Below are 41,888 nucleotides of genomic sequence, written 5' to 3'. Positions count from 1 at the left end.
TAACTATTATCTTTAATTGATATTTTTTTATTTAAAATTAAAAAAAAATATATATAATGCACCCGAAAATTTACACATTCGCTTTGGTGCTTAAATAATGCTCTATTAAATCACCTTAAAACTCTTTGTGTAGATTCAATACAACTTCATGATTGTAACTGATGTATGAAAAATGCCGTGACTAAACGATACGATAAGAACAGGATAAAACGAGCGCATGAAAAGAAAATGCTAACAAGCCTCATGAAAAAGACTATTTTCATTACATTTATCATCATATCAACCTTGTTTTTTAACCTTGCTATTAATGAAATAGATAAGAAAAAAGATGTGCTTATTGACAGCCTGATGGTTTCTAGTCAATTAATCAGCGATATAGATATCTTGATTAACAATAAACGTAGATTTGATATATTATTAATACATGGTGTAATGAAAGAGCGCCAAATTGTAAACATATCAATATCTAAGCACTTATTAAAATTAAAAATAGACCAATATTATAAATATAATGGTGATTGTGCCATTTTAGATAAACTAAATAAAAGGTTTGAAAGCTACAATAAAACAATTGAAACCCTTTCACAAAAATATGATTCAGGTTTATATGAATTATCTTTAGCACGATTTCATAATCTTTTATCAATAACTATGGATTTAAGAGATATACATGACAAGAAAATATCTAACTTCAATAAGCATTTTGATAATTACATTCTAAATACAACCATTTTATTTTATACTCTATTATGTTTATTATTTTCTTTTGGTTTTTTGTTTTCTTTAAAGTCAAAACTCATTAAAAGATTTAAAAGCAAATTAATACGAGATCCTTTAACAAACTGTTATAATAGAAGAAATCTAAATAGATTAATTTTTAAAAAAACCACATGTATCGCAATTATTGATATAGACCATTTTAAAAAAGTTAATGATACTTATGGCCATTTAGCTGGTGATGATATTCTTATACAATTTTCTGAATTAATGTTCTCTTCATTTAGAGATGAGGATTTAATCATTCGTTACGGGGGAGAGGAATTCGTAATTATCATTAATGATATAAACTTTAACTATGCTATTGATGCATTTGAAAGATTTAGAAATATTGTGGAAATTAATGAATTTAATTGTTGTGATAACGTAATTAGAATAACATGCTCAATAGGGCTGGTTTATGAAGAAAAATCAATCAATATAAATAACAGTATAACAAAAGCAGATCTAGCTCTATATGAAGCTAAACGAAATGGAAGAAATATAATTAAGCTTTATAATGAGCAATAAATAAGATCCATCGTGGTTTTCAGGAGAAAGCCACTTTATCTTCATAAAGAAGTAATCCGTATCTCTGTCGCGATACCTCATTATTTTGATCCGCTTAACTTTGTTATTAATTCCTTCTAGGGTACGTATATTTAAGACAAATTAACCATTAATCTTAAACTAAAAAAGACAGCCATATAGATATATCGCTGTCTTTTGTTTTACTCTTTTTTATTGAACTCGATCAAAATACCGACACCGAGAACGACTATTATAATCGTTATTGCATAGCTCATCCAAATCACTAACTCGGTCAATGGACTTAGCCCTTCCGATATAAACATTACTCCTCCTTGAGCAAACTTTTGTTTCGGTGATTCATTCTACCTCTATTCATTGCATAAAAAATGTGACATTCGCCAAAAACGTGACTAAATACCGACGTTTAAAAGACTATTTTTTTTACATTGTTACTGTTGCTTCTAACAATTACATAAAAACATTAGTTAACTCTAAATGAACCTCATGAGCTCAAATTTTGATTTACCAAAAAGAAAATAGATCTCATAATTAAAAGAAATGAATATTAAGTGAGGATATATGGATAAGATGATTTGCCCATGTTGTCACCAGCATCAAGAATGGTTTTATAGCGAAACTAGCTGTATTTGGTATTGCATTTGTGGTCATGTTATTTTTATAGCATAAGTCCAAATAATCACTTACATTAATGGCGATATTAGTCTTTATTTAATACCTCAACGGCTCTTGACTTACCCTATTACCGACACAATAGTCCTTTCTATTGTTAATGGTATTATGCCGGATTCAAAGGTGTTATTTTCATGCACAATCTTCAGTTATCTTTTAAGATTTTATTTAAACTTTTTAGAAAACTGTATGTTATAAATAGCGTAAAAAAATATTGCTATTAAGGACTAAGCTTATAAGTGGCTACAGGACATGAGTTCATCCTATTTTTCCAACCTTATTAAACAGTTAAGTATCAATAAATATTTTGTGCATCGACTCTAATTTATAGAAAAATTAGCCTATGATTCGTTCTTATCCGAGAGTGACCTCACATTTTTTTTCTCATCTCAAACATACACTTCCCCTTACTTACGATCTCTATATCAACGGCATCAGAAGGATTTTTTATGTCGCAGGTTTCTCTTAATGGTGATTGGACATTGACCTCTCCATCACACCCAACTATCTGTATTCCCATGACTATTCCTGGGGATAATTATCAAGCTCTCTATCATGCGAATATTATTGCTGACCCCTACCAAGGAGTGAACGAGAAAGACGTTCAATGGGTAAGAGAATGCGATTGGCAGTTATCTCATACTTTTTATTTGTCACAACAAGAACTCAATGCCTCTTCATTGCTATTAAATCTAAGTCGCTTAGATACCTTTGCTGAAATATTCATTAATGGTGAACTGGTTTTACACAGTACCAATATGTTTCAGCAACATCGCATCAATATCAAACCGTTTGTTGAACTGGGCGACAATATCATCTCTGTGCATTTTTCTAGAGTCGATAAAGAGGGAGAGCAACGAGCCAAAACCCTACCTATGCCTATTCCATGGGCGGTAGGCAATAACAAAGTGCCACACATGAATCTGATCCGAAAAACACAATGCCATTCAGGATGGGATTGGGGGATCTGTTTATTAGTCTCTGGTATTTACGATCCTGTTTATATTGATGTGATTGAACACATCACTTTACGGTCTGCCCAAACAGAGCAGATTTGGCATCAAAATAGGGTTGAAGTTCATGTCACGATTAACCATGATCCTATTGCTGATCATGAAATAACGGTGACGTTTGGTGAACAAATACAGATGACCACCACCAGTAAAACGGGGCTAACTCGTGTTAGTTTTCATATTACAGAGCCTGAACTTTGGTGGCCTGCAGGCTATGGTGAACAGCCTTTATATTCTTTGCATGTTGATCTTAATAACCAGACTATTTCTAAAAATATTGGTCTTAGAGAGCTAGTACTTAACAACAAACCTGATCAAATTGGTTCAGCGATGGAATTTGTCATTAATGGCTTTCCTATCAGTTCAAAAGGGGCAAATTGGATCCCGATGGATGCCATGCCAAGCCGAGAATCAGAATCTCGTTATCGTGAATTATTAGGCAGTGCAAAAGACGCTAATATGAACATGATCAGAGTATGGGGCGGTGGGCAATATGAGTCTGATATGTTCTATGACATCTGTGATGAGCTAGGATTAATGGTTTGGCAAGACATGATGTTTGCTTGCTCACTATACCCTTCGACAGAGGCCTTTATAGATGAAGTAGAGCCTGAAATTCGCCAACAAATTCAACGTTTAAAAGATCATCCATCGATTGTAATTTGGTGTGGTGACAACGAAGTCATTGGCGCAATTGGTTGGTATGATGAATCTAAAAACAACAAGACTACCTATACGGTTAATTACGATCGTTTAAACCGAAATATTGCTAAATGGATTGCAGAAGAGGACCCAAGCCGTCGCTTTTGGACCAGCTCACCTTGTAATGGCGATATGGATTTTGGTGATGCATGGCATAATGATAATCGTGGTGATATGCATTTTTGGGATGTTTGGCACTCAGGTAAATCATTCGATGCCTATCTCGATATTAAACCTCGTTTTTGCTCTGAATTTGGCTTTCAATCTTGGCCCTCTTTTGCCGAGGTGAAAACCTTTGTCCCTGAAGATGATTGGAACGTCACCTCTCCAACTTTTGAAGCACACCAAAAAAATGGTCGTGGTAATAGTATTATCACTGAGATGTTTACTCGCTATTTCCGTTTCCCATCCAGCTTTGAAAACATGCTGTATTTAAGCCAAGTACAGCAAGCTATTGCCATTAAAACAGGGTGTGACTATTGGCGAGCGATTAGCCCTATTTGCCGTGGTATGTTGTATTGGCAATTAAATGATAACTGGCCGGTCAGTTCATGGTCGAGCATTGAATACAGTGGTCGATGGAAGCAACTTCATTACCATGCTAAACGATTTTTTGCACCTACCTACCTTCCTTTTGAGTTCTCAAATAATGAGGTTCGTATTAGAGCAGTAAATGATAGCCGTAATGAAAATCATATTGATGGTACTGTTTATTGGATGGACTTTAATGGAGAGATCTTAAAAAAATGGTCTATTAATTACTCGATTGAACCTGATGGCAATGATGTTATTTGGTCATTAAGCCATGAGAAATACCACGATTGTGCTAATAACAGCTTCTTCTTTGTTGACGCATTCGTTAATGGAAAACAGATCCAAAATACGTGGTTTGCCAATCAAAAATTAAAACAACTCACTCTAAAAAAAGCGAATATTGAGGTGGTTCACGAAGGATCTAACATTACGTTACGAACTGATAATCCTGCTTTTTTTGTACATTTAGAACACGATGGTAAGGGCCAATTCAGTGACTCAAGCTTTACATTGTTACCTGAAAACCCTGTAACCTTAACCTACATTGGGGATGATATTGTAACGCTCACTAACACGTTACGAGTCTATGATTTATCTAACAGTTACTAACCTTTAGTACATCTAAAAATAAAAGCCAGTGACTCTCATCATTGGCTTTTATTTTCCTCAAAGGCAATCATCTCTTTTATTATCATCCTTATTGTTATTTCAAGAGCATTTTACATCTTTTGTAATCTAAATATTTCTTTTGATGTATAACGATAAATGCCCAGAAAATCTTGATGTTCTAATGCTAACTCAAGCATGCATTGCGCCACGACTTCTCCCTCAATAGGCTTATAATTTAATAAGAAACCTTTCATTAAAGGATTTAAAACAGTCATAATCCCTTGCAAGAGCGCCTCATCTTTTCGAGCTTCTATTCTGTCTCCTGCCAGTGGCCCTGGTTGCATAAATGTGACACTTTTAAAACCAACTTGAGTCACCTTATCTTCCATCTCACCTTTGCATTTTAAATAGTGCGATAACGATGATGATGAAGCGCCAATGCAAGAGACAATATAAACATGCTCGACACCAACCTCATGCATAGATTGCGCGACGTCCACCACCAGAGAAACATCGACCGCTTTTAATGCTGCTTTGCTGCCTGCTTTTTTAATTGTAGTCCCTAGCGTAATAAAACCAATGCTAGGTTTATTATCAACAAGAGCCATTTTATCTATGGATAAGTCAGGAGTGACCAACTGAGTCAACTTTGTACAAGCTTCTTCAATAGGTCGACGACTTAGGCTATACACGCATTCTACGTCTTCACTTTTTAACGCAAAATTCAATAAATGATGGCCAATTAACCCTGTTGAACCAGCAATAATGATCGATATTGAATCTGACATAATTTACTCCTGATTATTCACTTTCATCACTGTAATTTTAGCTTAATAACGTAATTGAAAACACAGATTCATCATTCTTTATATCGATGGCAACTAATTAGTGATGCTATTGTCATACCTGATGATCAAATCAACCACGCTATTAACCCAATGAAACCGGATGCACTTATCGAAAATACTGAATTTAACCAATCCATCAATGTTGCTCGGCTAACACTCGTTAAATAAGTATAACGAGGATAGTAATTGTTTGAATCTATTATCAAATTAAGATGCATTATAAAGATAGATAACTTACTATCCCTTTATTATTACCTAAACATAACAACTATTTTTCACTCTAAAATTACACGGATGAATTTATGAAACACCATGCAAGCCAAGTTAAAGTTAGCTAAAATGTTACGAATTTTATATTTCCTTATTATTGTGATTTGTATTCTACCAACCTTACCCGGTTTACTGGGTGTTGCTCTGTCTGCGTTTGGTTATATTCCACCACTTGGTATGCACAATTTCTCCCTCTCAGGCTTTGCTATGGTGTTTGATTGGCAAGGTGTATGGCGATCTATAGGTCTTACAGTTTACTCTGCTATTGCCAGTAGCTATCTCGCGTGCTTAATCACCTTTGCTATTTTACAGGCGACTTGGGGCACTCGCATTTGGCGTAAAATAGAACTCTCCCTGTCACCTTTACTCGCAATGCCGCACGTGGCTTTTGCCATTGGCTTTGCCTTCTTATTTGCTCCAACGGGTATGGGCATTAGAGCGCTGCACAGTTTATTTGGCTATGACCCGACCACCCAAGGCGTTAATGATGCCGTGCTATTGATTAAAGACCCTCACGCACTTGGCCTAGTTGTCATGCTCGCATTAAAGGAAGTGCCCTTTTTACTCTTAATGAGTATCTCTATCTTAGCGCAACTAAAAGTTACTCAAATAGAGAAAGTCAGCGCTTCATTAGGCTACAGTAAAAATCAAATGTGGTGGAAATGCATCTTGCCACAATGGTTTGTAAAACTTCGCTTTCCCATGTTAGCGGTAATTGCTTATAGCTTATCCGTGGTCGATGTCGCTCTGATCATTGGCCCAACAAAACCTCCTACCTTTGCTGTGTTAGTTTGGCAATGGTTTACTGATCCCGACTTAAGTTTATTACCTCGTGCTGCTTCAGGTGCGGTGGTTCTATTTGCTATTGCCTCACTGTTGATTGCATTTGCTCGTTTAGTTGAATGGACAATAATCAAAGGGGTTAAATGTTGGCAATTCTCAGGTCGATATGGCATCTCACTGCCTGGAAAATCTTTATTTATCACGCTTATTTCACTGACCATTTTAATGGCTCCTCTAATGGTCATGTGGAGCTTTGCACAACGTTGGCGTTTTCCTGATCTTTTACCTAGTCGATACAGTAACCATTTTTGGCAACTCGAATGGAACAGTATTGTAAGCACGATTAATCAAAGCCTCATTATTGCGATAATCACCGCCACCATTACACTGGTACTGGCACTATTAGCTCATGAATATCGCATCAAATATAAATGGCAAATTCCAGGGTATGTCATTGCTATTCCTATGCTTATCCCACAGCTGTCTATTTTATTTGGCTTACAAGTCGCTACGCTATACTTAAGTAGCGATTCGTACCTTTTTTGGGTCTGTTGGGCACACATCTTTTTTTCTTTCCCGTTTGTCTACTTAGCTCTTGATGGGCCTTGGCGAAGTTTTGACACCGGCCTTACTCGTGTTGCACTCAGTCTTGGTAAATCGCCTTTGCAAGTGTGGGTCAAAGTAAAAATGCCGATTCTTCTTCCCGCCATTGTATTTGCGTGGGCGGTTGGTATCAGTGTCAGTTTAGCTCAATATTTACCTACATTAATGTTAGGCGCAGGGCGTATTAGTACTATCACTACCGAAGCGGTTGCGCTTTCAAGTGGATTTGATCGTAGGGTCACTGCCATTTATGCAATTTGGCAGGCTTTATTACCATTAATTTTCTTTACCATTGCGATAGTTTTCAGCCGAGTTCAAGGCAGATATCGTCGAATTTCAACCTAAGGGTATTTATCACAATGTGTCTTAACCTAAACAATATCACCATAAAGAAAAACAGCGGTGATGCCTTATTCTCTTCACTTAATATGACAGTGAAACAAGGAGAGATCTTAACTCTTATGGGGCCAAGTGGCTGCGGTAAATCAACCCTATTAGATGTGATCGCCGGACACCTTTCTGAAGAGTTTACCTACTCAGGTAAAGTCATGCTCGATAATGTAGATTTAAGCCCATTACCAGCTCATAAACGCAATGTAGGTATACTATTTCAAGATGACTTACTTTTTCCTCATCTTTGCGTCTGGGAGAATCTTGCTTTTGCGTTACCAAACTCAATTAAAGGTAACGAGCGTAAAATACAAGCCATGCAAGCTCTAGAACATATCTCTCTTGTTACACTGGCTGAGTCATTTCCTGACCAAATTTCAGGAGGCCAACGCGCTCGTATCAGCCTTACTCGTATGTTACTTGCTAAACCTAAAGTCGCTTTGCTTGATGAGCCCTTTAGTAAACTTGATAAAGACTTACGTATTCAATTTAGAGATTGGGTGGTAGATCAACTTAAAGAGGCTAACATTCCAGCCTTAATGGTCACTCATGACGAAGAAGATGTTCCACAAGGAAGTCGAGTATTAACGTGGCCATGGGAGATGGATCATGCTTGATAGTTTTAGTATAAAAGTGATCCGCTGGCCGCTTACGCAAAGTGCTAAACTGGTTAATAAATTCGGTGTCACTGCCAATCAAACCACTTTATTTGGCTTCTTTTTAGGTTGCTTGGCTTTTCCTGCGCTGATCACCGAACATTATCTAGTCGCCTTAGTGTTTATTGTACTCAATAGAGTTTGTGATGGCTTGGATGGTGCCTTAGCCCGTATTCAAGGCATTAGCGATGCGGGAGGTTTTTTAGATATCAGTCTCGACTTTCTATTTTACTCACTCATTCCTTTTGGGTTTGTTCTCGCAAATCCAGAGCAAAATGCCGTCGCTGGTGCTTTTTTGATTTTCTCATTTATTGGCAGCGGCAGTAGCTTTCTGGCTTTTGCGGTAATGGCGGGAAAACAAGGCATTGACAACCCAGTCTATAAACATAAATCACTTTACTACATGAGTGGCTTAACCGAGGGAACAGAGACTATTGGCTGCTTTATTGCTATTTGTTTGTTCCCTGCTCATTTCGCCATTATTGCTTATATCTTTGGTGCTGCTTGTTGGTTTACTACCTTTACTCGGATCTATTCAGGGTTTCACACCTTAAAACCATAATCTCATAAAAACCATAATCTCATACCAATCAGGATAAGAGCTGCCCCCCTGTAGGGGCTGAGCAGTAAATAAAAAATGGCGCAATATTTGCTTATACTTGATAATAAACACTTACAGTAGGCACGAAGGGTAATTAAACAATGACATCGAAAGCACATACGAACTATAAAGAAATTCTGTTTCCTAAAGAATACAACTTGTTATCTATTACTACTCCTTCAAGCCATATTTCCTATGCCAGTAAAGAATTTTGTGAGGTCGCCGGTTTTACATTAAATGAGATCATGAATAAACCTCATAATATTGTGCGTCACCCCGATATGCCTTCCGACGCATTTAAAGATATGTGGATTCACCTTAAAGAAAAAAAATCATGGATGGGGTTAGTTAAAAACCGCTGTAAAGATGGCAACTATTATTGGGTTGATGCTTTTGCTTCACCTATTTTAAAAAATGGTGCGATTCAAGAGTATCAATCCGTTCGCTTATGCCCTTCTCGCGAACATGTTAAAAATGCAGAAAAAGTATATTCCGCTTTAAAATCAGGTAATAAACCATTAAAGATGAAACTACCAAGAACGCGTTTATGGCAACGTTATGCGTTAACTCTGGTTCCTAATTTTGCAATTTCAGCGGCAGTAACTCAAATATCACCATTGCTGGGCCTTGCTTCTTTCGCTGGAATTTCACTTATAAGCACTTATTCATTAACTCGTCGATTAGAAGCCTTAACAACCAAAGCCAGAACAGTGTTTGATAATCCATTAATGGAATTGGTTTACACTAACCATATTGATGATATCTCAGAGATCGAACTGGCGTTAAAAATGCGTCAATCAGAAATCAATGCGATTATTGGTCGTATTCAAGATTCCAATGAGAAAATTGAAGCATTAGCACAATCGTCAACGAGTAACTGCCAAGACACCGTAAATAATATTACGATTCAAAGCAAAGAAACGGCTCAAGTTGCCAATGCAATCCAAGAGATGAGTGCTTCTGTTAATGACATTTCAAGTAATGTTCAAACAACAGCCAGTGCTACAGATCATGCACACCAAATTGCTTCTGAAGGTATGTTAGCTGTGACCGACACTGTAAAATCAATTGAAATGCTAGTATCACAACTAACCAGCGTTTCAGGTGTAATTGGTACATTACAGGAACACGGTAACACCATTGGTTCGGTATTAACGGTCATTCAATCCATTGCTGAACAAACAAATTTATTAGCATTAAATGCCGCGATTGAAGCGGCTCGTGCTGGTGAGCAAGGTCGTGGTTTTGCTGTTGTTGCGGATGAAGTAAGAGCTTTAGCGCAAAGAAGCCAAGAGTCGACCAAAGAAATCCAAGAAATCATTTTGCATATTCAGTCAAGTACACAAGAAGCGGTACAAACAATTGAAGAAGGTAGAGATCTTTCTGAAGTGTGCGTTGATAATGCAAAAAAATCAGGAAATAAACTGCAAGAATCATTAGATCAAGTCAGTAATATTTCAGCGCAAAACACCCAAATTTCTGTTGCGGTAGAACAAATGGTAAAAGTAGCAGACGAAATGAACACCAATATTCAATTGATTAATAATGTCAGTTTAGAAACAATCAGCCTTGCGAATGGAACAATGGAAGAGTGCCAAACACTTTCAACGACTATTCACTCTCAAGGTACTTTAGTGTCTCAATTCAGAACATTAAGCTAATCAGCCCAATGATTAAGTCCAATCTAATAGAAGATTGGGCTTTTTATACCTGCCTTACTATACCTCTTCAATTTATGTCATAATCCTAATAAATGGGCTTTGCCCTAAGGACTTATTGAAAGGGACAAAAATGACTGCCACTACTTATCTTAATGACTTAAACCAACGTTATTTATCGATTCATCGCACCAAAGAAAACTTCTTTTGGGATACCTACATGGGGTTAAGCGATGATCACCAAGGCTCTACCCAAGCAGAAACTGCATGGACACATTTTTTAAGTAATGCTGAGCAAATATCCGCAGTTAAGGAACAAATCGTACTGGCTGAATCAATCACTGATAATGAAGAAAAAACACAAACCTTGATTGGTTTAAAAGGCTGGTTAGCCACATTTGAATCTCACGCTATTGAATCAAAACAAGCTCAACAACAAAAAGCAGAGCTAATTAAATTTGAAGCGGGTCTATTTGAAAAAAAACAAAACCACACCATGACGTATGTAAACGAAGAAGGTGATACGGTTGAGGGCTCTCTTCCTGTACTCGCTTCTATTGTTCGCACCAGTGCTAATGCTGCAACACGTCAATCAGCTCACCACGCTTTTCTTGGCCTAGAGCAATGGCTATTACAAAACGGCTTTATTGAATTAATTAAACTTCGCAACAAGTTTGCTCGTTCTCAAGGGTTTGATACTTTCTTTGATTACTCGGTAACAAAAAAAGAAAAAATGACAACAGATCAACTATTTACTATTTTAGATGATTTTGAAATTCGCACTCGTGATTGCCACCAACGTAGCTTGGATCAACTTGCAACGGATAAAGGCAATGATTCCTTACTCGCGCATAACTTTGTCTTCTCGTTTGCAGGTGATGTGATGCGAGAGCTAGACCCTTATGTACCGTTCTCAAAATCATTACGTCGTTGGGTTGAATCCTTTGGTCGTTTAAATATTGAGTTCTCAGGCGCAGAGTTAACCCTTGATTTATTGGATCGTAAAGGCAAATACCCAAATGGTTTTTGTCATGGCCCTATTCCTTCGTTTTATAATCAAGACCACTGGATTGCCGCTAAAGTTAACTTTACTAGCAACGCAAAACCAGACCAAGTTGGCAGTGGTTATGATGGTATGAACACCTTATTCCATGAGGGGGGGCATGCGGCTCATTTCTCTAACGTGAAGATGAACGCACCCTGCTTTTCACAAGAATTTGCGCCTACCTCAATGGCCTATGCAGAAACCCAATCCATGTTCTGCGATAGTTTGCTAGAAGATGCAGATTGGTTAAAACAGTATGCGCTCGATGCAAATGGCAACGCTGTACCTGATGCGATTATCAAAGCAATGATCGACAGCAAGCAACCTTTCCGTGCATATCAAGAACGCAGTATTTTGGTTGTTCCTTATTTTGAGCGAGCACTTTATCAATTAACGGATGAAGAACTTACGCCAGAAAACATCACAGCATTAGCTCGTACTACTGAAAAGAGAATTCTTGGATTAGCGTGCAGCCCACGTCCATTAATGGCTATCCCTCACTTAGTGTCTGATGAAGCCTCATGTGCTTATCATGGTTACTTATTGGCACACATGGCGGTCTACCAAACTCGCGCTTATTTCACAGAGAAATTTGGTTACTTAACTGATAACCCTGAGATTGGTCCATTACTGGCAAAACACTATTGGAATGCCGGTAACAGCGTTAACCATAATGACTCAATCATAGCTCTTACAGGTGAAGGCTTTAACGCTAAATATTTAGCTGATAAGTGTAATTTATCTGTTGAAGAGGCGTGGAAATCCGAGCAAGAAAAAATGGCAGAGTTAGATGCTAGAACCCAAGTCGAGGTGGCGCCATTAAACGCAACAATCACGATTGTTGATGGTCCAAAAACATTAGCAAGTAATACAGTCTCAAACGCAACAATGTGTGATGAGTTTGAAGCCTATATTATGAAAACGTACGGACGCTAAACTGATTTCAGGGTGGTATTTATGCCACCCTGTTTATTTCAATATAGATAAATTAGAACCCTCGTCTTGAAAATAAAGCTGTTCAATGAAACGTGCTTGCTCTACCTGATCAACCGTTCCATTATCAATCAGCAATTGTTGTTCTTTTAAGATATCAATCAAATCCGTCGGAACAGAATCGCCATTACCGACAATCTCAACATGACCTGCTTTCACCGTTATTGGATTCGCATGAACGACATCATCCACTGTTTGATTTGACTGCTCATTAACGCTAAACACGTAATCATCTTCAACACATATTCCATCATCATTGGTTCTTCGGCACGTATCACGCTCATCCGTTTTTATTACTAAATGCTGAGAAACTGAAGAGAGAAACTCTCCCGGTTGTTCAATAAAATCCGCATTAGGTGGGATCTGTTGATATTTCTCGCCTGTCACGGCATAGCAGATCAAATCAACAATACCCAAAGACAAGATCCGTAAAGCAGTCATGCCACAATGTGACGATATTTCAATGCCATTAAATGGAGAAGATATGGTGGTAAGTTGCAGTTGTTTTGTGACGATTTTTTTCTCATCCTCTCTATCAGCTGTAAGTGCTCTACGAGCGACCAACCCACCTTGACTATGGCCAATAATATGCAGAGGTTGTTCTGGGTTTTCATTTGATAATTGATTTAAAGCAGAAACAAGCTCGCCAGAGGTCTCTTCTAAACTCTTTCTGTCATCATATTCAAAACAGATAGCTTGTTGATCATATAAACCATACACATCCGCTAAGGTTTTAAATTGCCCCGCAGAAGCGAAGCAGCCATGAACAATAATGGTTAATGGTTCATCTGGATTTAAGTGAATACTGTCATTATTAGCATTATTACAATGCGTTAGTCCTTCAATATTTAAGGTTTGCTTGGTCAACATGGTTGGTACTTCAACCTCATCAATATCATTGACAGGGTTTGACGAACAACCAACCAAGCTGAAAAGTACTCCAACGCTAGCACATCGCAAGCAGTTTATTTGATTCATTAAGTTCATCCATAAACACAATATAAAACCATCATAGGGTATTTATCATTCGATTATTACTCTTATGTGAGGTCTAAATAGTGATATCAGTGATTGATGCACAAGAAAACGCTCTTGGTTAGGCAACAGATCTATCTAAGATGTTCTTTTTACTTCATAAATATCGATTGACAGACTACAAAAAAACGAGTAAGTTCATTGGCATTGAATGTTTGAATTGCCTCTCAAATAAACACACAAAACACAAAAGGCAAACATAAAAACAACAGTGTAGACACTTTAATGATACTTATTTTACTTCCATTAAAAACTTTTATCCGTACACTTGCCCTCTTATCTTACGATTAATCTTTTGTAACAAAAAAAATGACTAGATATCATATCTCTGGATTCACTTTAGTTGAGCTAATCGCTGTTATTGTTTTGCTCTCAATTCTCTCCCTCAGCGCGAGCAGCTATTTCTCCGGAATTAGCAGTATTTCAGCACATACCCTGCAGACCGAACTATTGCGATCTTTGCGTTTAACTCAAACTCGCGCTATGAACAGAAATGGGCAATGTAATCGATGGTTAATTGATGAGCATAGAGCACAACAAGTGAGCTTAGATAAACTATCTAACGATTGTTCATCTTCATTTCCTAGCACTCAAAAAAGTGATGTTTATCTTGAAAATGAAGACACTAGTTATGTCGCGATATTAGCTAACCAAAATGCGTATTTTTCGTTAATAGCAAACAACGTTTTTATTCATTTAACCTCTCCTTATGCATTGGATTTTGATGGTATGGGTCGCATCAAGCAATGTAAGGCAGGCAAGTGTGAAATCACTATTTTTGGTCAATCACAACAAAAAATATGCATCGAAAAAGAGGGATATATTCATGCCTGTTAAGCATCAGCGTGGATTCAATTTAATCTCCATCGTGTTGTCTATTATATTAATGAGTTTTGCGCTGCTTACAATAACAACCTCTTTAGTCCCTAAATCTCAACAAAACGTAGAATTAATCTATTCAACAAAAGCGGCAGAGCTTGGTGCTGCAGTGATGGATGAGATATTAGGGCGCCAATTTGACCAAAACAGTGGGCCTAATGGGGGTTTACCTGTATGTGAACCGACCAAAAAACCTTTTTGTAAAACTCCTGACAAATTAGGACCAGATGAAGAAGCTAACGAAGATAAAACAACACGAACTCTCTACAACGATGTCGATGATTTTGATGGACTCTCTGGCAATGTTCAGGATGTATTAGGCGATAACTTAGGTTCGGTATATCCTAATTTTTCAATTTCTATCTCCGTTTTTTATGATGCAAATCTAGATGGCATTGCCGATACCGTACGCGGTAACCGAAAGCGCATTGTGGTTGATGTCATTGACCCTAGTGGCCAACACTATCCTTTTTCTGTATACCGAGGGAACTTCTAATGCTATGTAAAAAACAGCAAGGGTTTACCTTAATTGAAATAGTTATCTCTATTGTGTTATTAGCCGTTATCGGGATTTCACTCGGAGCAATTATTCAGCACGGCATATCTATTTATACCGATACCACTACCCGTGAAGAGTTGCTATTACAAGGCAGCTTTGTTACTGAACGTATGCATAGAGAACTCCGTGATGCCGTACCAAACAGCGTGCAAGTCAACGCATCTACTCACTGCATTGAGTGGCTACCAATCACTAATACTGCTGTCTATGAGGCATTACCGTTAGCACCAAAGAGATCAAATTCGATGAGAGTGTTACCTGAACACGGGTTCACTAAAGCAGATCGTGTCGTGATCATGCCAATGAATGCAGAAGCCTTATTAAAGGACATTCCAACCTCAGGCACCACAACAATTGCAGAAGTAAAACAAGATGTGGATTTTATTCCATTACTTAAAACAAGCACATCACAATCAACCATGGTTGTACTTCCCTTTACTCAAGAGACAAGCTTTAAAGTAAGCTCCCCTGCTCATCGTTTATTCGCCTATAAAACACCAGTGGCTTACTGTCTAGAGGCCAATCAATTATATCGTTATTCAGGTTATCTCTTATCACGTAGTGAACTATCTCCTGCTGCATTAGCCGTGGGGAACCGAGAGTTAATGGCTGAAAAAATCAAAAGTGTGCGGTTTGATGTTGCACAGGCTTCGCTCGTACGTAACGGCTTAATCAAGCTGCAGTTTATCTTTAATGATAACAATGAAGAAGTGAGGTTGGATCATGATGTCCTTATCGCAAACACGCCGTAGTCGTCATAATGGCTCCGCGCTTATCCTTACTATTTTTGTCATTGTTGTTGTTGGTTTTCTCGCGCTAATGGCAACTAAAAATCAACAAAAAACGAGTACGCACATCGTAACATCTATTATCGGTGCTCGTACTAACATGGCGGCGCAATCTGGTATACAACTGCAAATAAGCGACTTCTATATGCAAGGTACGGGCAGTTGCTATAACTCACCGAATAAACCTACTAGCTACACTTTTAATGGAGAAGGGTTATCTCAATGTACAGCCTCTGTTTCCTGTAACGCTATTGGAATATTAGATTCAGGTCTTAAAGTCTACCAATTAGTCAGTACAGCTCAATGCCAATTTGGCACCACCACCTTGCAACGTGTTATTGAAGTAGGAATTCGTCAATGAAAACTCATTTAAACCCTATTTTTCTTAGCTTATTTTTGATTGTCTTTTCAACTCAAGCTTTATCAGCGTTTCCTACGATTGATCCTAATATTTACTTTCCTGGTATTGCACAAGGACATTCAAATACATCTCAACGTTGTCAATATATGCAATTAGAAATGTATCAATCGGCTCAAATTAATGGTACGCAAGGTAATAAACTCGATTTTTGCTCTAGTAGCCAAGGGGCTGGCTTACCTAATGATAGTTGCGATGATGCTTCTGGAGGCCACCAATCTTGTCGCATTACAAAAGACAATGCACCGACACTTTCATTAGGTTCTTTTCAAACAACTGACTCACCTAAATTCAATATTTGTAAATCAGGAACTAGAGAATATAAAGAGGACCAATATAAACGTATTGAAGTTCGAAATTCCTGTATCGCAAGTATAAAAAACTCAAACCATACAACATATTTAACCGGATTAGCTATCGAAGATAAGGCTAAAATGACACTGAACGCCGGGGATTATTGGATTAAAAATTTATCGGTTCTAGGTGATGCTGAAATGAAGATATCAGGAGATGTTCGCCTGTTTGTATATGATGATCTGATCCTTAGTAATCAAATAAAAATAACACTCAACCCTAATGCTTCACTTTATATTATTGGTTATCATAATATTCAGGTTAATGATAGTGCTTCTGCTGAAGCTTATATCTATGCCAACGATACACTTTCACTAAATAATAAAGGTTATATTTTAGGAAGAGTTTCAAGCCGTAAGCTTTATATGGGAGGCTCAACTTTTATTAATAAAGCATCAACGCCTCCCCCAATACTGCCACTTACCTGTTATGAAGACAATTTTAATAGCGGAAATTTAGATAGCAGTTGGGTGACCAGCTCTAGTAACGGTGATTTTATACCTAAAATAATTAATGGCCGCTTACAGTTAACCCAAGCAAAAAAAGCACAATCAACGGCTTCTTCTTATCAATATTTATACCCTGCCCTTGGTAATAAAATTGAAGTTGAATTCGATTACATGGCATATGGTGGTACTGGGGCTGATGGTTTAGCGGTGGTTTTTTCGGATGCTGAAATCACCCCCCAAGCTGGTGCATTTGGTGGGCCTTTAGGCTATGGATTTAAAAATAACCGCGAAGCGAAAAAGCCAGGCTTTAAAGGTGGGTGGCTTGGTATTGGTTTAGATGAGCATGGTAACTACTCTAAAGAAGGTGGAAGCAAAAATCACAGTTCTTATTCTACTGATCAATCCGTTGTGTTACGTGGTTCAGGTCATAGATATACTGGTTATAACTATCTTTATGGTAAACAAGTACACAATATTGATAACAACAATGGAAGCGTTAAAACTCATCGCTATCGTATTACCATAGATTCAAGAAACAATAATACCGCCAACGTAACGGTTGAACGCAGCGTTGAGCCTAAAGGAAGTACTCCCCGCTTTAGAAAAATCATTGGACCAATCAATGTATTAAGCCCTCAATACAATCAAGATGAGATCCCTGAGAATTTCATCATGTCTTTAACGGGTTCAACAGGGCAGTTGTATAACACCCATGAGATTGATAATTTCAGAGTGTGTGCTCTGCATTCAACACCGATTGGTAAGCAGATTGATCATTTTGAATTTGATCACTCAGGGCAAGGATCTACTTGTGATGTATCTAATGTGACATTGAAGGCGTGTGGTGATGCCTCTTGCTCTAACTCTAACTTATTTACCGATAAAATTGATATTAGTCTCAATACAAATAATCTAGGAGCAGATGGCTATTGGCTAAACGGTAATAACATCACAATGACAGGCGGTATTGCAAAATTATCCGTAGGTAAACCCACTCAAGGGAATGTAAATTTAGATATTGATGGCTCATCTCCTTCTACAAAACCATTCAGTAACACCTTGTGTAGTATTAATGGCGGTTCATTAAATAGCCAAAACTGTACTCTCAATTTTAAATCTGAAGGATTAACCGTGATTGTGCCGGACAAACTGGCGAATAAATCAGTGACGGCCACCATAAAAGGGTGTGGTAGTAGCTTTACTGGTACAAAAAACATTCAATTATGGTCTGATTATATTTCACCTAATAACGCGAATATTATTGGCTCACCTAGCCTATATGGATTGGTTAATAATTCATGGAATGAGATAGGAAAACAAGAAGCCTCTCCGACAACCTTCGCGTTAAATTTTGCTAATAATGAAGCACAAATCACCGTAAATTATGTCGATGCAGGTAAACTGCAACTCAATGCTAAATACAAAAAATCGTATAACCAAGATATTGAAGGTAGCGATCAATTTGTCAGTTTTCCAATGGGGTTGAGTGCCTCTGTCACCGGCAAAAATAATTCAGCCTTAAACGGTCTTTGCGGATCAGAAGACACGAGTTGCCCTGTTTTTGCTCGTGCAGGTGAAGCATTTAGTCTAAATATAAAAGCTCATGCTTGGATGGGGGATAACGATAACCACATTGCAGACAATCTAGTCACACCTAACTATGCTCAACATAATTTAATACTGGATCATACCCTTATCGCCCCTTCTCAAAAAATTGGTGGCAATACTGGAAATTTATTGGTTAATACTTATTATCATGCAGCAACCAAAAGTGGGATGAATACGGTACATCAAAGTATTAGTGAAGTGGGTGTTTTCGATATTTCAGTAACGCCACCGACTGACTATTTAGGGAGTAATGCGTTCCAAATTAAAGCCGCAAACACAGGCTCAATAGGTCGATTTATCCCCGCTTATTTTGACTTATCTGCGGTGCAACCAACAATAAAAGATACCTGTGGTAATTTTACTTACCTAGGGCAAACGTTCGTGTTTGATACCTTGCCAACATTAGAGGTAACGCCACTGTCCTACACTGGCGGTCAATTACAAAACTACAGTATCGGCCAATGGTGGCGCTATAACAAAGTGTGGGATTTTAGAACTTATTCAGCTTCGCCTTCCAATATTGAAGTAATAGACAGTGATTCTCTTTCTATCCTTGGTCGTAGGGATGGATTTGCAATATCTGGCAGTGTCGTTAAGTTGCCTTTACAGAATAAGGTACAGCTGCAAAATGCCAAATTGCGTTACAACAAACCGTTTGATCCTATATCACCAACCAATGACACCATCACTTTAGCGCTTACTGCTGAAGACATCGAAGATCAAGATGGCGTTTGTTATAAGCTAAGTGCCACAGGTAATTGCCTTAATTATAACTTCCCTACCACACCTGAACATCGCCAAGAGTGGGGAAGAATAACCATGGAAGATGCCTATGGCTCAGAGTTAAATGATCTCCAATCAAGAATTGAAACTGAATCTTACGATTTTGGTCGCTTCATACGTAACAGTGACTCTTGTACAAAGCTTAGTCTGTCTGATTTTAGCTTTGATGTTGGTAACAATCCTAATGCCTTGCCTGTAGGAGAAGGAACAACGAAAGCGAGCTTAACCAGCACCAATATGAATGAACTAAATTTCACGGCCCCTGGAAATGGAAATCAGGGACGAATAATACCAACGTTATCGTTAGTTAACCGACCTTGGCTACAGCAAGACCAAGACAATAACGACTCTTTTGAGGATTTCATTAAAGCAACCATTCATTTTGGGATTTATCGAGGAAGTGATCGTATTATATGGAGCCATGAACAAACCAACTAAGTTCATACAGACAGCCATAGCTAATAATAAGGAAGCATCATGAAAAACGATTACAGCTACCCAATTGGAACAAAAGGCCAACCTTGGGGCGAAACCGAAAAAGCCGCATGGCTTGCAAGCATGACAATAAAACGTTCATATCAGGAAGAAGTCGTAACCAAAATTCATGCGCTTTCTGATCGCTTTGATATCTCGCAATATGGTGCGCTATCGTATGACGAAACACGCTTTCCATTGTTATGTATTAAAACTCGTCAATGGGATAATGCTAAGCCGACAATATTAATCAGTGGTGGTGTTCATGGTTATGAGACATCAGGCGTTCATGGTGCATTGCAATTTGTAGACACAAAAGCTGAACACTATAGTCAATGGTTTAACATTGTCGTTGCCCCTTGTGTTAGCCCATGGGGTTATGAAGTAATTAATCGTTGGAACCCAACAGCGACCGATCCAAACCGTTCTTTTTATGCAGATAGTCCGACTGAAGAGTCGGCAGGATTAATGGCATTAGTGGCGTCACTTGAAACGCCTGTTTTTGCACATATTGACCTGCATGAAACAACAGACAGCGATGAGACAGAGTTTCGCCCTGCATTAGCTGCACGCGATGGCTTAGAATACGTCGAAGGCTATATTCCTGATGGTTTCTATACTGTGGGTGATACCGAAAAACCAGCGACAGAATTTCAAACAGCAATCATTGATTCAGTTCGTACTGTTACACACATTGCTCCACCCGATGCAAATAACCAAATTATTGGATCTGATGTCGTACAAGAAGGCGTCATTGAATACCCAACAAAGAAATTAGGCCTATGTGCTGGTCTAACGGATGCCGATTTTGTATCGACAACTGAAGTATATCCAGACAGTGATAAAGTCACTGCGCAAGAGTGTAATGATGCTCAAGTTGCAGCTATTGTTGGTGGCATCGAGTACTTATTAGCTCAAAAATAATACACACTTCATTCTATTTACAAAATAGATGATTCAAAACAAAAAGTTTAGATTTTGAATGTTTCATCTATTTTTTATCAACATATTGAATACTTATTCATCATAAAAAGTTTAATCTATATAATTATTAACAAATGACTGTATATACTGCTTAAATGCTCCCTTGGTTACAATATTTCCTCAATGCCATTTTAATAAACTCGTCTTTTGTTGCATTCTTTTGATGGTAAAATACCTAGAGTAATTATCTAAAAGAGAATCCTTATGTGGAACAAACTAAATAAATCCATGATGTTTTGCCAAATGATGTTTGGCTTATCGTTTTATGGTGTCATGGTTATATTAACTCGATTTTTTCTAGAAGAACTAAACTACAGCGAAGCTGACACCATGATGGTTGTCGGTGCCTTTTCATCTATAGGTCCTTTATTTGCTATCGCTGGTGGCTTTATTGCCGATAAATTTTTAGGCGCTTACCGCTCGCTAACCATTAGTTTCCTTGGTTTCTCTGTGGGTTACGCTTTACTTGTCTTAGGCTCATACACCGCCAATGTTCCAATGGCATTATGTGGTATCGCATTAGCAAGTTATGGACGTGGCTTAATGTCTCCCTCCTACCCAAGCCTTTACAAACGTACCTTTGATACTCAAGAACATTTTGAAAACTGCTACCCTGTAAACTACTCTGTAAACAACGTTGGTGCACTATTAGGGCAATACTTATTTCCAATGTTTGTTCTTGTGTTGGGTTTCCACGGAAGCTTTATGTTATCAGCAATATTAGCTTTCTTTGCATTAGCAACATTAGTTATTTTCCGTAAATCACTACTAACCGTAGGTACAGAGATTGATCAGCAACCAGTAAGCACTAAAAACTGGATCGCATTTTTAGTCACCTCTGCAGCCATGATTGGACTGGTATTCTTCATGTTCTCAAACATGGATATCGGCCAAAACATTGTTTATGTCATTGGCCTTGCCGCGATTGGTTATTTCGTACTTCTAATGGTTAAATCTGAGAAGTCAGACGCACTGAAAATGGGAACCATCCTTATAGTTACCGCACTGACCACCGCTTTCTTTGTGTACTACGGCCAAATGATGACCTCAATGACCATGGTAACCATCAATACTATGCGTGGTGATCTATTCAACCTTATTCCTATCGCACCAGAAGCATCAATGGCGATGAATCCATTATGGTGTATTGTCGCAGGCCCAATCATTGCAATGATATTCTCAGCTCTTGAGAAACGTGATATTCACTTTTCAACAGCCACTAAGATTGGTTTTGCCTTTATCTTAACGGCTATTGCATTTGGTATTTTAACCATGGCAGTGATGAGTGTTGGTGAAAATGTGATCATTCGTCCAGAAGTATTTTTACTGATCCACTTCTTCCAAGCATTTGCTGAAGTTATTGTTGGTAGCTTGGTCGTTGCATTCATCTTATCTGTGGCACCAAAACACATCGAAGGCTTCTCAGTAAGTCTGTTCTCTGTTGCGATGGCATTAAGCGGTATTGTTGGTGCGGTATTCTCAACATCAATAGCTCAAGAAAAGGGACAAGTCATTACTCAAGAGTTCGTACAGACTGTTTATGGCGATTACTTTCAGTTACTGACTGTTCTTGCTGTTGTTATGGTAGCTGTTGCTTTTGTTGCTTCATTTATTATTCGTAAGATGCTTGAAAGCAGCAAACGTGCTGAGGCAGCCTCTCTACAAGAGTAAGAGCATAACTCAACGTTATATTTAATATCAAAGCCTTACTATATTTATCAATAGAGTAAGGCTTTTTATTTTAAGTTCGACAATTATGCCCCCATAGCTGCAACATCCTTTCAAGCTCTTCTGACTTGTAGGGTTTATTCAAAATATCATCCATTCCTACCGTAATACATTGTTCAACTTCCATTGTTGTAGTCCCCGCGGTCAACGCAATAATCGGTTTACAATAACCCGATATTCTAAGCTCTTTCGTTGCTTCAAAACCATCCATTATCGGCATTCGGCAATCCATAAGTATGATATCCACTTCATTTTCACTAAGAAACTCAATCGCTTGCTGACCATTATCTGCAAATTCTGGAATAATCCCTATTTTAGCTAGCATCATCTTTAAGATCGTTTGATTCATCTTAATATCTTCTACCGCCAAAATAGACAATTGTTTAATAGGGAAAGAAAAGTCCATCTCATGATCATTATCACCTTGCTGAATTAAGGGCTCATTGAGTGGAATTAAAACGGTAAAATGAGAACCTATGCCCTCTTGGCTTGAGAGCGAAATCTCCCCCTGCATAACTGAAACCAAAAACTGACAAATAGATAAACCAAGACCAGTACCTTCAAACTGTCTCTGACTTGAATTATCTACCTGCGTAAAAGGATCAAATAAGCTGGCTTGCTTATCCTTAGGAATACCACACCCTGTATCTGAAACGGTTATCTGAAGTGAGTTATCAATCCAAGAAACAACCAAGGTTATCTTGCCTTCTGTCGTAAATTTAATCGCATTACCTATTAAATTTACAATAATTTGTTGAATTCGGTCCACATCCCCTTGCAGCATTTTGGGGATATTAGGGGACACATTGACTTCAAAGACCAATCTTTTTTCTTCTATTTGGCGAGTAAAAATTTGCTGAATGACCGATATTAGTCGATTTGGGGAAAAATTATCGACTTTAAGATCTAGCATTCCAGCACTCATTTTACTGAAATCAAGTAAATCATTAATAATAACCCTGAGCATCTCACCAGACTGATGTACTGTTTCAAGCAAAGTACGTTGATATGATGTAATGGCTGTGTCTTCCATTAACTCTGCTGATCCTAAAAGCCCATTAAGCGGCGTTCTTAATTCATGATTTATCATAGCAACAAAGTCACGAGTTGCTTGTTCTGATTTCTCAGCTCTTTGCTTCTCTTTAAGAGTTTCTTCTAATAACTTTTGCCTTTCAAAAGCAGCACTGAGCATCTCAGAAAACAAACGAAATTGATTCTCAATGGTTTCATACCATGTAAAACTAGGAGGTCGAGTAAACATAACCTGAAGCGAACCACACGGCACATCATCTTGATGAAGATAAACAATTAACTGGTTGCACTCTGCATTCCAATCTAAAGAATGTTTAGATAGAGAGAAGTCACTAAATAAAATATCATTCTCGGAATAAAAAACACTAATATCTTGCTCTTGTGTTGCTAAGCTTGAGGAGAGGTGAATCGCCTGTATTGGTTCAATATTAACAAGATCTTCAAGTAACCCTTTCAATAGACCTTTAGTTAATTTCTCTTGCAGTAATCGCTGGCTATACTCCAAAAAAAGAGCTTCAAGATAGCTTTTGAATTTCAATAGAGCTACGTCATTCTCAGCCTGTTTTTGAACCATAAGCAAAGCATCTTCAACTAATTTTTTAGCGCTGTAAAGCTCATTACTTTTCTTTTCAAGTAAGGTTTCTGCTGCTTTGCGAGCTTGTTTCTCTCTCTCAATTTTTCGATTTAACAGCTCTATCATTTTCTCGCTATTCATCTTAACCTCCCCCTTAATGAAATTATACTTTCAATAAAGTAAAACGAACTTGAGAGCCATCTTGCTGAATTGCCTGCATTTGAATGTCTATATTTTCATTGAAATACTCTGCACACCCTTGGATTAGACCAAAACAAACATTAGAAAAACAACGCGCAGAGATGTAATCCATCACCATTTCAGATTCTGTATTAGAAATAAAAACAAACTCTGGCGGGCTTGCCTGTGCATACAGTTTCTTCACTTCAAGGTGAATATAACTTTCTACCTGCTTAATAAAATCAAACGTAGTAGACGATTTTCCTTCTAAACTTGGCATACTGTTATAGAGAGTAAGAAAAACCGACTTACCATAAACTTGCTGTAAATCTTCAATACTTATATTCGTTAATTTGCTTAATGAGATAATCAGCTTTACTAACTCTTTATGATCATAAGTACCTACCGAGGTATAAGCACCATCATCATTATTATCATCTAACATTTTTTGGCATACTTCCAAACCAAAAGTATCTTCAACTAACTCTAAAAATTCTGAAAAAATAATCCCTTTCATATTTAACCCTTTTCACCGTTCGTCTCTATCTAAGTGTAGGAAGCAATATCTAAATAAGGTAGATTTTATCTTTATCATCTATACTCGGATGAATCTAAACATAAAGGAAGTCTATATGTATCAAGAAATCATCAAATTTTGGTTTGAAGAATTAGAACCTAAAGATTGGTTTGTCAGTAATGATGACGTTGATAACAACATAAAACGTCGCTTTCTTTCAGTACTTGAGCAAGCCTCACAAGCAGAGCTGTTTACATGGCGTTCAGAGCCATTAGGACGTTTAGCTGAAATTATTGTATTAGACCAATTTTCTCGTAATGTGTATCGCAACACACCAAAAGCCTTTGCACAAGATGCCCTTGCCTTAGCTCTGGCCCAAGAAGCCATCTCACTTAAGGTTGATCAATCTTTATCAGAAGAGCAACGCAGCTTTCTATATATGCCTTTTATGCACAGTGAATCTCAGTTAATTCACGAAGAAGCCCTAGCGCTATTTAAATCATTAGACCGTGAGGGTAATTACGAATTTGAAGTAAAACATAAAATCATCATTGATAAATTTGGTCGTTATCCACATCGAAATGCCATTTTAAATAGAGAAAGTACGCCTGAAGAGATCGCATTTTTAACTCAACCGAATTCTTCTTTTTAAAATAACATTATCCCTCATAAATATTAACAAACAGATGGAGATACTGTTTGATATCAGATATTGATACCGCTAATATACGGTATCAATATCTGAGGATGCAGTATGAGTAATAAGGTTTATTCTCAATTAATGGGAATTGTTACTAGGGTTCAAAATTACCCTGGATTAAATGGATTGGAACAGATTAAAACGAAAGTCTCTCGGATCTGCCAAGAGAACAATTGCTCTTGCCCTAAATCTATTGAACTCTTTCTCAACGCCTATACATTTGATCGTAAAGATAATATTAAATCGGCAATTGTTGCTTATAAACTCTGTTTATCACTTTTAACCGATGATGAACTGCCACTTCGTATTTATATAAATGCATTATTAGCATCCATGTATATTGACGCTGAAAACTACACAACCGCTTACATTCTGTATAAAGAGGTTCTAGAAAACATACAGCTACTTGATGATAATATCCGTTCGCTGATTTACTGTAACATCAGTGATATGTATTTATGTTTGGCTCAATACGAACAAGCAATCGAGTATGCAAAGCAAGGTGTTACTGCAGCTAAAAACTCAAATAATTTACAAAATAAAGCCATCTCACTGCTTAATATTGGTTATGCTTATGGACACTTATCGCAGTTTAAAAAAGCCATAAACGTTATCCATAGAGCAAAAAATATCGCAAAAAAGAACCATTCTAGCCGTATTATCGCTCTTTCTTATGGTTATCTAGCTCAGATATTGGCTAAACAACCTAATGCCTCACAAAAGCTTGTTATTGAATATTTTAAAAAAGCAGAAGAGTTTTACTCTGATACTCAAGATAAACATAATCAATTAGAAAACAGTATCTTTTTTGCACAGTATTTAGAAAGTATTAATCATAACGATGACGCTGTATTACTGTGTGAAGACATTGAGAAAAAACTACAAAGCACGAATAATTATGGGTTTTATAGTGTATATGCTCATGTGCAAGCGAACTTGATTGAAAAACAACAACAGTGGCCTCAATTAATTTCTCATCAAAAACTGCATATCCAAAAAGCAGAAAAAACATTAGACGTATTAAAACAACTGCAAAATAAAGCGCTCATAAAAAATGTCGATGTGATTGAAGACAATCAGCAACAGCAAGTATTAAGCAACATGCAAGAGCACATGGGAGCGATCACAGAAATTGGTCAATATATAGCAACGACACTAGATTTAACCGCATCGCTTACAGATATATTAACTAAGATAAACTCTATTTTACCGACTTTCGAATTCGGTATTGCCTTATATGATAAAGAAACTCATGATCTTGATTATCGTTATTTTATCGATGCAAATGGCCCTGTACCACTTCTGACAATTAACTGCCAACAACATAAAACCGTTGGTACCTATGTGATTAAAAACCGCGCTACCGTACACTTAAATACCGTGACGGATGATGCTCTCGCTCCCTTTGTTGATAACGAACAGCGTAAAAAAAATGACATGGTGGTGCGTAAAAATAGCCCAGCGGTGCATTCTATTATTCTGACGCCTATTATTTTAAAAGATGACGTACTTGGTTTGTTATCCGTTCAACATCATAATGCTAATCAATACCATGAGCACCATCGCCATCTGATAGAACACTTAGCGAGTTTTATCGCGGTATCATTAGAAAATCAAAAACAAAGACAACGATTAGAAGATGCGAATAAAAACTTAGATCTACTCTCAAAAACGGATCCATTAACGGGATTATACAACCGTTATCAACTTGATAAAATTACACCAAAATTAGTCGAACAAGCACTAAAAGAAAACACCAACATTGCTGTTTTGATGTTGGATTTAGATGACTATAAAACCTATAACGATACGTATGGCCATATTGAAGGTGATAATATCCTTAACGTTATCAGTCAATTAATGAGAAATGCATTCAGTGGCAGTAATGATTATTTATTCCGTTATGGGGGTGATGAGTTTTTGATCATCTCTTTCGATCATACCTCAAATACAGTTGAAACAAAAATACGCCGCTTACGTGATTCTTTACATCAAGCTAATGTACCGAACCCAAAATCACGCTATTCTGATCGCTTAAGTGTATCGATTGGCGGTATTAATACACAATTAAACCAAACCTCATCAATTAAAAACTTTAGCCAACTTAGTCATATTGCAGATAAGCAGCTCTATAAAGTAAAAAAAGCTGGACGCAATAATTACTTATTGATCTAATATCATGATTTCTGCTTCTGTTTCGGCGTTTATCAAGATAAATACACGACATTTAACTTTGACGCGATACACTAGCTTTTATGATCCCAGAAAAAGTTACAAAAGGTAGATCCTCTTCTTATGAAGCCAGTACTTACATTACTTACATTACTTATACTTCTTGGTGGTTGCCAATTAGATAGCAATGTAGAGCAAGACACTGTCCAATGTAGTAATAATGAATTTTTATTATCACTACCAAAAGACATTCCAGATTACCGTCATGCCATGGCTGAGTTTTCGCAAATCGGAGGGGAGAATCCACTTAACTCTGTGATATTTGTAAGCCAGTGTATCCATAAAACCTCTTTCAAAGAACTTGCTGAACGCAGTGCGAAAGAGATTTTACTACCGAATTATAAAAGCGCAGGTCAAGTCACCCACTTTAGAATTAAAAACAATGTTGCTTATGTTGAACTTGCTGCTCACACTGACCATTGGGCAGGCTCTTTCGCTGCACTCGCCGCTGTCGATCCTATTATTAAACGTAATCTATTTTTAAATAGTAAAGTAGAAGATGTCATTGTCGGTGAAATTACAGACTAACAACTTTATTTATTCTTAGTATAAATAGATCTATGCATAAAAATCATAGACTCCCTGAGAAATAGTCATTTGCTTCATAGTTCCCCTTTCTCTACTATTCGCGCTCTTATTTTTAACCCTAAGAGCGCAGCATGTTTTCACAATCCATTTTCGCTCAATTGGTCAGAATGAGTGTGTTATTAGTTTTATCCCTTATTGCCGTTCATAACTCACCTACTTTGTTGAATTTATTAGCTCAACAAGCGGTAAATAGTGGGTGCCATCAGCAGACAGGTCAAGACGATAACCACCATCATTCTCATCATCACCATTAAGAGCACATTATGAGTATTTTTCGCTTTCCACCACTAGTATGGCTTGGGATCGGGATTTTAATTATCAGTCTAGGGATCAGACAATCATTCGGCATTTTTATGATGCCAATTTCAGACCATTTCCAAACTGGACGTGAATTTTTTAGCTTTGCTATCGCACTACAAAACCTATTATTTGGCATTTTTCAACCATTTGTTGGCATGGCATCAGATAAGTGGGGCTCTAAACGCATTATCATGATAGGAGCGGCCTCTTATGCATTGGGACTGGTTCTTACGTCTGTCGCAACTGAACCGAGCATGTTGTATTTATCTCTTGGCGCACTAGTGGGCTTTGGTTTAAGTGCCACCAGTTATGTCATTATTTTAGGAGCGGTCGCTAAAGTTGTTCCTGCTGAACATGCTGCTAAAGCGTTTGGTTTAACAACGGCTGCAGGTTCTTTTGGTATGTTTGCGGTCATTCCTGGCGCCCAAACCTTACTGCATGATTTTAACTGGCAGTTTGCATTACAAGTATTCGCCATGCTATGTACGCTTATTATTACCTTTGCTCTGTTTATGAAGACAGCAAAGCCATCAGAAAAACAAACAGAAGAAGAAAATACGCAGACATTAACCGAGGCGCTAAAAGAAGCATTTGCTAACAAAAGCTACTGGTTAATCCACGCAGGGTTCTTTGTATGTGGCTTTCATGTGATGTTCATTGCTACCCATTTACCTAGTTACTTAGCCGATAAAGATCTCCCCGCTTCAAGTGCGGCAATGGCATTAGCTTATGTCGGTATTTTTAATATCTTCGGTTCATACTTCTGGGGTGTTATGGGCGATAAGTACAGCAAGCGACACGTAATGTCTGCACTGTATTTTGTTCGTACTATTGTGATCGGCGCATTTGTAACACTACCAGTTACTGAGCACACCGCGGCTATTTTTGGTGGTGCCATTGGTTTCTGTTGGTTAGGTACAGTGCCATTAACCTCTGGTTTAGTACGCCAGATCTTCGGTGCTCGTTACTTATCAACCTTGTATGGTTTAGTTTTCTTTACTCATCAGGTTGGTAGCTTTTTAGGCGCTTGGGCTGGGGGTCGTATTTATGATTATTATGGCTCATACGAACCAATTTGGTGGTCTACGGTTGTTCTGGCTTTCTGTGCGGCATTAATTCACTTGCCAATTAATGATAAGCCAATACAAAGACTGAAATTACAAAGCGCCTATAAATAAAAATGATGTTACATTCATAAAAATTAGGTATAACTCGCAAATAAGATTCATAATATTATCTTAAACATGAGATTTAACTGAAAATACACGGAATGGGTGTTTACTTAATGCCTTTTACTTAACTTACCTTTGTATTAGTTGAATCTTATGTTGATACTTCGATATTCATTATTGTATGTCTTATATTTTCTGTCCTCTTTTCAAGCTTTAGCAAGCATGGGAGATGACGTTGATAACCTCGATGCATTACTTAATATGCCATTAGATTCACTAACTGATACAAAGGTAGTCACTGCCACTAAAACATCACTCAGTTTATCTGACGTCCCTGCGTCTGTGCATATCATTACCTCAAAAGAGATTGAACGCTCTAGTGCACGATCGATCGCGGATGTCCTTATTCTTGCCCCCGGTCTCCATGTCGCTAAATTCTCAGACTATGACTGGACCGTCTCTGCTCGCAGTAAAAACCAAGGTGAAAACAATACACTACTAGTAATGATAGACGGAAGAAGTACCGTTAATCCAATGTACTCAGGTGTTAATTGGGATACCTTGCCCGTAAGTCTAGACAATATTGACCGTATTGAAGTTGTATTAGGGCCTGTAGGTACAATGTGGGGCGGCAACGCGGTTAACGGGGTCATTAACATAATCACTAAAGATGCTGAAAGTGCGCCTAAAGCACAAGTAAGTGCTGCGGCAGGTAATTTCGACTATAAAGAATTTAAAGCTCATCACAGTGGTCAGATAAATGACTATACCCATTTATCTGGCTATATCGAATCTTTACAGCACTCCCCCTTTACCGATAAAGATCCTATCTTGAATGAAATTCGCCACTTAAAAGTGTTAACCGAGCGTTTTGGGATGCGTGCGGATTACCAAAACCAACAAAACACCGTTTCAATGCAATTTGGTGGGATCCGCTCTCGTGAAGATTATCAATGGTTGCACTACACGCCTGCTTTTTTAGACCCGGCATCACATCAAAATGATTACGACGCTTTTTTTACTGAAATGAACTCTCAAGAGCTGTTTGCAGGCTTTCAATATTTACATGACAAACTAGATGGCGACCAATGGGAAAATCAACTTTGGCTCACTCACAGTGAATCAGACGGTACCAATGAACCCGCCAGTTTTACACGTTTAGATTTAGATACTCGATACACGTTTAATACTCAATATTTTGGGGCGCTAACCATTGGGGCCAACGCTCGTATTATTGATGAGGAATACGCTCAATTCACCAAAGAAGAGCAATATTTTTCGCCTTATATACGCACCACTGAAGAGCATGAATTCTTAAACCAAAGTTATGGTATCTACACAAACTTAAGTATTAATCTAACTGACAGCACAGAAGTTACCCTTGGCAATCGCATACAATATGCAAACATTACCGAAGAGTGGTATTCACAACCACAAGTGCGTGCACTGCAAAAGTTAACGGATAAACAACGTCTATAGGCAGGCTGGGGACGCGCTGTAATTACCCCTTCCCGCTTAGAGTTAGATACTCAGTTTCAAGAAAACAGTTATTGCAGTAGCTGTGCTTATACCGTAAACCCTGATGGCAATTTGAATTACTATGAGTATATGATGTCATATCACTACCTTGGCAACCTAACTGTATGGGTATCCAAAGATAATATATTTAAGCAACGTAATCAGATCATTGTTATTTTCTTATGTACCTCATTAATACTTTCTATCTTAGCACTCTTTTTTGCACATGGATTACACACATTAATTGCCATGCCTTTGTCGTCCTTATTTCATTCCATGCAGAGTGTTATTAAAAAAGGGGTAACCCATAAACGCCTTGATGTTCTACATCCTGATGAATTAGGAATGGTAACGCATTGTTTTAATGAAATGCTAGACAACCTTAGTTATAGAGACGACTTATTAACAAAAGCCTTCCAGAATTTAGAGGATAGAAACCACTATATTAATCAAGTTCTTGACTCTATAGAGCAAGGCTTATTAGTCATTTCACCGAGTAAAGAAGTCACCTATTACAACCCTGCTGCCCATCTGCTTTTTCCAGAGATTGGAAATCAAAGTCATCATATTGATGGTTCTTTAACGCCTTACGACATACTGCATGAGTTTGAACCAAGCACCCGTATCAACGAACTATTACAACATATTGAACAGCATAAACGTTTGTTACCCGTTATTATCCGTCATCAAGTTACAGGCGTGCGCTATCAAATTTCATCATACCCAATTTCAGGTGAGCAACACTCGTTATTGCATATTGAAGACATCACCACACGCTATGCCGCAGAGCAACGTCAACGATTAGCAGAGACCATTTTCGACCAGAACCCAAGCTCTGTTGTGGTTATTTTACGTGACATGACAGTTGAAACAAAAAATACCGCCTTTATTCGTTATTTTGGTGATATCAATAAATTAAACCAATTAGTTGTTCGCCATCCTGTTAAATTTTCTTATCGTATTTTAAAGCAATTACTCATTCGTGGCTCTTTTCAAATCAAAAGCGATGTATTGTGCAAAAGTATCAGGAAAAAATCGATACCATATCGCTTAATGATATCGATATAATTTATTCTTTAATCACTCTCTCTTTTAAGCATAGAGGGAGTGAACTCTGAACAGGTTGTCCCTTCCTCTTTTTTCGCTTCATACATAGCAATATCTGCGTACTTAATCAGCTCCTCTCCATGCAGCCCATGATCAGGATAAATAGCCACACCAATACTCAACGATATACTCATAGATTCAGATCCTATAATGACTGGAGAGGTAAACTGGTCTTGTAACTTTGATGATAATCTCTTCACTCCAGAATGTTGAGTAATTTCTTGGCTTATAATTAAAAACTCATCACCCCCTAATCGATATACATCATCTCTTCGTCGTACTGCTTTAACCAACAACTGCGACGTTTTTATTAGGACCTCATCACCAACATCATGACCAAGCGTATCATTAATCTCTTTAAATTTATTTAAATCAATAAAATAGATTGCAACCTTAGAATGAGTTCGTTCGGCGTGTTGCAACGCATACTGAAGATCTTCATTCGCCATTGTTCTATTTTTAAGCCCTGTTAACTCATCATGATGTGCTTTATAAGTTAACGCTTCTGTTTTTTCATGAACAATTTCATTCATTTTAAAGAAAGCAGATAAAAGATTACCCATCTCATTTTGTTCAACAATATCGGTAATATCTAATTTTTCACCTTGTTGCATTTTTTTAGTACTAGAAAGTAATAGATAGAGGGGGTCAAAAAGATTTCGCTTCATAAAAAAGAGAGTCGCAATGGCTAAAAAAGCCAAAAAAAACATTTGTAGCTTAATGAAGGTCACTAACTTACTGCGATTTTCTTTATAATCACCCTTACGCTTTTCTAATAATAAAAGCTCTATATTAATAAACTGAGTTAAGTCTTTTCTCAACACATCCATATACGCTTTGCCTGTGTCTTCTTTGACAATAGCTAACGCTTGAGCTTGTTGGTTATTTTGCGCTAATTCAATGGTTGATCTTAACTCATCGAACTTTAGTTGCATTACTTTGGAAAGATGATCAAGGGAATCTTGTTGATCTTTGTTATCGCTAGTCAGTTGGTATAAATACTCTAAGGTATTTCGAGCTTCGGATTCACCCATATAATATGGCTGAAGGTAGTTGAAGTTATCGGTTAATAAAAATCCCCTTTGCCCCGTCTCGGCATCTTTAAGGCTACTGAGTAGTTTTTCTGAATTAGTTATCACATCGTGGGTATGAATAACCCATTCAAGTTTTTTATCACCATAAGCTTCTAATTTAAACGTTAAAATAGAACTGATAATAGATACCATAAACAGCACCAGCAAATATAATGCTAATTTTAATCGAATACTCATACATCCATGACCTTTTCTACTATCCACTGTAGTGAATAATAGTATTAATAAGATCAAATACCAAAATTCTTTTTTATAAAGAGGTGTATTAATTACTCAATTTACCTATAAAAACGGCTAAGGTTGACAAACTTTCACTATAAACTCAATAAAGGTTCTTAATCGTTTTGGCTGGTAACGGTCTCGATGATAAAGAGCTGAGAAATCGACACTTGGGATCCCCCATTCTTCAAATACTTGCTCAAGCTTATTATCGTCTAACTCTTGCTGGCAATAAATCAGTGGAACACGAATAATCCCATTGCCCGCTAACGCACCAGAGACTAATACTCGGCCATTTTTACACTGTAAATTACCTTTCACCGTAACATCATAATGCTCTTTACTATTAAGAGATTGAAAATGCCATTTACGCACAGACCCCGTTAAGCAATGATGCTGATTCAGCTCTTTTGGGTGAGTTGGCCTTCCACGTTGAGCCAAATAAGAGGGACTTGCTAGCGTTCCCATTTCAATATTCAACAGCTTTTTAGCGACAAATCCAGAATCTTCAAGTGCTCCCATACGAAATGCAATATCAAACTCTTCTTCGATTAAATCAACACGGTTACTACTAAAATCTAAACTCACCGATACCTCAGGGTATTGCTGCATAAAATCGTTTACTAATTCTGCGAGAAACACCTCACCTAAATAACCACCTACGCAGTTTATCTTTATCTCTCCTTGCACTTTTTCGACATCATCTACGGCAGATAACAGAGCTTGATCTATAGTATGAAGGGCTTGTTCACATTGCTGATAAAAATGCTTTCCGGCCTCTGTTAAACGCAGCGTGCGTGTTGTTCGTATTAATAATGTCACGCCCATCTGTTTTTCTAAGCTACTTATTTGACGTGATACGTGCGAACGAGAAACATCCAAGGTTTCAGCGGCTTTAGTAAAATTACCCAAACGAGCAATAAGAACAAACGAGCGAATATCGGTAAGGTTAATGTGATTGATCATAATAGTGGCTCAGTAGTTATCGACGCTCTATTGTTGCAGTACAGCAACAGAGTTTCAAGTAAATGACTATATATCAACAATACAAGTCGCAGTAATATATCTCCATCGCAACGAAGCAGGGCTCTGACTTCGATTGTTCATTGAATTTATTAAGGAAATAGAAGATGAAAAAATTAGTTGTTATTACAGGTGCAAGCTCTGGTATTGGTGAAGCAATCGCACGTCGTTTAAGTGATGAAGGTCATCCTCTGCTGCTTCTTGCTCGTCGTATTGACCGTCTTGAAGCGCTTAATTTACCAAACTCTCTATCAGTAAAAGTCGATGTAACAGACAAAGCCTCTTTTGATGCTGCAATCGCTCAGGGTGAAGCAAAATTCGGCCCTGTTGATGCGCTAATAAACAATGCAGGCGCTATGCTTCTTGGTCAAATTGACACACAAGATGCACAAGAGTGGAAGAGAATGTTTGATGTGAACGTTATCGGCCTTCTAAATGGTATGCAAGCGGTTCTAGCGCCTATGATGGCGCGTAACACGGGTACTATTATCAACATCAGCTCTATTGCTGGTAAGAAGACGTTCCCAAACCATGCGGCTTACTGCGGTACTAAGTTTGCGGTTCACGCTATCTCTGAAAATGTACGTGAAGAAGTGGCTTTATCAAACGTTCGTGTAACAACAATTGCTCCAGGTGCAGTTGAAACTGAGCTTCTTTCTCACACCTCTTCTCAAGAGATCAAAGATGGCTATGGTGAGTGGAAAGAAAGCATGGGTGGCGTACTCGCTGCTGATGATATTGCACGCGCAGTATCTTTTGCTTACCAACAACCTCAAAACGTATGTATCCGTGAGATTGCACTTGCTCCTACTAAGCAGCAGCCATAGTAGGTACTAACTTACTTAGCGAAATCATCATTAAATAATAAGCACAAAAAAGCCAAACTTGGATTGCCCAGTTTGGCTTTTTTATTTCTAGCTAGAAATCATCTTCAATTCGCGATGATTCACCTAACACTTAACGACGGTAGTTACCACCACGGTTTTGAGAACGTGCTTGGTGTGCTGACGCTGACTTCGCTTGAGAAAGCAGAATCGATTCTACCGTCAGTTCCATTGGTTCACGAGGCTCAAGACCATGAGCAAATGTACGTGAACGTGGAGGCATTTGATATTCAAGATCAGACGCTTTAGGCATACGTTTAAAACGGTATAAGTAGAAGTTTTCAACCTTCTCTCTTGCCCATTGTGTTTTCTTCAAATATTTAACACTACTCGCCATTGACGGGTTGGTGTTAAAGCAGTTTAAACGCATTGCGGTATCTAGAATTTCCCATCCGTAATGATCAACCAACTCTTGCAGTAAGATTTCTAACTTAAGACCGTGTAATGGGTTGTTCTGTTGCAGTTCAATTCTTTCTTCTTCAGTCATAACGAATTCCTAAGTTTAACTAACGCGTGAATGATTGTCTTAGAGAGACAATAATATTACCAATAAATAGGCGGCGGATTATACAGGGTTATCACTCAAAATATAGTATTAACCCGTGAAATATAAGTAACTATCTTTAAGGAGATTATAACGTAAAAAACCAACCACAATAACCCTAAGGCCATTGTGATTGGTGAGTAAAAATAAACTCAAAGACAGTATTCGTTTATGCGTGGTTTGGTGCAGGCTTAATATTAAATAAAATCGCGTACATTACTGGCACTACAATCAGTGTCAAAATAGTCGCAAAGCCTAAACCCGCCATAATAGTGATTGCCATTGAGCTAAAGAAGGCATCAAACAATAATGGGATAAGCCCTAATATTGTCGTTAACGCCGCCATACTCACAGGACGCACACGGCTGATCGCACTGTCCACTATCGCAACGTATGGATCTTTGCCTGATGACAGTTCAAGGTTGATTTGGTCAAGCAAGACAATCCCGTTTTTCAAAATCATGCCGCTCAAGCTTAATAAACCTAAGAACGCGGTAAAGCTAAACGGCATATTAGTACCCAATAAACCAAACGCAACACCAATGATGGACAGCGGAACCGTAAACCAAATTACTAACGGCTTTTTAAACGAGTTAAACAGCAACATTGTGATGATAAACATGAACAAGTAGCCCATTGGCAATGAACCAAATAGAGACTCTTGCGCATCTTTTGATGATTCATATTCACCACCCCATGTGATTTCATATCCTTCTGGTAACGGCATTTCCAACACTTTTGGTTGAACACGCGCTAACAAACTTGCAGGCGTATCATCACTTAATAAATCATGATCAGCCATGACCGTAATAGTGCGTTTTCTGTCGCGACGCTGGATAAGAGGCTCACTCCAATCTAGGTTCACACCATCAATCACTTGGTCTACTGGAATGTAGCTTTGTAGTGATGGACTCCAGATCTTCACGTTTTGCAATGATTCAAAATCCACACGCTCTACTTCTGGCAAACGCGCCACAATTGGCAAAGTATGTGTGCCATCACGCAGCATTCCTAATGTATTACCACCAAATGCCATTTGCAGCGTATTTGATAAGTCTTCTTTTGAGATCCCTAAGCGACGCGCTTTCGATTCATTAAACTCAGGCGTTAGCTCTTTAGTACGTTCACGCCAATTATGTCGAATGTTTCTTGAGCCTGAATCTGTCGCTAGAATGTCTTCAACATCGGTCGCTAGATCACGCAGAATTTGAGGATCAGGCCCTGAAATACGAACTTCGATCTTAGACGCAGGAGAAGGACCAAATTCCATCATTTTGAACTGGAAGGTTGGCTTCTCAAAACGTTTATCTAATGAGTTAGTTAAGTATTCTAATAAACTAAACATTGATTCGCGATCTGTGGTTCGGATCTGGAATTGTGTATACGCTTCATAGCTCTTTTCTGGTTGGTAAGTAAGCGCAAAACGCTGCATACCTTGGCCTATCGATGCTGAAACAAACTCAATATTGTCTTGCTTATTAATGTAGCTCTCAACCGCTTCTGATTGCTTAATTGTTTCACGAATATCAGTGCCCTCTGGCATCCACATATCCACGTAGAACATTGGCGTATTTGAGGCAGGGAAAAATTGCTGCTTCACATGACCAAAAGCAATCACAGCTACCACCAGCAAACCGACTAACGAAGCAACGGTTAACCAACGAAAGCGTAACGCCAACTTAAGTGATAAACCAAACGCTGTAAATAAGACCCCTTTGTAAGCGTCGTCTTCTTCTTCACCGGTGTTTTTATCTTCTTCTTTTAGCAATAAATTAGCTAAGAATGGCGTGATCGTAATAGCCGTTACCCAACTTAAAAACAATGAGTAACACAACACCCAATACAAGTCGCCCATGAACTCGCCAGTGGCATCTTCTGATAAACCAATCGGAGCAAACGCAGCAATCGCGATAACCGTTGCGCCCAATAGAGGCCATTGTGTTTGTTTTACAATGTCTGCCGCTGCTTGAACCTTGGTTCGTCCTTTTTTGAGACCAACTAAAATCCCCTCAACCACGACAATGGCATTATCAACCAACATCCCTAGTGCAATGATCAACGCACCTAATGAGATACGGTGAAGGTCAATGTTGTTGTAGCTCATTAAAATAAACGTACCAAATACGGTCAGTAGTAACACCACACCAATAATTAGGCCACTTCGCATGCCCATCGCGAACAATAAAACCAAAATAACAATCGCGACCGCTTCGCCTAAACTGATGATAAAATCACGGACTGACGTATCGACTTCTTGCGCTTGGTTATAGAAATAACTTAGCTCAAGTCCGGCAGGTTTGATCGATTCTAAATACGCTAACTCTTCTTGAACTCGTTGACCAACTTCGACCACGTTTACACCAGACGCGAACGACAGCCCAATATTTAACGCATCTTTACCGTTAAATCGGATCACATTGTTCGGTTTCTCTTGTGTACCACGGCTAATCGTTGCGACGTCTTTTAAACGGATTAAATTACCGGTATCACGGCCATGAATAATCAAATCTTCTAACGATTCAATCGTGGTTAACGTACCGCTTGGACGAATGGTTAAGCTTTCGCCATTCACCAATACTTCCCCCGCCGGCACCACGTTATTTTGTTGGTTTAATAGGCCAGCTACGATATTCATGTCTAGGTTCAGTGCTGCTAAGCGATCGAGAGATATTTCAACAAACAGCATTTCTTGTTGATCGCCCGCGATAGAGACTTTACCTACCCCATCAATCAGTTCTAATTCGCGCGTTAATGTATCGGCATAACGTTTTAACTCAACATAGTTATAATCGTCACCCGTCAGCATCATCATTACGCCAAACACGTCACCAAAATCATCAATGATCTGTAAAGATTGAACCCCTTGAGGCAACGTTGGTTTCAAATCATTAATTTTACGACGCATTTCATCCCAGATCTGTGGCAACTCATCTGGACCGTAATCCATCTTCATGCTCACCATGATCTGCGACATGCCGTTAGACGAGGTCGATGTGATTTTATCGATATAAGGTAATTTACGGATCGCTTTTTCTAATGGATACGTTAACTCTTCTTCAACTTCTTTTGAAGTTGCCCCCGGATAAGTCGAGATAATCATCGCGTCTTTAATCGTAAAAGCAGGGTCTTCTAAACGGCCTAAATCTAAGAATGAGGTGATACCACCAATAGTTAAAATAACAATGAATAGCCAGCTAATGACTTTATTTTTTATTGAATATTCAGCAATGTTCATTATTGTTGATTCTCCACTAACGTTACCTTTTTGCCTTCACGTAATTTTCGTACACTTGAGTTGGCAAGAACATCACCTTGAGTAATACCAGAAGCCACAATTGCTCCTTCACCGTTTATTTGGCGAATGGTTACTGGCATTTTAACCGCTTGCCCATCACGTATGATCCAGACATAAAACAGACCTGCTTTTTTACCCGCTTGCAGTACCGTCACTGGTACATGGTAGCCATCAATTGAGGTGATCCCGGCTTCTACCATGTCGACATTCACCGTGGCACTAGTACCAGGCAAAATCTCAGTGCTCGGTTGAGGCATGGTTAAGTACATTTCATAGGTTTGAGTTTGGGCATTTGGCTCGCTAGTGTGCTCTAAGTACGCCATAGAATAAGAGCCTGATAAACCTACAAATGTGGTCATCGGATGATAAGAGTCTCGATTAGTTTCAGGATTTATCATGGCTAACACGTTATCTGACAGATCAATACGCACGTACACTTTATCGTTTTGATACAAACTAAGAATAGGCTCACCTGCCGCTGCACGCTCAAACTGCTCTTTATAAACATCAAGCACTTTGCCGCTAAATGGTGCAATAAGATGAGTATAAGTTAACTGATTTTTAGTTGAACGATACGTCGCTTGCGCCAGTTCTCTATTCGCAAATAACTCATCAAGTTCCGCTGTTGAAATCATAGCGCGGCGGTTCAATTCTTTACCGCGTTGATACTGTTTTGACGCTAACGAATATTGTGCTTTAGCATCATTAACTGTTTGTTTTACCTTGCTGTCTTCTAGTTTTGCAATGAGTTGGCCTTGTTTAACCACATCTCCGGCTTTAACTAATACCTCTTGGATCTCACCCGTTACTCGAAACGCTATAGGGGTTTGCTCAGCAGGAACCACTTGGCCTTTAAAAGAGCGAAATTGTTGAGTCACAGGCGCGCCAACTGTAAAGCCTGAGATATAAAGTGGCTCACTGCTTTCTGTTACCGCGTCTTCTTGGCAACCCGTTAGCATAAAGAGGCTCAGTACCAATAATGAATATAATGAACGCTTCATTAAATACCTTCCTCACGTTGCCATGCTTTTACTGTTTGACCTTCAACAAGGCTATCAACACCAGCAATCACAACATAATCGTTTGCATTTAAACCAGATATCACTAACCCTTGCTCATTTAACGGTAACGTCGCTTTAGTCACCGTGTTTGTTTCATCATTCATTAACCACACTTGCCCTTGATTGATGTTTTTACTTACCCATGCACTTTGGGGAAGTTGCAAATAACCAGAGCTTTTCTGTTTTGGAATATGAACTTGTCCCGTCATGCCCGTTAATAGATTACGCCCTTTTGGTAAAGCCATCGTTACAATCGCTTCATAACTGTTCGTGTCTAAATTAGGCTGTGTTGAGATCTCTTTAAATCTACCTTGAATTTTATTGTTAGGCTCATTATCCATGGTTACCCACATATCACTACTGATTAATACCGGAATAGAAACAGAATCTACATAGCTAATAGGTAAGGTTACCGACACATCCAATGTTGAGTTATCAATCAAATTTAAAATCTCTTGCTTCTCACCCACAATTTGATGCGGTTTTACGTAGGTATACGAAATAATGCCAGAGAACGGCGCATGAATTTCGGTATAGCTTACATCCGTTTTTGCTTGTTCGTAATTTGCCAGTGCCGCTTGATATTGTGTTTCACGCTGATCGTACTCATTGGTACTAATTAGCTTCTTACTGTACAAACTTTTAGCGCGACTCCATTGTGTCTTCGCTAGTGAGAACTGTGCTTTCGCTGCATCCAATGCCAGTTGTAAATCGTTTGGATCTAATGACGCCAATAACTCGCCTTTAGTTACAGCTTGCCCCATTTTTACTTTTATATCAGAGACTTCACCACCCACTTGGAATGACAATTGTGCTCGATACGTCGCATCAATACGTGCAAGAAACGCATCAGAATCAGCAACAGAAAGATCTTTTACCGACAATAGTTTTACCGGCTTAATCGTTTGATCCGTCGTTTCAGATACCGCTTTTTCACAACCAGTAAGCATTCCTGACAAACTTAATGCTATGACAGCACCTAGGAATGTGCGTTTTATGTTTTGTTTTCGCACAATGTTCTCCACTTATATTATTTATTACACGCCTGTGCAGTATAGTTTTAATTAGAAGCAGATCAATATATTTTACACCCGTGCAGTAAAATAG

The 41,888-nt window shown here is 38.2% G+C and carries 34 protein-coding genes and 1 pseudogene; 24 read left to right on the top strand and 11 right to left on the bottom strand.

Annotated features, from left to right (window positions below; genetic code table 11):
* The first annotated feature begins 165 nt into the window (after positions 1-165).
* Positions 166-1,287 (top strand): GGDEF domain-containing protein, encoded by a 1,122-nt coding sequence (locus PVK62_RS14385; RefSeq protein WP_274449465.1) that lies wholly within the window; start codon positions 166-168, stop codon positions 1,285-1,287.
* Between the two features lie 200 nt (positions 1,288-1,487).
* On the opposite strand, the gene PVK62_RS14380 is transcribed toward PVK62_RS14385, so the two are convergent.
* On the bottom strand, positions 1,488-1,610 hold the full coding sequence (locus PVK62_RS14380) for a hypothetical protein (protein ID WP_274442740.1): 123 nt from the start codon (positions 1,608-1,610) through the stop codon (positions 1,488-1,490).
* An 816-nt stretch (positions 1,611-2,426) separates the two neighbouring features.
* Between PVK62_RS14380 and PVK62_RS14375 the strand changes: the two genes are divergently transcribed.
* Positions 2,427-4,835, top strand: a complete 2,409-nt coding sequence (locus tag PVK62_RS14375; protein WP_274442741.1) for a beta-mannosidase — start codon at positions 2,427-2,429, stop codon at positions 4,833-4,835.
* A 110-nt stretch (positions 4,836-4,945) separates the two neighbouring features.
* On the opposite strand, the gene PVK62_RS14370 is transcribed toward PVK62_RS14375, so the two are convergent.
* Positions 4,946-5,623 carry an NAD-dependent epimerase/dehydratase family protein gene (locus PVK62_RS14370; RefSeq protein WP_274442742.1) on the bottom strand — a complete coding sequence of 226 codons (678 nt, stop codon included), beginning with the start codon at positions 5,621-5,623 and terminating at the stop codon, positions 4,946-4,948.
* Positions 5,624-5,677: 54 nt separating this feature from the next.
* Here PVK62_RS14370 and PVK62_RS14365 point away from each other — a divergent pair, with 54 nt between their 5' ends.
* From PVK62_RS14365 to PVK62_RS14340, 6 genes are all read left to right on the top strand, one after another.
* Positions 5,678-5,851 carry a hypothetical protein gene (locus tag PVK62_RS14365; RefSeq protein WP_274442743.1) on the top strand — a complete coding sequence of 58 codons (174 nt, stop codon included), beginning with the start codon at positions 5,678-5,680 and terminating at the stop codon, positions 5,849-5,851.
* Positions 5,852-6,022: 171 nt separating this feature from the next.
* On the top strand, positions 6,023-7,684 hold the full coding sequence (locus PVK62_RS14360; protein ID WP_274442907.1) for an ABC transporter permease: 1,662 nt from the start codon (positions 6,023-6,025) through the stop codon (positions 7,682-7,684).
* 14 nt (positions 7,685-7,698) lie between these two features.
* A complete protein-coding gene (locus PVK62_RS14355; RefSeq protein WP_274442744.1) occupies positions 7,699-8,346 on the top strand; it encodes an ATP-binding cassette domain-containing protein in 648 nt (215 codons plus the stop codon).
* Complete coding sequence (locus PVK62_RS14350) at positions 8,339-8,947, top strand: CDP-alcohol phosphatidyltransferase family protein (RefSeq protein ID WP_274449464.1); 609 nt, start codon at positions 8,339-8,341, stop codon at positions 8,945-8,947. The genes PVK62_RS14355 and PVK62_RS14350 overlap by 8 nt, the downstream gene beginning before the upstream one ends.
* 140 nt (positions 8,948-9,087) lie before the next feature.
* Positions 9,088-10,647 (top strand): methyl-accepting chemotaxis protein, encoded by a 1,560-nt coding sequence (locus tag PVK62_RS14345; RefSeq protein WP_274442746.1) that lies wholly within the window; start codon positions 9,088-9,090, stop codon positions 10,645-10,647.
* Between the two features lie 130 nt (positions 10,648-10,777).
* Entirely contained in the window at positions 10,778-12,625 is a 1,848-nt protein-coding gene (locus tag PVK62_RS14340) for a M3 family metallopeptidase (protein WP_274442747.1), read from the top strand.
* A gap of 33 nt (positions 12,626-12,658) precedes the next feature.
* On the opposite strand, the gene PVK62_RS14335 is transcribed toward PVK62_RS14340, so the two are convergent.
* A complete protein-coding gene (locus PVK62_RS14335; protein WP_274442748.1) occupies positions 12,659-13,660 on the bottom strand; it encodes an esterase/lipase family protein in 1,002 nt (333 codons plus the stop codon).
* Between the two features lie 366 nt (positions 13,661-14,026).
* Between PVK62_RS14335 and PVK62_RS14330 the strand changes: the two are divergent.
* From PVK62_RS14330 to PVK62_RS14295, 8 genes and pseudogenes are all read left to right on the top strand, one after another.
* Positions 14,027-14,080, top strand: a pseudogene (locus PVK62_RS14330) (prepilin-type N-terminal cleavage/methylation domain-containing protein); the annotation flags it as partial.
* Positions 14,081-14,200: 120 nt separating this feature from the next.
* On the top strand, positions 14,201-14,554 hold the full coding sequence (locus PVK62_RS14325; protein WP_274442911.1) for a hypothetical protein: 354 nt from the start codon (positions 14,201-14,203) through the stop codon (positions 14,552-14,554).
* Positions 14,544-15,092 (top strand): type II secretion system protein, encoded by a 549-nt coding sequence (locus PVK62_RS14320; protein WP_274442749.1) that lies wholly within the window; start codon positions 14,544-14,546, stop codon positions 15,090-15,092. The genes PVK62_RS14325 and PVK62_RS14320 overlap by 11 nt, the downstream gene beginning before the upstream one ends.
* Positions 15,092-15,907 (top strand): PulJ/GspJ family protein, encoded by an 816-nt coding sequence (locus PVK62_RS14315; RefSeq protein ID WP_274442750.1) that lies wholly within the window; start codon positions 15,092-15,094, stop codon positions 15,905-15,907. Before PVK62_RS14320 ends, PVK62_RS14315 begins: the two co-directional genes overlap by 1 nt.
* Positions 15,879-16,304 (top strand): MSHA biogenesis protein MshP, encoded by a 426-nt coding sequence (locus PVK62_RS14310; protein WP_274442751.1) that lies wholly within the window; start codon positions 15,879-15,881, stop codon positions 16,302-16,304. Before PVK62_RS14315 ends, PVK62_RS14310 begins: the two co-directional genes overlap by 29 nt.
* Positions 16,301-19,993 carry a DUF6701 domain-containing protein gene (locus tag PVK62_RS14305; protein WP_274442752.1) on the top strand — a complete coding sequence of 1,231 codons (3,693 nt, stop codon included), beginning with the start codon at positions 16,301-16,303 and terminating at the stop codon, positions 19,991-19,993. Before PVK62_RS14310 ends, PVK62_RS14305 begins: the two co-directional genes overlap by 4 nt.
* A gap of 39 nt (positions 19,994-20,032) precedes the next feature.
* On the top strand, positions 20,033-20,953 hold the full coding sequence (locus PVK62_RS14300; RefSeq protein ID WP_274442753.1) for a M14 family metallopeptidase: 921 nt from the start codon (positions 20,033-20,035) through the stop codon (positions 20,951-20,953).
* A 264-nt stretch (positions 20,954-21,217) separates the two neighbouring features.
* A complete protein-coding gene (locus PVK62_RS14295) occupies positions 21,218-22,684 on the top strand; it encodes a peptide MFS transporter (RefSeq protein ID WP_274442754.1) in 1,467 nt (488 codons plus the stop codon).
* Between the two features lie 70 nt (positions 22,685-22,754).
* Here the strand turns inward: PVK62_RS14295 and PVK62_RS14290 are convergent, their stop codons facing one another.
* Entirely contained in the window at positions 22,755-24,488 is a 1,734-nt protein-coding gene (locus PVK62_RS14290; RefSeq protein WP_274442755.1) for an ATP-binding protein, read from the bottom strand.
* 22 nt (positions 24,489-24,510) lie between these two features.
* On the bottom strand, positions 24,511-25,044 hold the full coding sequence (locus PVK62_RS14285; RefSeq protein ID WP_274442756.1) for a heme NO-binding domain-containing protein: 534 nt from the start codon (positions 25,042-25,044) through the stop codon (positions 24,511-24,513).
* Between the two features lie 115 nt (positions 25,045-25,159).
* Here PVK62_RS14285 and PVK62_RS14280 point away from each other — a divergent pair, with 115 nt between their 5' ends.
* The 7 genes from PVK62_RS14280 (at position 25,160) to PVK62_RS14250 (ending at position 32,622) form a co-directional block, all read left to right on the top strand.
* Positions 25,160-25,696, top strand: a complete 537-nt coding sequence (locus PVK62_RS14280) for a DUF924 family protein (protein WP_274442757.1) — start codon at positions 25,160-25,162, stop codon at positions 25,694-25,696.
* 102 nt (positions 25,697-25,798) lie between these two features.
* Positions 25,799-27,919 (top strand): diguanylate cyclase, encoded by a 2,121-nt coding sequence (locus PVK62_RS14275; protein WP_274442758.1) that lies wholly within the window; start codon positions 25,799-25,801, stop codon positions 27,917-27,919.
* 120 nt (positions 27,920-28,039) lie between these two features.
* Positions 28,040-28,504 (top strand): hypothetical protein, encoded by a 465-nt coding sequence (locus PVK62_RS14270; protein ID WP_274442759.1) that lies wholly within the window; start codon positions 28,040-28,042, stop codon positions 28,502-28,504.
* A gap of 131 nt (positions 28,505-28,635) precedes the next feature.
* A complete protein-coding gene (locus PVK62_RS14265; RefSeq protein WP_274442760.1) occupies positions 28,636-28,818 on the top strand; it encodes a hypothetical protein in 183 nt (60 codons plus the stop codon).
* A 9-nt stretch (positions 28,819-28,827) separates the two neighbouring features.
* Positions 28,828-30,042 (top strand): MFS transporter, encoded by a 1,215-nt coding sequence (locus tag PVK62_RS14260; protein ID WP_274442761.1) that lies wholly within the window; start codon positions 28,828-28,830, stop codon positions 30,040-30,042.
* A 147-nt stretch (positions 30,043-30,189) separates the two neighbouring features.
* Entirely contained in the window at positions 30,190-31,515 is a 1,326-nt protein-coding gene (locus tag PVK62_RS14255; protein WP_274442762.1) for a TonB-dependent receptor plug domain-containing protein, read from the top strand.
* 129 nt (positions 31,516-31,644) lie between these two features.
* Positions 31,645-32,622 carry a PAS domain-containing protein gene (locus tag PVK62_RS14250; RefSeq protein ID WP_274449463.1) on the top strand — a complete coding sequence of 326 codons (978 nt, stop codon included), beginning with the start codon at positions 31,645-31,647 and terminating at the stop codon, positions 32,620-32,622.
* 8 nt (positions 32,623-32,630) lie between these two features.
* On the opposite strand, the gene PVK62_RS14245 is transcribed toward PVK62_RS14250, so the two are convergent.
* Both PVK62_RS14245 and PVK62_RS14240 read right to left on the bottom strand, forming a co-directional pair.
* Positions 32,631-33,959, bottom strand: coding sequence for a diguanylate cyclase domain-containing protein (locus PVK62_RS14245; protein ID WP_274449462.1), 1,329 nt, complete (start codon positions 33,957-33,959; stop codon positions 32,631-32,633).
* Between the two features lie 90 nt (positions 33,960-34,049).
* Complete coding sequence (locus tag PVK62_RS14240) at positions 34,050-34,940, bottom strand: LysR family transcriptional regulator (RefSeq protein ID WP_274442765.1); 891 nt, start codon at positions 34,938-34,940, stop codon at positions 34,050-34,052.
* 164 nt (positions 34,941-35,104) lie between these two features.
* Between PVK62_RS14240 and PVK62_RS14235 the strand changes: the two genes are divergently transcribed.
* On the top strand, positions 35,105-35,824 hold the full coding sequence (locus PVK62_RS14235; protein WP_274442766.1) for an SDR family oxidoreductase: 720 nt from the start codon (positions 35,105-35,107) through the stop codon (positions 35,822-35,824).
* A 130-nt stretch (positions 35,825-35,954) separates the two neighbouring features.
* Here the strand turns inward: PVK62_RS14235 and PVK62_RS14230 are convergent, their stop codons facing one another.
* The 4 genes from PVK62_RS14230 to PVK62_RS14215 form a co-directional block, all read right to left on the bottom strand.
* On the bottom strand, positions 35,955-36,368 hold the full coding sequence (locus PVK62_RS14230) for a VF530 family DNA-binding protein (protein ID WP_045103503.1): 414 nt from the start codon (positions 36,366-36,368) through the stop codon (positions 35,955-35,957).
* A gap of 226 nt (positions 36,369-36,594) precedes the next feature.
* Entirely contained in the window at positions 36,595-39,660 is a 3,066-nt protein-coding gene (locus tag PVK62_RS14225) for an efflux RND transporter permease subunit (RefSeq protein ID WP_274442767.1), read from the bottom strand.
* The gene (locus PVK62_RS14220) at positions 39,660-40,721 is read right to left on the bottom strand and encodes an efflux RND transporter periplasmic adaptor subunit (protein ID WP_274442768.1); all 1,062 of its coding nucleotides are present in this window, start codon (positions 40,719-40,721) and stop codon (positions 39,660-39,662) included. The genes PVK62_RS14225 and PVK62_RS14220 overlap by 1 nt, the downstream gene beginning before the upstream one ends.
* A complete protein-coding gene (locus PVK62_RS14215) occupies positions 40,721-41,794 on the bottom strand; it encodes an efflux RND transporter periplasmic adaptor subunit (protein WP_274442769.1) in 1,074 nt (357 codons plus the stop codon). The genes PVK62_RS14220 and PVK62_RS14215 overlap by 1 nt, the downstream gene beginning before the upstream one ends.
* Positions 41,795-41,888: the final 94 nt, after the last annotated feature.

It is taken from the genome of Aliivibrio sp. S3MY1, assembly GCF_028765575.1.
GTDB lineage: Bacteria > Pseudomonadota > Gammaproteobacteria > Enterobacterales > Vibrionaceae > Aliivibrio.
The sequence above is the reverse complement of the archived record's forward strand: the minus strand, read 5'-3'. Positions and strand labels throughout refer to the sequence as shown.

Bases quoted from the DNA above. Each gene is read 5' to 3' on its own strand.
- PVK62_RS14385 (WP_274449465.1), top strand. From the start codon at position 166: ATGAAAAATGCCGTGACTAAACGATACGATAAGAACAGGATAAAACGA.
- PVK62_RS14380 (WP_274442740.1), bottom strand. From the start codon at position 1,610: ATGTTTATATCGGAAGGGCTAAGTCCATTGACCGAGTTAGTGATTTGG.
- PVK62_RS14375 (WP_274442741.1), top strand. From the start codon at position 2,427: ATGTCGCAGGTTTCTCTTAATGGTGATTGGACATTGACCTCTCCATCA.
- PVK62_RS14370 (WP_274442742.1), bottom strand. From the start codon at position 5,623: ATGTCAGATTCAATATCGATCATTATTGCTGGTTCAACAGGGTTAATT.
- PVK62_RS14360 (WP_274442907.1), top strand. From the start codon at position 6,023: ATGTTACGAATTTTATATTTCCTTATTATTGTGATTTGTATTCTACCA.
- PVK62_RS14355 (WP_274442744.1), top strand. From the start codon at position 7,699: ATGTGTCTTAACCTAAACAATATCACCATAAAGAAAAACAGCGGTGAT.
- PVK62_RS14350 (WP_274449464.1), top strand. From the start codon at position 8,339: ATGCTTGATAGTTTTAGTATAAAAGTGATCCGCTGGCCGCTTACGCAA.
- PVK62_RS14345 (WP_274442746.1), top strand. From the start codon at position 9,088: ATGACATCGAAAGCACATACGAACTATAAAGAAATTCTGTTTCCTAAA.
- PVK62_RS14340 (WP_274442747.1), top strand. From the start codon at position 10,778: ATGACTGCCACTACTTATCTTAATGACTTAAACCAACGTTATTTATCG.
- PVK62_RS14335 (WP_274442748.1), bottom strand. From the start codon at position 13,660: ATGAATCAAATAAACTGCTTGCGATGTGCTAGCGTTGGAGTACTTTTC.
- PVK62_RS14325 (WP_274442911.1), top strand. From the start codon at position 14,201: ATGAACAGAAATGGGCAATGTAATCGATGGTTAATTGATGAGCATAGA.
- PVK62_RS14320 (WP_274442749.1), top strand. From the start codon at position 14,544: ATGCCTGTTAAGCATCAGCGTGGATTCAATTTAATCTCCATCGTGTTG.
- PVK62_RS14315 (WP_274442750.1), top strand. From the start codon at position 15,092: ATGCTATGTAAAAAACAGCAAGGGTTTACCTTAATTGAAATAGTTATC.
- PVK62_RS14310 (WP_274442751.1), top strand. From the start codon at position 15,879: ATGATGTCCTTATCGCAAACACGCCGTAGTCGTCATAATGGCTCCGCG.
- PVK62_RS14305 (WP_274442752.1), top strand. From the start codon at position 16,301: ATGAAAACTCATTTAAACCCTATTTTTCTTAGCTTATTTTTGATTGTC.
- PVK62_RS14300 (WP_274442753.1), top strand. From the start codon at position 20,033: ATGAAAAACGATTACAGCTACCCAATTGGAACAAAAGGCCAACCTTGG.
- PVK62_RS14295 (WP_274442754.1), top strand. From the start codon at position 21,218: ATGTGGAACAAACTAAATAAATCCATGATGTTTTGCCAAATGATGTTT.
- PVK62_RS14290 (WP_274442755.1), bottom strand. From the start codon at position 24,488: ATGAATAGCGAGAAAATGATAGAGCTGTTAAATCGAAAAATTGAGAGA.
- PVK62_RS14285 (WP_274442756.1), bottom strand. From the start codon at position 25,044: ATGAAAGGGATTATTTTTTCAGAATTTTTAGAGTTAGTTGAAGATACT.
- PVK62_RS14280 (WP_274442757.1), top strand. From the start codon at position 25,160: ATGTATCAAGAAATCATCAAATTTTGGTTTGAAGAATTAGAACCTAAA.
- PVK62_RS14275 (WP_274442758.1), top strand. From the start codon at position 25,799: ATGAGTAATAAGGTTTATTCTCAATTAATGGGAATTGTTACTAGGGTT.
- PVK62_RS14270 (WP_274442759.1), top strand. From the start codon at position 28,040: ATGAAGCCAGTACTTACATTACTTACATTACTTATACTTCTTGGTGGT.
- PVK62_RS14265 (WP_274442760.1), top strand. From the start codon at position 28,636: ATGTTTTCACAATCCATTTTCGCTCAATTGGTCAGAATGAGTGTGTTA.
- PVK62_RS14260 (WP_274442761.1), top strand. From the start codon at position 28,828: ATGAGTATTTTTCGCTTTCCACCACTAGTATGGCTTGGGATCGGGATT.
- PVK62_RS14255 (WP_274442762.1), top strand. From the start codon at position 30,190: ATGTTGATACTTCGATATTCATTATTGTATGTCTTATATTTTCTGTCC.
- PVK62_RS14250 (WP_274449463.1), top strand. From the start codon at position 31,645: ATGATGTCATATCACTACCTTGGCAACCTAACTGTATGGGTATCCAAA.
- PVK62_RS14240 (WP_274442765.1), bottom strand. From the start codon at position 34,940: ATGATCAATCACATTAACCTTACCGATATTCGCTCGTTTGTTCTTATT.
- PVK62_RS14235 (WP_274442766.1), top strand. From the start codon at position 35,105: ATGAAAAAATTAGTTGTTATTACAGGTGCAAGCTCTGGTATTGGTGAA.
- PVK62_RS14230 (WP_045103503.1), bottom strand. From the start codon at position 36,368: ATGACTGAAGAAGAAAGAATTGAACTGCAACAGAACAACCCATTACAC.
- PVK62_RS14225 (WP_274442767.1), bottom strand. From the start codon at position 39,660: ATGAACATTGCTGAATATTCAATAAAAAATAAAGTCATTAGCTGGCTA.
- PVK62_RS14220 (WP_274442768.1), bottom strand. From the start codon at position 40,721: ATGAAGCGTTCATTATATTCATTATTGGTACTGAGCCTCTTTATGCTA.